Annotated in this window: 46 protein-coding genes and 3 pseudogenes; 29 read left to right on the forward strand and 20 right to left on the reverse strand. The window is 66.6% G+C overall.

Annotated elements, in window-relative coordinates; genetic code table 11:
• Nucleotides 1-311 (reverse strand): transposase (locus tag ACFV1J_RS21165; protein WP_385860349.1); only part of this gene is annotated, 311 nt, incomplete at its 3' end.
• A gap of 400 nt (nt 312-711) precedes the next feature.
• On the opposite strand from ACFV1J_RS21165, the gene ACFV1J_RS21170 reads away from it, so the two are divergent.
• Complete coding sequence (locus tag ACFV1J_RS21170) at nt 712-2,340, forward strand: class I adenylate-forming enzyme family protein (RefSeq protein ID WP_385860351.1); 1,629 nt, start codon at nt 712-714, stop codon at nt 2,338-2,340.
• Between the two features lie 296 nt (nt 2,341-2,636).
• Here ACFV1J_RS21170 and ACFV1J_RS21175 read toward each other — a convergent pair.
• Both ACFV1J_RS21175 and ACFV1J_RS21180 read right to left on the reverse strand, forming a co-directional pair.
• Nucleotides 2,637-3,537, reverse strand: a pseudogene (locus ACFV1J_RS21175) (methyltransferase domain-containing protein).
• 566 nt (nt 3,538-4,103) lie between these two features.
• Entirely contained in the window at nt 4,104-5,096 is a 993-nt protein-coding gene (locus ACFV1J_RS21180; protein WP_385860353.1) for a hypothetical protein, read from the reverse strand.
• 188 nt (nt 5,097-5,284) lie between these two features.
• Between ACFV1J_RS21180 and ACFV1J_RS21185 the strand changes: the two genes are divergently transcribed.
• Nucleotides 5,285-7,603, forward strand: a complete 2,319-nt coding sequence (locus tag ACFV1J_RS21185) for a hypothetical protein (protein WP_385860355.1) — start codon at nt 5,285-5,287, stop codon at nt 7,601-7,603.
• 279 nt (nt 7,604-7,882) lie between these two features.
• Here ACFV1J_RS21185 and ACFV1J_RS21190 read toward each other — a convergent pair.
• The 3 genes and pseudogenes from ACFV1J_RS21190 to ACFV1J_RS21200 form a co-directional block, all read right to left on the reverse strand.
• Nucleotides 7,883-8,454, reverse strand: a pseudogene (locus ACFV1J_RS21190) (IS5 family transposase); the annotation flags it as partial.
• A gap of 300 nt (nt 8,455-8,754) precedes the next feature.
• The gene (locus ACFV1J_RS21195; protein ID WP_385860357.1) at nt 8,755-9,054 is read right to left on the reverse strand and encodes a transcriptional regulator; all 300 of its coding nucleotides are present in this window, start codon (nt 9,052-9,054) and stop codon (nt 8,755-8,757) included.
• Nucleotides 9,051-9,521 (reverse strand): hypothetical protein, encoded by a 471-nt coding sequence (locus ACFV1J_RS21200; protein ID WP_385860358.1) that lies wholly within the window; start codon nt 9,519-9,521, stop codon nt 9,051-9,053. The genes ACFV1J_RS21195 and ACFV1J_RS21200 overlap by 4 nt, the downstream gene beginning before the upstream one ends.
• Before the next feature lie 482 nt (nt 9,522-10,003).
• On the opposite strand from ACFV1J_RS21200, the gene ACFV1J_RS21205 reads away from it, so the two are divergent.
• The 15 genes from ACFV1J_RS21205 (at nt 10,004) to ACFV1J_RS21275 (ending at nt 26,386) form a co-directional block, all read left to right on the forward strand.
• Nucleotides 10,004-10,735: a DedA family protein gene (locus ACFV1J_RS21205; protein ID WP_385860360.1), complete on the forward strand. Its 732-nt coding sequence runs from the start codon at nt 10,004-10,006 to the stop codon at nt 10,733-10,735.
• A complete protein-coding gene (locus ACFV1J_RS21210) occupies nt 10,732-11,409 on the forward strand; it encodes a response regulator (RefSeq protein ID WP_385860362.1) in 678 nt (225 codons plus the stop codon). The genes ACFV1J_RS21205 and ACFV1J_RS21210 overlap by 4 nt, the downstream gene beginning before the upstream one ends.
• A gap of 229 nt (nt 11,410-11,638) precedes the next feature.
• Nucleotides 11,639-12,829 (forward strand): class V lanthionine synthetase subunit LxmK, encoded by a 1,191-nt coding sequence (gene lxmK / locus ACFV1J_RS21215; RefSeq protein WP_385860364.1) that lies wholly within the window; start codon nt 11,639-11,641, stop codon nt 12,827-12,829.
• A complete protein-coding gene (locus ACFV1J_RS21220) occupies nt 12,826-13,788 on the forward strand; it encodes a T3SS effector HopA1 family protein (protein WP_385860366.1) in 963 nt (320 codons plus the stop codon). The genes lxmK and ACFV1J_RS21220 overlap by 4 nt, the downstream gene beginning before the upstream one ends.
• Nucleotides 13,789-13,854: 66 nt before the next feature.
• On the forward strand, nt 13,855-14,061 hold the full coding sequence (locus tag ACFV1J_RS21225) for an LxmA leader domain family RiPP (RefSeq protein WP_385860368.1): 207 nt from the start codon (nt 13,855-13,857) through the stop codon (nt 14,059-14,061).
• Nucleotides 14,062-14,116: 55 nt separating this feature from the next.
• Complete coding sequence (locus ACFV1J_RS21230) at nt 14,117-14,293, forward strand: LxmA leader domain family RiPP (protein ID WP_385860370.1); 177 nt, start codon at nt 14,117-14,119, stop codon at nt 14,291-14,293.
• Nucleotides 14,294-14,418: 125 nt separating this feature from the next.
• Nucleotides 14,419-15,426 carry a methyltransferase gene (locus tag ACFV1J_RS21235; protein ID WP_385860372.1) on the forward strand — a complete coding sequence of 336 codons (1,008 nt, stop codon included), beginning with the start codon at nt 14,419-14,421 and terminating at the stop codon, nt 15,424-15,426.
• Nucleotides 15,427-15,438: 12 nt separating this feature from the next.
• Entirely contained in the window at nt 15,439-17,247 is a 1,809-nt protein-coding gene (locus ACFV1J_RS21240; protein WP_385860375.1) for an ABC transporter ATP-binding protein, read from the forward strand.
• Entirely contained in the window at nt 17,244-18,206 is a 963-nt protein-coding gene (locus ACFV1J_RS21245) for an LLM class flavin-dependent oxidoreductase (RefSeq protein ID WP_385860377.1), read from the forward strand. The genes ACFV1J_RS21240 and ACFV1J_RS21245 overlap by 4 nt, the downstream gene beginning before the upstream one ends.
• On the forward strand, nt 18,203-19,675 hold the full coding sequence (locus ACFV1J_RS21250) for a flavoprotein (protein ID WP_385860379.1): 1,473 nt from the start codon (nt 18,203-18,205) through the stop codon (nt 19,673-19,675). The genes ACFV1J_RS21245 and ACFV1J_RS21250 overlap by 4 nt, the downstream gene beginning before the upstream one ends.
• 14 nt (nt 19,676-19,689) lie before the next feature.
• A complete protein-coding gene (locus ACFV1J_RS21255; protein WP_385860381.1) occupies nt 19,690-22,284 on the forward strand; it encodes an insulinase family protein in 2,595 nt (864 codons plus the stop codon).
• A gap of 577 nt (nt 22,285-22,861) precedes the next feature.
• On the forward strand, nt 22,862-23,179 hold the full coding sequence (locus ACFV1J_RS21260) for a hypothetical protein (protein ID WP_385860383.1): 318 nt from the start codon (nt 22,862-22,864) through the stop codon (nt 23,177-23,179).
• A gap of 3 nt (nt 23,180-23,182) precedes the next feature.
• Complete coding sequence (locus ACFV1J_RS21265) at nt 23,183-24,817, forward strand: alpha/beta hydrolase (RefSeq protein ID WP_385860385.1); 1,635 nt, start codon at nt 23,183-23,185, stop codon at nt 24,815-24,817.
• A 68-nt stretch (nt 24,818-24,885) separates the two neighbouring features.
• The gene (locus tag ACFV1J_RS21270; RefSeq protein ID WP_385860387.1) at nt 24,886-25,425 is read left to right on the forward strand and encodes a hypothetical protein; all 540 of its coding nucleotides are present in this window, start codon (nt 24,886-24,888) and stop codon (nt 25,423-25,425) included.
• 547 nt (nt 25,426-25,972) lie between these two features.
• Nucleotides 25,973-26,386 carry a hypothetical protein gene (locus ACFV1J_RS21275; protein WP_385860389.1) on the forward strand — a complete coding sequence of 138 codons (414 nt, stop codon included), beginning with the start codon at nt 25,973-25,975 and terminating at the stop codon, nt 26,384-26,386.
• Between the two features lie 485 nt (nt 26,387-26,871).
• Here ACFV1J_RS21275 and tpg read toward each other — a convergent pair whose 3' ends face one another.
• Both tpg and tap read right to left on the reverse strand, forming a co-directional pair.
• Nucleotides 26,872-27,429: a telomere-protecting terminal protein Tpg gene (gene tpg, locus ACFV1J_RS21280; RefSeq protein ID WP_385860391.1), complete on the reverse strand. Its 558-nt coding sequence runs from the start codon at nt 27,427-27,429 to the stop codon at nt 26,872-26,874.
• Between the two features lie 9 nt (nt 27,430-27,438).
• Nucleotides 27,439-29,643: a telomere-associated protein Tap gene (gene tap, locus ACFV1J_RS21285; protein ID WP_385860393.1), complete on the reverse strand. Its 2,205-nt coding sequence runs from the start codon at nt 29,641-29,643 to the stop codon at nt 27,439-27,441.
• A 1,083-nt stretch (nt 29,644-30,726) separates the two neighbouring features.
• Here tap and ACFV1J_RS21290 point away from each other — a divergent pair.
• Both ACFV1J_RS21290 and ACFV1J_RS21295 read left to right on the forward strand, forming a co-directional pair.
• Complete coding sequence (locus ACFV1J_RS21290; RefSeq protein ID WP_385860395.1) at nt 30,727-31,371, forward strand: ScbR family autoregulator-binding transcription factor; 645 nt, start codon at nt 30,727-30,729, stop codon at nt 31,369-31,371.
• An 83-nt stretch (nt 31,372-31,454) separates the two neighbouring features.
• Complete coding sequence (locus ACFV1J_RS21295) at nt 31,455-31,763, forward strand: phage integrase N-terminal SAM-like domain-containing protein (RefSeq protein WP_385860497.1); 309 nt, start codon at nt 31,455-31,457, stop codon at nt 31,761-31,763.
• 833 nt (nt 31,764-32,596) lie between these two features.
• On the opposite strand, the gene ACFV1J_RS21300 is transcribed toward ACFV1J_RS21295, so the two are convergent.
• The 4 genes from ACFV1J_RS21300 to ACFV1J_RS21315 all read right to left on the reverse strand — a co-directional run bounded on the left by ACFV1J_RS21300 (nt 32,597) and on the right by ACFV1J_RS21315 (nt 37,589).
• Nucleotides 32,597-33,280 carry a ScbR family autoregulator-binding transcription factor gene (locus ACFV1J_RS21300; protein WP_385860397.1) on the reverse strand — a complete coding sequence of 228 codons (684 nt, stop codon included), beginning with the start codon at nt 33,278-33,280 and terminating at the stop codon, nt 32,597-32,599.
• A gap of 732 nt (nt 33,281-34,012) precedes the next feature.
• On the reverse strand, nt 34,013-35,113 hold the full coding sequence (locus tag ACFV1J_RS21305) for a hypothetical protein (protein WP_385860399.1): 1,101 nt from the start codon (nt 35,111-35,113) through the stop codon (nt 34,013-34,015).
• A gap of 337 nt (nt 35,114-35,450) precedes the next feature.
• On the reverse strand, nt 35,451-36,461 hold the full coding sequence (locus ACFV1J_RS21310) for a hypothetical protein (RefSeq protein ID WP_385860401.1): 1,011 nt from the start codon (nt 36,459-36,461) through the stop codon (nt 35,451-35,453).
• A 690-nt stretch (nt 36,462-37,151) separates the two neighbouring features.
• Nucleotides 37,152-37,589, reverse strand: a complete 438-nt coding sequence (locus tag ACFV1J_RS21315; protein ID WP_385860403.1) for a hypothetical protein — start codon at nt 37,587-37,589, stop codon at nt 37,152-37,154.
• Nucleotides 37,590-37,651: 62 nt separating this feature from the next.
• Between ACFV1J_RS21315 and ACFV1J_RS21320 the strand changes: the two genes are divergently transcribed.
• The gene (locus ACFV1J_RS21320; protein ID WP_385860405.1) at nt 37,652-38,923 is read left to right on the forward strand and encodes an MAB_1171c family putative transporter; all 1,272 of its coding nucleotides are present in this window, start codon (nt 37,652-37,654) and stop codon (nt 38,921-38,923) included.
• 35 nt (nt 38,924-38,958) lie between these two features.
• Here ACFV1J_RS21320 and ACFV1J_RS21325 read toward each other — a convergent pair whose 3' ends face one another.
• Nucleotides 38,959-39,858, reverse strand: a complete 900-nt coding sequence (locus ACFV1J_RS21325) for a helix-turn-helix domain-containing protein (protein WP_385860407.1) — start codon at nt 39,856-39,858, stop codon at nt 38,959-38,961.
• Between the two features lie 2,112 nt (nt 39,859-41,970).
• On the opposite strand from ACFV1J_RS21325, the gene ACFV1J_RS21330 reads away from it, so the two are divergent.
• The gene (locus ACFV1J_RS21330; protein ID WP_385860410.1) at nt 41,971-42,894 is read left to right on the forward strand and encodes a hypothetical protein; all 924 of its coding nucleotides are present in this window, start codon (nt 41,971-41,973) and stop codon (nt 42,892-42,894) included.
• Between the two features lie 251 nt (nt 42,895-43,145).
• Here ACFV1J_RS21330 and ACFV1J_RS21335 read toward each other — a convergent pair.
• The 3 genes and pseudogenes from ACFV1J_RS21335 to ACFV1J_RS21345 all read right to left on the reverse strand — a co-directional run.
• Nucleotides 43,146-43,251: pseudogene (locus ACFV1J_RS21335) on the reverse strand (RNA-directed DNA polymerase); the annotation flags it as partial.
• A 191-nt stretch (nt 43,252-43,442) separates the two neighbouring features.
• Nucleotides 43,443-44,675, reverse strand: a complete 1,233-nt coding sequence (locus ACFV1J_RS21340; RefSeq protein ID WP_385860412.1) for a class I SAM-dependent methyltransferase — start codon at nt 44,673-44,675, stop codon at nt 43,443-43,445.
• Between the two features lie 126 nt (nt 44,676-44,801).
• Nucleotides 44,802-45,536 carry an LmbU family transcriptional regulator gene (locus ACFV1J_RS21345; protein WP_385860415.1) on the reverse strand — a complete coding sequence of 245 codons (735 nt, stop codon included), beginning with the start codon at nt 45,534-45,536 and terminating at the stop codon, nt 44,802-44,804.
• Between the two features lie 629 nt (nt 45,537-46,165).
• Here ACFV1J_RS21345 and ddaH point away from each other — a divergent pair.
• From ddaH to ACFV1J_RS21375, 6 genes are all read left to right on the forward strand, one after another.
• Nucleotides 46,166-46,972: a dimethylargininase gene (ddaH, locus tag ACFV1J_RS21350; RefSeq protein ID WP_385860499.1), complete on the forward strand. Its 807-nt coding sequence runs from the start codon at nt 46,166-46,168 to the stop codon at nt 46,970-46,972.
• A 133-nt stretch (nt 46,973-47,105) separates the two neighbouring features.
• The gene (locus tag ACFV1J_RS21355) at nt 47,106-47,909 is read left to right on the forward strand and encodes a thioesterase II family protein (protein ID WP_385860417.1); all 804 of its coding nucleotides are present in this window, start codon (nt 47,106-47,108) and stop codon (nt 47,907-47,909) included.
• A gap of 158 nt (nt 47,910-48,067) precedes the next feature.
• The gene (locus ACFV1J_RS21360) at nt 48,068-49,063 is read left to right on the forward strand and encodes an ATP-binding cassette domain-containing protein (protein WP_385860419.1); all 996 of its coding nucleotides are present in this window, start codon (nt 48,068-48,070) and stop codon (nt 49,061-49,063) included.
• Complete coding sequence (locus ACFV1J_RS21365) at nt 49,060-49,266, forward strand: hypothetical protein (RefSeq protein WP_385860421.1); 207 nt, start codon at nt 49,060-49,062, stop codon at nt 49,264-49,266. The genes ACFV1J_RS21360 and ACFV1J_RS21365 overlap by 4 nt, the downstream gene beginning before the upstream one ends.
• A 142-nt stretch (nt 49,267-49,408) precedes the next feature.
• Nucleotides 49,409-49,957, forward strand: a complete 549-nt coding sequence (locus ACFV1J_RS21370) for a DUF1707 domain-containing protein (RefSeq protein ID WP_385860423.1) — start codon at nt 49,409-49,411, stop codon at nt 49,955-49,957.
• A gap of 39 nt (nt 49,958-49,996) precedes the next feature.
• Nucleotides 49,997-50,767, forward strand: coding sequence for an NAD-dependent epimerase/dehydratase family protein (locus tag ACFV1J_RS21375; protein WP_385860425.1), 771 nt, complete (start codon nt 49,997-49,999; stop codon nt 50,765-50,767).
• A 15-nt stretch (nt 50,768-50,782) separates the two neighbouring features.
• Here the strand turns inward: ACFV1J_RS21375 and ACFV1J_RS21380 are convergent, their stop codons facing one another.
• Together ACFV1J_RS21380 and ACFV1J_RS21385 are read right to left on the reverse strand one after the other, a co-directional pair.
• Entirely contained in the window at nt 50,783-51,769 is a 987-nt protein-coding gene (locus tag ACFV1J_RS21380) for a Gfo/Idh/MocA family protein (protein WP_385860427.1), read from the reverse strand.
• A gap of 11 nt (nt 51,770-51,780) precedes the next feature.
• Nucleotides 51,781-53,082: a lysine N(6)-hydroxylase/L-ornithine N(5)-oxygenase family protein gene (locus tag ACFV1J_RS21385; protein ID WP_385860430.1), complete on the reverse strand. Its 1,302-nt coding sequence runs from the start codon at nt 53,080-53,082 to the stop codon at nt 51,781-51,783.
• 319 nt (nt 53,083-53,401) lie between these two features.
• On the opposite strand from ACFV1J_RS21385, the gene ACFV1J_RS21390 reads away from it, so the two are divergent.
• Entirely contained in the window at nt 53,402-54,076 is a 675-nt protein-coding gene (locus ACFV1J_RS21390) for an FMN-binding negative transcriptional regulator (RefSeq protein WP_385860432.1), read from the forward strand.
• A 26-nt stretch (nt 54,077-54,102) separates the two neighbouring features.
• Here the strand turns inward: ACFV1J_RS21390 and ACFV1J_RS21395 are convergent, their stop codons facing one another.
• Complete coding sequence (locus ACFV1J_RS21395; RefSeq protein ID WP_385860434.1) at nt 54,103-55,407, reverse strand: nucleotide disphospho-sugar-binding domain-containing protein; 1,305 nt, start codon at nt 55,405-55,407, stop codon at nt 54,103-54,105.
• Between the two features lie 205 nt (nt 55,408-55,612).
• Between ACFV1J_RS21395 and ACFV1J_RS21400 the strand changes: the two genes are divergently transcribed.
• Nucleotides 55,613-56,998, forward strand: coding sequence for an NDP-hexose 2,3-dehydratase family protein (locus ACFV1J_RS21400; RefSeq protein WP_385860436.1), 1,386 nt, complete (start codon nt 55,613-55,615; stop codon nt 56,996-56,998).
• Nucleotides 56,999-57,014: 16 nt separating this feature from the next.
• Here ACFV1J_RS21400 and ACFV1J_RS21405 read toward each other — a convergent pair whose 3' ends face one another.
• Nucleotides 57,015-57,407, reverse strand: a complete 393-nt coding sequence (locus tag ACFV1J_RS21405) for a YidB family protein (RefSeq protein ID WP_385860439.1) — start codon at nt 57,405-57,407, stop codon at nt 57,015-57,017.
• Between the last annotated feature and the right edge of the window lie 264 nt (nt 57,408-57,671).

The following is a 57,671-nucleotide window of genomic DNA, read 5'->3' on the forward strand; positions in this document are numbered from 1 at the left end:
CGCGACCAGTCCAACTCGCCCCGAACGCCGAGCTCGTCAAGGATGACGCGGTGCAGCCTGGCCCACACCCGATCCCGGCTCCACTGGGCGAAGCGCCGGTAGACGGTGAGCCAGGCCGGCCCGAACACCGGAGGCAACTGCCGCCACGTGCAGCCCGAGGTGGCCACGAAGATGATCGCTGCCAGGCATGCGCGGTCACCGGCCCGTCGGCGGCCGCCGCCTTGCGGTCGTATGACCTCCGTCGGCGGGACCACCCGCCGGAACAGCACCCACAACTCGTCCGGCACCAACCGCTCCACCAGATCCGCCATGCACAGCTCAACGAGCGATCACGCCATCAGAAACGGCGTCTTAGCTCAAGGAGCGCCGGCTGGGGCCCGGAAGTGGCCTCGGTCTCCTGGATGGGCCGTTGCCGGATCGAGCACATCGGCCAGGCGGGCGCCCTGGCACCGTCCGGCATCTCGCAATGCGGCACGGAGCGCCACTGCGTCCCACGAGGAGCGAGCCAGCCCCTCGGTGAGGAGGCCTGATGAGAACGTGGCTGGTGAAGCAACAGGTCCGTGCCGCTTGGCGGTAAGCGATCAACTGCCCTGCGAATACTGCTGAGCTTTCGTCAAGGCATGGGGGCATGAACATGATACTCCGTCAGGAGCTGGCCGAACGTGGCCCCCGTGAGGACACGGCTTTTGAGCAGCATGTTTGGATGTGTTGGTGATTGTTAACGCACAGGAAACATCCGAGCCGCGGACGTACTTGGACCGCATTCTGGAGCACTGGAACAAGGACGAGGAGGCCGAGGCGCTCGTCCAGGGGGCGCAGCGACTGACCAGGGGAGAGGCTCGCCGGCGGCTGTTCAGGTTGGGGCACGCACTGCGCGGGCAGGGGCTCGCGCCCGGCGACGGAGTGGGGCTGTTCCTGGCCAACCGCGTGGACTCCGTCCTGGTGCAACTCGCCGTCCATCTCATCGGTTGCCGCGTCGTGTTCCTGCCGCCCGAGCCCGGTCCCGGCGAGCTCGCCGCGCTGGTCGAGCAGTCCCGGGCGCGCGCCGTGGTCACCGATCCGCTCTTCGCGCAACGGGCCGCCGACGCGGCCGGCCGCAGCGTCCACGACCCCGTACTGCTCAGCCTCGGGCCCTGTGAGCAGCAGTGCCCAGACCTGCTGGCCCTGGCGGCCGAGTGCCCGGACGTACGCCCCGACGGCGTGCCCGCCCCGGGAGCGGACGAAGCCGTCACCGTCCTCTACACCGGCGGAACCCTGGGCCGCCCCAAACTCGCCTCGCACAGCCACCGGCTCTACGACATGCTGGTGGACCTGGTGGATGACGCCCAGCAAGACTCCGGCTCCGCGTTCTTCCCGAACATGGACCAAGGCACGGACAGGGTGCTCGCCTCCACACTGCTCACGCACGGCAGCGGCCACCTCACCTCGCTCCAGGCTCTGGTGACGGGATCCACCCTCGTCGTGCTGCCCGAGTTCGAAGCGGGCGCGGCGCTGACGGTACTGCGCGAGGAGCGGATCACCGCCACCATGTTCGTACCGCCCATGCTGTACGCGGTTCTCGACCACCCGGAGTGCGAGCCGGGCGCCCTTCCCGCGCTGCGGCGGATCGTCGTCGGCGGCGCGGCCACGTCGCCCAGTCGGCTGCAGCAGGCGGTCGAGGTGTTCGGGCCCGTGCTCAGCCAGGGCTACGGGCAGTCGGAGGCGCTCGGTATCACCGCGTTCGGTGCGGAGGATCTCGCCTCGGAGGCAGCCCGGCGCCCCGAACTCTGGCGCAGCTGCGGTCGTGCGATATCCGACGTCGAGATCGAGATCCGTGGTGAAGACAGCACGGCGGCACTGCCCGTCAGGCAGGTCGGCGAGGTGTGCGTCCGTGGCGAGACGGTGATGCTCGGCTACTACGAGGACCCGGAGCGCACGGCGGCGGCGTTGCAAGACGGCTGGCTGCGCACCGGGGACATGGGCTATCTCGACGCCGAGGGGTACCTCTATCTCGTCGACCGGGCCAAGGACATCATCGTCACCGGCCGCACCAGCGACAACGTGTACTCCCGGGTCCTGGAGGACTTCCTGCTCACGCTGCCCGGCGTGCGCAACGCGGCGGCACTGGGTGTACCGGACGAGGAGTACGGGGAGGCCGTACAGATCTTCCTGGCCACGGCCGAGGACGGCGCCGACGTCGACCCGGAGGCGGTCGGCGCAGCGGTGACCGCCGAGTTGGGAGAGTTGTACACGCCCCGGAAGACGGTGCTGCTGGACCACCTGCCGACGACCAAGGTCGGCAAGGTGGACAAGAAGGCGCTGCGCGCCGCGTGGACAAGCGGGGCCTTGGACACACCGTAGGTCACCGTGCCGCGGCCTCGTATCACGAAGGCCAACGAGCGCGCGGCAGGTGGTGGTGGCCACGAAGGCGCCGAACGTCATCTTCTACAGCGAGGCGTTGACACCAGGCTCCGTCAAGGCATTCGCCCGGCTCCCACGCGACCGCCACCACCATGAGCCCCAGGACCGCGCACGCGCTCTACGGGAAGCATCACGTGCCCCAGCTCCGGTGACGCACGACGCGCACCTGCGCGAGCTGCCTGGCCTCCCTCGACGAACAGCGCTGTGGTCAGGTCGGACAACGTCTGGATCCGCACCTAACCGAGTGTCGGCGGGTGCTCGGCTGGACGGCGTCCCCAGGCCGAAATCAGCGGCGCGAGTGTCAGGTCGAGTGTGCCCGCGTGGATGGCGGCCAGGTGCGCGTCGATCTCGGCGTCGTCGGCCAGGCCGGCCGCGAGCAGCTCGCCGCGCACGTGCCGGATGGTCGCCGCCTCCAGCCGGTCGCAGGCCGGCCCGCCGACCGGGAAAGCGCCCCCCGCGGCGACATCTACCAAGCCGGCCTTACGCAATGCCCGCGGCAGTGTCCGGCCGTAGCGCAGGTCCGCGCCGCGGCGCGTCAGCAGCTCCCGGACCGCGTCGCGCAGCCGGTTGGCCCGCCGCTGCGCAGGGCCGCTGTCGTCCAGGCAGGCCAGTGGCTGCAGAGCGGTATCGGCGTCCTCGACCATCAGCCAGCAGCCAGCCGCCGGGCCGTAGCGCTGCCGCCATCGTCGCCAACGCCTGAGCCCGGTCGGGTACATGGACCAGCACAAGTCGGGCGTGCATCAGATCGAACGTCCCCGGCTCCGGGGGCGGGTCAGCGGCGACATCGTGCTGGCGCACCTCGTAGCCGGCGCCTGTCTTCAGCCACGACGGGTCGATGTCCGTGGCCAGCACGTGCCCGGTCGGACCGACGGCCGCCGCGAGCGCCTCCGGGATACCGGGGCCACCGGCCCCCACTTCCCAGCAGCGCGAGCCAGCCCTGACCCCCAGTCGATCGAAGTGCCCGCGCGTCACACCGTCGAACAGCTCGGCCAGCCAGGCGAATCGCTCGCCCGCCTCGGCGCGCGCGTTGTCCAGCAGGTACCCGCGGGTGGGAGCGGACTCTGCACCGGGCGCGGTAGTCCCGCCTATCGGATCCCGTCGGCCACCGACGTGCGGCGGGCGCGGCGAGGAGGTCATGACTCCATGCTCAACGTTCCCAGACCACCAGTGCCACGACGAGACGACGGGAGAGGGATGTCTCACAAGGCCAGCGAACCCCGCATGTCCTACAGCACGGCCTTGCACCGTGACGCGCGGGAAGGGGTACATGTATTCGGCCCCCACAGCCAGCGCACCAGGCGCGGGACAGCGCGCTGACCGGACTGTCGGCTATGGCGGGTTCGGCCTCGTACCGGACGCCTTCGATCACGACGTGAAGTCGGGGTCAGCGGATCCAGCAGATGCACGTCCCCGTTTGTGACGGGTGGTACCTCTTCTGCAGTTCGGGATCCGGGGCTGAGACCACGCACCGGCACTGTCTTACTCCCAGGACTTCCCACCCGACAGAACCTCATGAACCGGACACCATCCGACTGCGCCGAAGGCCTGACCGCCCACCTCGTTGCCTTGCTGCGCCCACCAGAGCCTGGAGGCACAGGGGCGAAGCCGACCGTGCAGGCCAGGTAGGAAGAGCGCATCCCCACACGGCCACTTCGGAAAGAAGCGGCGGGGGAAGGGAGGCTGAGGCGTGGAATCCGATCGGCTCAGCCGGGGAGCTGAGGGTCTGGGAAGAGGTCATACATCTGCCGCAGGCTTACTCCGTCTCGCAGGACGGCTCGCAGCATCTCCACGGGGTGCTCGGCGTGGCCGCCGATACGGTCGCGCTGGTTGACGAAGATGCTGCCGGTCCAGTAGTCGTCGGCGGCATACATGCTGCCTGGCTCCGCGTCAGGGTCGACGGCCCGGTACTGCCATGTCGCGGCCTTCTCCTCGGTCACGACCATGCCCACGTACCAGGCGGCCACGGTCCAAAATCGGCTGTTGCAGACCTCGTTGTATGCGTCGAGGGTGGGGCAGCGGTCCCGGAGGATGGTCTCCAACTGGTCGAGTGAGGCGGGTGTGAAAGCCCAGAACTCACGGTCTCCGTAGCCGGCTTGTTCGATCCACCCGTTCCGGAAGTCGCGCATGCACTGGCCGAGCCAGTCATCGACAGCCATTCGAAAAGCCACCGATTCCAGGTCATGACGCTCCACCCGGGGTGTGGCCAGCCGCGGTGGATGCGAGTCGGCTGTGCGCAGGTAGTGCGGGTAGACCGCCTTGCGCACCCGGCGTATCTCGGCGGGCATGACCTTTCCCGTGCGTTTCGCGAGGGCGCGGTGGGCAAGTTCCAGGGGAACGATGGGTGCGAGGCCCAGCACAGGGTCGGGCAGGATGACGGGGAGACCACTTGGACCTTCGCTCGCGTTGTTGTCCCAGCCCCAGCGGCCCCCTGCCTCGTTCAGCAGCACCTCGCCGAAGTAGGCCGCCGTCAGCTCGATCCTGGTCGCATCCCGGTCGTGATCCTCACCGGTGCAATAGGTGATCAGGCTCCTTTCCAGTGCGGCCGCTGACGCACTGGTGTAGTCGTGCTTCCAACCGTGTGGGGCAAATGATGCGTAGAGGTGGTCCATCAGCTCATGCATCTCCTGGACCCAGAGGTACAGGCGGTGCTCTTCGGAGCCTTCCGGGGCGTTCTTGCCTGCCGCATAGGGGTTCATGGCGTCACCCTAGGTGAGCGCTCTGACAGGCAGCCAACTCGCCATGCCCAGATGCGAGTTGACCTTAAAAAGTCTGCGTACCGGGCGGGTTGAACACCTAGGGTGGTCCTGCGACGTACATGTCACGGGGGGCACCAACGCCGCGCACAGCTCATCAGCGTGCCCCCGCGATGGGGGAACAAAGCAACGTGAGTCACCTGATAACCACGCGCCGGCGACAGTGGTCCCTATTAGGACGCGCGGTCGTTGCGCTGTCAGCGGCGAGCGTCCTGACGCCGACCGGCCTGCCCACGATCGGCCATGACGAGGCCGATGCCGCCCCACGCAAGGGTCGCTGCGACGATGTGTGGCTGAACCGCCGGGTCGTGCACCCACCGGCGGACACACTTCCGGGGAACCTCCCCTACAACCAGCGCCCCAAGTCCGCATGGGACTCCTACGACTTCGACACCCCGCTCAGGGCCCTGGACGGACTTCGCGCTCCGACCGAAGCCGAGCTGGCTAAGCTCACAGAGCCCTACCAGCAATACCCCGAGGGCTCCAGGGACCGTGCTTGGGCCACGTACAAACAGTCTCCGGTCAAGGCCAAGGGCTGGGATTACTGGCTCGAGTTCTACATCTCTAACCAGTACGTCAATCGCCGCGGCGACGCTTTCGAGGGGAAGGTCGTCAAGGACTACCAGCTCGGCGGGAAGTTCTGGCTGTGCCAGGAACCGATCAGCGGCGTGACCGAAGAAGGCCGCCCGTTCACCCGCAAGTACGACGCGATCAACCACCGCGAGAAGATCATCTACGAGTTCAAGTCCAACGGCGAACGCATCCCCAGGCAGCTCGAAGAGGATGAAGCCGTCCTGAAGGACCCGAAGTACAAGGGCTACCGCATCCGCTACATCTTCGGCGACAAGCCTGACCAGGACTCGATCGATGACATCAAGGCCCTGGACAAGAAGCTCGGCGGCCAAGGCCGACTGGGCTACTTCGACCATCGCTCCCAGGCGATCTCGCAGTACAAATCCGGCCCGTACACCAAACCGGATTGGATCATGAACCCCGACCCCACCAAGCGTCCCCAGGGGTCACTGCCCGACGCCATCCGCAACTCCGCCGAGACCCCGGAGACCGCACGCATCAGGCAGGGCGCAGCCCGCCGGATCGACACCCGTGGCGGGCTACCACGCGGCGGACCCGGTGGAATCGACTTCTCCACCCTCGAACTCCGCTACGTCAGCACGCCCACGAAGGGCAAGGGCCTGGACTACTCGTTCAAGGCCGACTACATGCCCCACCCCGACAAAACCCCGGGCTGGGGCGGCCAGGCCAAGGCACAGCTCGCCTCGGACGCATTCTTCACCTGGCTGGCACTGACGCCGGAGAAGTTCTGGGTGAACCTCAACCCGGACCAGCCCGACCGCATCATGGACACGAAGTTCGGGAAGACCGACGCCGGACGTGTGCTGCTGGAAGCCGACCTTCAGATGAAGCACGACTTCTACAAGGCCATGGACCCCAAGACCGGCCTCGGCAAACGGTTCTGGGCCGCCCTGCCCAAGCAGCGCGGCTACCCGTGCCTGCCGGGCCTGCGCAACTGGATCGAGCCCAAGCCCGCCAAGGTCCGCGAACAGGACGGCGGCATCTACATCCTGGATGCTCCGCTGCGGCTGAAGTCGACCGCGCAGACGACGATCACTCCCGGCCCCGGCACACCGATCTGCACCCCGAACGAGGCCGAGACGAAGGCGGCACAGCGGGTGGTGGACGCAATGATCGTCCCCGCCGTGGAGAAGACCATCAACAGCGCGCCCCAGTACGCGGACCTGCGCCGCGTCTACACCTCCCGCGTCGCCGCGGAATGGGTGAAGAAGCAGGACACCGCCAAACCTGGCGACTTCCACAAGATCATCGGCAGCAACAACGTCTCCAAGTGGCCGCTGCGCGGAGCCAACAAGAACTGGACCCGCGAGGGCGTCTTCAAGAAGTACCGGAAGATCTTCACCAAGGGCGAGTTCCAGTACGAGATCCCCGCAGGCGGCCGTACCCAGATCTACATTGTGGGCGGCGTCGACTTCTCCAAGTCTCCGAAGCGGAATGTCACCCGCCTGCAGTTCAACATCGAACACCCCCGCTTGGACAAGACAACCAAGCAGTCCCAGCGGGCCCAGGTGACGTACAACGACACCGACACCGTCTACCTCGGCGCCTCCGGCAGCGCACGCGACACCGGGGGAGACGGGGACAGTTCGACCCCGAGCCCCACACCGACCCCGACGAAGCCGCACGACCCGACCACCCCACCCCCGTCGCACACCCCGGCCCCGGGAAACTCATCCCAACCCCCGATCGACCAGAAGCTGCCCCCGACACCGCCGGCGAAGGGCCCGCACGGTGGCCTCGCCGACACCGGATCCCACACGCCGGTGGGCCTCATCACGGCCACCGCTGCCGCGCTCGCCGCTGCCGGAGCCGGTCTGACGTGGTGGATGCGCCGACGGCGCACTGCGCAGGAGTAGCGTCATCCTTGCGCAGCACACCTGAGAGCGCGCCTGCACCCACGGCGTAATCGGGGCTTGTACGACGTCGGCCTTCAAGACCTGTCGGGTCTTGAAGGCCGATGTCGTTGTTTGGGGGAGCTCGCAGTGAGGGGCATTGCGAAGCAGCGGCCGCTGCTGCTCGTCGCACGTGAGCAGAGCAGCAGGGACTTCGCCCTGTGCTGGTACCAGTTGGGCAGGATGGGTTTTCATGACGGGTGGGGGAGCTAAGACCGTGTCCTACATGGTGAGTTTGAGGAGTCACTTGTGGCAGCAGATGGCGGCTGCCAGTCCGAGAAAGGCCAGGTAGTTGCCCGGTTTTCGCTCGTAGCGGTGGTTGAGGCGACGGTAGCCAGTCAGCCAGGACATAGTCCGTTCGATGACCCGCCTTCGGCGGCCGAGCCGTTCGCTGGAGTCGATGCCCTTGCGGGCGATGCGGACGCCGATGCGCTTACCCCATAGCCATCGCCGCAGATGAGGGACGTCGTAGGCCTTGTCCGCGTGAAGACGTTGGGGCTTGGAATCTGCTGCGTGGGATTCGTGTCCCATGTGGAAATGGGACAGCATTGGCTTCAACGCGAGGCTGTCGTGGGTGTTGGTTGCGGAGAGCCCAACGCGTAAGGGCAGTCCGTGCGCGTCGGACAAGACGTGCATCTTGGAACCGGGCTTACCCCGGTTCATGGGGCTCGGACCTGCAAGTTCGCTCCCTTTTTGGCGCGGATACGGGCGGAATCGAGGACCGCGCGGGACAGGTCCACCAAGCCTTGGTCGTCGAGGAGTTGGAGAACCTTCTGATGCAGCCGACCCCAGACCCCGGCGCGGGACCAGATGACGACCACCACACCACGTTCTCCTCCCAGCACCCGGCGTCGGCATCGAGGCCGGATCCGTCGGCACCGCGATCGACCAACGGCCGCGCCTAGCCTTCACCGCGGCCGCGCCCATCGACGACGCCTCCTGAACGGCATCGAACGCATCGGAAGGATCGGCCGCGCGCGGGCCTGCGCATGCGCGTCGTAGGCAAACGAGCTCGCGGTACGCCTGACCGAGGCAGTACGTCGCCTGGACCTCGACAACCAGGACCTGCCGATCGACCGCGCCCCGCCTGAACGTCTTGATCAAGGCACCGGGCTTCACTGGTCCGCTTGGGCCATCTCGACGATGCGGCGAAGTTCGGCGATGTGCCCGGTCAGTGCCTGTCGGCCTGCGGGGGTGAGTGCGAGCCAGGTGCGCGGATGAGAGCCACGGACCTTCGTGACGGAGACGTAGCTCGCCGTCTGCAGGACCTTGACATGCTTGCTCAGCACCGAGTCGCTCACCATGAGCACATCGCGGACCACGGAGAACTCCATGGCGTCCACGGCGGCGAGGGTGGTACAGATACGCAACCGGTTCGGCGCGTGAATTACCTCGTCGAAGGCCGGGTCGATCATCGTCCTGCCCGGATCTCGTGCCGCGCGGCCGCGTCGACGCGGTACCCCATGGCGATGGTGAGCACCCCCACCACAAACCCTGCGTCGGCGATGGCCCAGTGCACTCCCGCTCCCCACTCCAGGTACATCCCGGTGACGATGGCGAGCAGGGAGGTCAGAGCGTAGATACCGAAGAGCCTGGTGGCGCCGGGAGTGGCCGTATAGCGGTCGAAGGAGACGCCAGTCGCCCGCCGGACCGCCAGACCGAGGACGACCAGGACGCCGACGAGCAGAGGAACGGCCCACGAGGCCATGCGCAGGCTCATCGAGAGGAACAGCAGCGCAACCGTGACGCCCATCCCGACGTGGTACCAGCAGGGGCTGGCGACATGTAACGCTGCCTGGGCCCGTGACGCGGCGACGGAGTCGAGGGCCTTACGTGCGGAACCGGCGTCCACGCCATGGGAGTTGTGTGAAGTGTTTTCCATGATGGAAAACGCTACAAGGCACTTTCCGTCATGGCAAGTGGCAGTGCCGGCGGGGAGGGATGACCCCGCTGCATCCAGGCGGCGCGGCGCATACTTGTACCCGAGGGGGGGCTTAAAGTAACAAGTGGCCGCAAGGTGGCCGAAAAGATACTGAAGTCACCCTCTGGTATGTGTGATCATTGCGAATGCTGCTTAATCGCGGCTAATGCTTCATTTCGCAAGAGGGGGATGCTGGAGCATGTTCGCTTTGCTGCCCAAAATGGACTGGTGTGTCGCGCGCCGCCCATGGCCATTTGCGGCCCTCTGAGGTGTTTTCCGGCGGCCAGGGGTCTCGCGGCGAGTGATCGTATTGATGGCCACTCCGGGCGGCCTGCCCGCACTCCTTGCTGTGCGTGAAATCTCCTGGCGAAACAGGTACGGTGCGGCCGCCGTGACTGCGCTGACTGATTCGCTTCGTATCCGTTCGTACTGTGAGGTCCCGCTTGACCACCGAGACCCAGCACGATCATGCCGGCAAATCCCGTCCTCTCGACAGGCCTTGGCTGCCGTGGGGCGGTGCGCCTTCGTCGAAGGACCTCTTTTGCTGGTACGGCATCTGGCTGGTATTTGCCTATTCGTTCGCCATGTGGCCGCTCAAACCATGGTTGATCGGCGTAAACCCCGTACTGCTGGAGGCGATGACCGGCGCGCAGAGCGCCATGACTGCTGCGGGCGCGTTCGCCCGCGTCGGCGAGGCCCCCTTGGCCCTGGCGGTGGCCGCCGGCGTCTTCGGCATGATGAAGTTCGCTTGGGTGTTCTGGCTCGCGGGCCGGCTGTGGGGCGAGAACATGCTGCGGCTCCTTGCGGGTTCCGCGCAGGAGGGCAGGGCCGGACGCCGTTTCGGGCTGCTCACCCGTGACACACCGGCAAGGCGGTGGATCATTGGAGCGGCTGTCGTCCTGGAAAAGGTGCCGATGGTGCCGGGTCCGCTGGCGTTCGCCTCGGCCGGCTGGGTGGGCATAAGCCTGCCGACATTCCTTTTTCTCAATCTGATCGGTGCGGCTGCCTGGACCGGTCTCTATACGGGCCTTGGTTACGCCATCGGACAACCCGCAGTGGACATCGCCGAGACCATCTCAGAAAAGGCAGTGTGGGTTTCGCTGGCCGTCATCGTCGGCGGCATTGTCGTGCAGACGGCGATGAGCCGCTTTCGAGCTGCCAGGAGACGATCGTGACCCTCACGCTCATTGTCAATGACGACCCTCTGCTGCGGGCCGGACTGCGGATGATCATCGAGTCGGCCGACGACCTTGAGGCCCGGATCGCGGGAGGCGCCGAGGCCCTCGCTGAGGCGCGGCGCTGCCACCCCGACGTCGTCCTGCTCGATATCCGGATGGGAGCGACGAACGGCTTCACACTGCTCAAAGAGCTGCTGGAGCTGCCCAACCCGCCCCGTGTGGCAGTACTGTCCTCACCCGCGGCCGGCAAGTCCGTCCTCACCGCCTTGCGCATCGGGGCAGCGGGCTGTCTTCTGAAGGACACCGGCCCCGACGAGCTGCTGGCGTCCGTACGTGCACTCGCTGTCGGCAATACCGTGTTGTCCACCCTCGCCGCCTCCCTCCTGATGGCGGAGCTTGAGGAAGGTGTGGAACACTCCGGCGCCTCGTTGGAGGCCCGCCGGAAGACCGCGTTGCTGAGCACACGGGAGCACGAGGTGCTGTCCATGATCGCCGAGGGGTTGTCCAATGCCGACATAGGGCGCCGGCTCATGCTGGGCATTGGGACGGTCAAGGACTGCGTCAGCGACATCTTCAACAAGCTCGGGGTCGTCAACCGCGTTCAGGCGGCGGTGATCGCCTATCGGGCGCGGCTGCCCATGGGCATTCCCGCAGTGTCTGAAGCCGCATGACAGCGATTCCGTGCCGACTCTGTGGGCTCCGGTGGTCTCACCGCCGGAGCTCACTGCTTTCCGGACGTCCACGTCCGCGCCGCCCCCTTGGTCCGGCGCACCAGCCGATCGGCGCTGCCTTGCCGTTCGGCCAGCATCATCTCTCCTCAATTCACCGCCACTTGGCTGGCGACAACAGACCAATGGCGGCTGGTCCTGCCGTCCGAAACCCGGAAATACTCTCCTCGGCATGAACGGAGTGAACGGGGGGGGAGATATGCCGGGCCTTGCTATGGGTGCGTCCAGCGGAACGCTCACTGCGGACGAGCAGGAAACGGAGTCCAAGGATCTGCCCGCATTCCGGCCGGTAGACCTGGACGCGTTCCCGGGAGTTGACGCTCTGCTGCATCGACTCGGATTCGGCGCTTTCGTCCGTGATTCGGTGTCTGCGCCGGTAGGCCGGAACCATGCCTGGTCCGGCCGCACGGAAAGCGGTCGACGGGTATTCGTCAAGCGTCTTGTGGGGACCGCGCCGGATGTGCAAGCCCGAATGCGCCGCATGCTGGCGTTCGAGGACTTCGTAGGGAGCGTGCCTGAGCTGACCGGCCACGTCCCGGTCCTGCTCGGCTACGACCGGGACGCGGGACTGGTGGCCTTCGACCATGTGACCGCGAAGGGCGGCGCCGAACTGATGGTTGACGAGGCCTTCAGTGAAGACCTCGCCTTCACTGTCGGGCAGAAGATCGGTGCGCTGCACGCGGCCGCGCCCGTCGGCGAGATGGATACCACACTGCCCGTCTTGCCGGACCCCGGTCTGCTGCAAGCGCTCCCCCTGACCATGTACAACGAGGTCAGCTTCGCCGAGCTGGAGGCGTGGCGGCTCATGCAGCACGACGCCGGGCTCCGCGAAGGTCTGGAACGACTGCGGCAGTGGGAGGACGAGGCACCGCGAGTCCCTTCCCACTGCGACTTCCGGGTGGACCAACTGCTGGTGCTGGACGACGAATTCCCTGTCATCGCGGACTGGGAGGAATTCCGCTCCGCAGACCCCGCCCGGGACGTGGGAGCTTTCGCCGGTGAATGGCTGTATCGCTCGGTGCTCGACATCGTCACCAACCGGGGAGACGGCGATGTGCAATTCCCCGACATCGAGTTGACCCACGAGCAGGTGCTGACGCGCGGTGCGGAGAAGGTCGAGCGTCTACTTCCTCTTGTACGCCAATTTCGGCTCGGCTACCTGAGCCGCCGCGAGGCTGACCCCGGTTTCTCCGAGCGGGCCACGGCATTCGCCGGCTGGCACCTGCTTGATCGGCTTGTCGCCGGTGCGGCGCAGGGGCAGCAGCTTTCCGGAATTGAGCGAGCTGCTGCGGGAATCGGCCGCGGCGCCCTGATCACACCACACAAGTTCGCTGCGGTTCTCGGATTTGAGGAAACGCGATGAGTGACATACCCGTTTCCAGTGCGCTACTCGACGCCGCCGGCCTTGTCCACGTGGCTGCGGACCGTTCCAGTGCGACGGTGCGGGGGCGGAGGATCGAGGCGGAGACTCCCAGAGAACTGCGGCGTCTACTGTCCGATGCGCTCTACAACGAGCTCCACGCCGGGCTGTCGATGGAGGACAGGCTGCTCCCCTTCCAGCTGCGCGACGCCGCATTCGAAGAGGAACTCGCCAAGGGCGTACCGCACCAGGAGACGACGGCACGTGGCCTGGTGCGGGTGGTCGGGGGCGAAGCGCACGTGATCGAGCTGGGCGGGGTCTTCGTACGGGTGCCGGCCGACCGGGTTCGTGTCGACGGAGCTGTCGCCGCCGGGAGCGTCGTCGACGTGGTCAATACGTCGATGAGGCCCAGGCTTTCGCCGGGTTTCTTCCTCGTCGAGGGCACGCGACCGCACCGGTCCGTCGATCTGCTGCGCGTCTACATCCACATCAAGGAGTGGACCGCGGCGCCGCAGGCCTGGAAGACAGTGCTCAACCACCTGGAGAGCCAGAAGCTGGCTTATCGGACGAAGGTGATCTCCAGTAAGCTCCTCTACCCGCGCCGCGACGCTCTGGTCGTCTACTTGGATCAGCGGGACCGGCACGCCGCCAGGGGGATCGGGGACGTCGTGGGCGGCCTGCCCGGCATCGGCGAGGAGACCTCGGCGTTCACCCGCCGACTCCGCCCCGGCGTGGCCACAGCCTGGGAGCCGCGCGACTCCGCCCCCGGTATGAGCAGCCTGAGCTTCGGCCAGCACCGGGCCAGCGTGCTGGCGAAGGCCCTGGTGGAAACCGCCGACGCACCGGACTCGATCGCCGAAGTACTCCGCGACCACCTGGCCGCGGCCGGTATCGACCCCGCCGACCCGTCCCGCAACCTGGGCTCCCCTGACACCCACGAAACCGCTCAGGCCCCGAGCTGAGGTGCTTTCCAGGAGGCGTGATCGCGCCTCCTGGATTCAACTCAGAATTCGCCGAAAGGGATGTTCATGGACCACAAGAGCACGGTCATCACCGACCTCGTCGCCGGCTACAGCGCCTACACCGACGCTGGCGAGCTGAACGTCAGCGCCGCCGCAGGCGCTCCGGCCACCACCTACATCTGCGCCTCCGTGGCTATCTCTCGGGTCAGCTCGCCCAGGTGCGCCGCGACCGTCAGCGCCGTCAGCGGCGCTACGTACGAGTGGACCTGCTGAGCAACCTGCCTCGCTGTTCCCACCACTCAGTCCGACTTGCCGAAGGAGTGAACCAATGAAGACCACCGCCATCATGGATCTCGTCGCGGGCTACGAGGCCTACGCCGCCTCCTCCGAGCTGCAGATCGACACGACCGTCGACGCGCCGGCGAGCACCCCGGCCTGCGGTGCTGCGACCGTGTCGTGGCTCGTCAGCCAGTTCTCGGCCAAGACCGTCAAGGAAGGCTGCTGAACACCTGTTCTGAGTGACCGATCCCGATCACTCCGGCATCGAGCCGGTGCGGGCCGCCACGTTGGCGGCCCGCACTCGGCCCTCGCACATCGTCGACACCGCAACACACCTGGGGGCACCTGAACATGGACGACCTGGCTCGCGTCGAGCGCCTGACGGACCTGGCCGACCTTCTGCGACCGGCAGCGATCCGCGCGGCGGCGACGCTTGGCGTGGCCGACCACATTGCCGTCGGGGTACACGACGTGGAGGAGCTGGCCCGGCTCTGCAAGACCCGCACCGAGATACTCGACAGTCTGCTCCGCTACCTTGCCTCCCTCGAGTTGCTGGACCGAAACGGCGATGGTGGATATGAACTACGGGACGCAGCAGGCCCGTTGCTGACAAACCATCCACTTTCCTTGCGCGAGGCATTGCGCCTGGACGGTGTGACCGGAAGGTCGGACATGGCGCTGGTGGGCCTCGTCCACACCATCCGGACCGGCGAGCCCGCTCACGTGGGGCTTTTCGGCCGCAGCTACTGGGAAAGCCTCAACGACGACTCCGCCTACGTCGAGGCAATCGAGCGCGCCTCGCTGGGGCAACTCGTGTTCGACGCGGAGCTCGTAAGCGATGCCTATGACTGGTCGGCGGTAGGAAGCGTCGTCGACGTGGGCGGCAATACCGGCGCGATCCTGACCAGCCTGCTGTACAGGCATCCTCACCTGAAGGGCACGCTCGTCGATCTGCAGAGCGTGACGCGGGTCGCCGCCAAGCACATCGCCGACGCCGGTTTGCAGGACCGATGCGAGGTGGTGGCCGGCAGCTTCTTCGATCCGTTGCCCGCAGGCGGCGACGTCTACCTGCTCTCGGCGATCCTCGGCGACTGGGATGATCAGCAGGCGGTGGCGATTCTGCGCCGCTGCGCCGAGGCTGCGGGCGAGGCCGGAAAGGTGCTGCTCGCCGACGTCAACCTGGACGTCGTCATGAAGAGCGACGAGGCGGCCCGGACGGAGCTGTTGGTGCGCGCCATGATGCCCAGTCCGGTGCGCACCGTGGAGCAGCTGAAGCGACTCGGTCGCGAGGCAGGCCTACGGGTGTCGTGGGAAGGGCCGGTGACCCCGGTCCGGTCGTTGATCGAGTTCTCGGCCTAGGAGATCACTGGTATGAGCGCGCCGGTCACCAACACGCCGGTCACGAACACGGAGGGGGCCCCGGAGCGGCTGCTTATCTTCCGCGAGATCTTCCGCGGCCGACGCCTGCAACTGGCCGGGATCGTGGGACTGTCCCTCGTCGCCACGGCGGCAACGTTGGTCCTCCCGTGGACGGTCGGCAAGCTTCTCCAAGCGATCCAGCAGAACGACGGCCTGGCCAAGTGGACATGGCTCATGGTCGCAGTCGGCCTCGGGTCCGCGGTCGCCAACGCCCTGGCCACCTACCTGCTCTCCCGCATCGGCCACCAACTGGTCTGGCGGTTGCGGGACCGCAGCATGCGCCACTCCATCGGCCTGGGGCTGCGCACCGCCCGCCGGGAGGGCAGCGGAAACCTCTCGACCCGGCTCACCGCCGATGCCTCAGCGGTCAAGAGCATCGTCGACATCGGCCCGATCCAGCTTCCCATGTCGGTGGTCACCCTGGTGGGCACGATGGTGATCATGGGAGTGCTGGACTGGATCCTGCTCCTCATCACGCTCGCGGCCTTCCTCGTGGCGCTGGTCGTGGTCGCGGTGGTCGTCGTCGCGCTGCGCCGCAAGTACGTGGCGATCCAGAACCAGGTCGGCACGCTCGCAGAGCACTTCGTTGCGACGATGGAGGCGCTGACGGTCATCAAGGCCCACCGTGCCGAACGCACCGTGTCGGCCGAGCTCGCCACCCGTGCGGAGCAGGTGGCACGGTCCGAGATCGGCGCGTCCGCGATGGAGGCCCTGATCGTTCCGGTCATCAACCTGGGCCAGCAGGTCGCCTTGGTGGCGGTCATCCTGGGCGGTGGTGCCCGCATCGCCGGCGGCGACCTGGACCTCAGTACTTTTGTGGCCTTCCTGCTCTACCTCTTCCAGCTCACCGCACCGCTCATGATGGCGATGTCGGGAATGAGCACGATCCAGGCGGGTCTGGCGGCCCGCAAGCGCTTCGAGGACCTGTTCGCCCTCCCGGCCGAGGAGGTCGATACCGTGGAAGCGGGCGCCTCCCCGCTGCCCGTGGCCGGGGCCCCGGCCGTGCGGTTCGAGAAGGTTCGCTTCGCCTACGGCGAGGAGGCCGTACTGAAGCAGATCGACCTGACTGTCCCCGCCACGGGACTGACCGCCATGGTCGGGCTCTCCGGCTCCGGCAAATCCACCGTCCTCGGTCTGGTGGAGCGGTTCATGGACCCGCAGGAGGGACGCATCGAGGTGTTCGGCCACGGCGCGGACCGCTGGCCCCTGGGGGACCTCCGCGGCCGGCTCGCCTACGTCGATCAGGGGGCCACCCTGCTGCGGGACACCGTGCGCAACAACCTCACCATCGGCCGGGAGGTACCGGTGGCCGACGAAGACCTGCTGCGCGCACTGCGGGACGTCGGCCTGGAAGAGGAGATCACCCGGCTCCCCCACGGGCTCGACACGGTCCTCGGCGGCAGCCACGACCTGTCCGGTGGCCAGCGGCAGCGGTTGGCACTGGCCCGGGCGAGCCTGTCAGACGCACCGCTGGTCCTGCTCGACGAGCCGTCCTCACAGCTGGACACCCTCAACGAGCTGCGGCTGCGCCGACTCGTCGACGAGATCGGACACGACCGGGCCGTGCTCATGGTCGCCCACCGCATCTCCACGGTGCAGCACGCCGACCACGTGATCGTGATGGACGGCGGGCAGGTGACGGCCCAGGGCCGTCACGACGAACTGATGCGTACCAGTCCCATCTACGCCGAGCTGGTGCGCGGACAAGCGCTGGGGGCTGCCGAGCAGACGACCGCGGCCCTGGCAGGAGGCGACCGATGACCACCTACTCGCTCCTCGCCCCGATGGCCCCCTACCGCCCCGAGCAGTTGCTGCCGTACGCGGCGCTCACCCAGTGGACCGACGCGCACCGCATGTGGCAAGGACAGGCCCTGCTGAACGACCCGTTCCAGGACTTCACCCACGCCGCCGCCTGCGGCTTCCGCGTGCCCACCGGCACCGGCGTCACCCTTATGCCGCTGCGCCACCCCCACCAGGCCGCCATTCAGGCCCACTCACTGGCGGTGGCCAGCGGCCATCCGGTGGTGGCCGGCTTCGGCCCGGGCGCGGCCTCCTTCCAGGCAAGTCTCCTAGGCGCGCCCTATCGCAGCCAGCTCGGCGCCATCCGTGAGTATGTCGCCGTGATGCGCGGCCTGTTGGAGAACGGTTACGTCGACCACGTGGGTGAGTACTTCACCTGCCGCGCGGAGCTCGCCGCTGCACCCCGCCCCCCGGTGGAGATCGGCCTGGGCGTCCTCCGGCCCCGTATGGCCCGGTTGGCCGGGGAGATCGCCGACGTGGCGATCACCTGGCTGACCCCGGCCAGGTACGTCCGCGACGTGTTGGTACCCGCGCTGAGGGCTGGAGCCGCGGCCGCCGGACGCCCCATGCCACGAGTGGCCGTGATGGTGCCCCTGGCGCTCGCGGCACCGGATCGGAACCCGGTCGAGCTGGCGGCGATGAGCAACACCGGCCACACCATGCTGCCGCACTACGCCGACATGCTGCGCCGCTCCGGCATCGATACCTCGACGCAGGACCCGCGTGGCAATGCGGAGGCGCTGCTGGCCGGAGGTGCGTTCCTGTACGGCGACTCGATGGAACTCGCCACCCTGCTGGGGGAGTACGCGGACGCAGGGGCGGACGAGATCGTGCTCAATGTCACCGGTGTCCACATGAAATACGGCGAGCGCGCCTCTCTCACGGAGCTGGAAGCCCTGCTGAAGGCGGTCGCACGATGATCGATGAGCCGTACGCCGACCTCCCCGACCTGAGGCTGAACCGGCTTCTCCTTATCGTCACGGGCTCTGCCTACGCCTGGTCCACCCCGTACTGGCTGCAGTTGCTGCGCCAGCACTACCCCAAGCTGGAGGTCCGGGTCGTGCTGACCCGGAGCGCGGAGCGGTTCGTGACGCCGCAGGCCATCGGAGCCAGGGTGGGTGGAGCCGTCTCGTCCGATGTCTGGCCCGACGACGAGTCCGCAGCACGACATGTCGAGTGGGCGGAATGGGCCGGAGCCATCCTTGTCTACCCCGCGACCATGCACTTCATGGCACGCCTCGCGCTGGGGCTGGCGGACAGCCCGGCCCTGCTCGCCGCGCAGTGCACACGGGCACCGGTCGCCCTGGCACCCGCCCTGCCGCCAGGCGCCCTGGAAGGTGCCGCGGTCCAACAGCACTGGGCCGCCCTGGCGGCCTGGCCCAACGTCGTGCTGGTGCCGCCCGTTGCCGGGCGGAGCCTGACCACGGGCCGCGAGGATGCCTGGGTGCCACCCCCACTGCCCGAGGTCCTCCGACTGATCACGGAACGCCATGAGGCCGCTGCCGCTCCTCCCGTGCAGCCTCAGCCCGACGCCGAGTTCGGCACCGGGCTTTTGAGAACCTCGGTCCACGAGCTGCCGACCGGCGGCCACCGCTGGCGCCGTGAGCCGGGCCCTCTCGCCCCGAAGCCCTTCCAGGCCGCCGAGGGCGAGGCGTACCAACTGCTACAAGGAATCGGCGAACTCGGCGACGCCCGGCTGGCGACGGGCGCCCCAGATGGGCCCGCCCGCCTCTACGACGTGCGCGGTGATGTCTCCGCCGCGCACGTGCTCCTGCGCCGAGGGCCCGCCGCCGAACTGACGAAGCCCCTGCACGACCTGGGGCGGCTGCTGCGTGCTGTCCACGACCTGCAGCCGCCCGCCGGGTGGCGGACCGGGCCTTCCCGCGGGCTGGCACGGCTCGACGACTGGCTGGCCGGCCGTGCCGCCCGCCCCCAAGCGGCCTGCGCCCAGGGACAAGTGCGCCGGAGTCTCGGCGAGGCACGTTGGGCCCAGGTGCTCGCCTGGCACAGCCGAACAGTGACCGACAGCGACACCACCTTCGCGCATGGGGCCGCCGGTCTCGGGGCGCTCGTCATCGACCACGACTCGGGCGGCATCGACCTGCTCGCAGGCGAGGACATCTGCATGACGCCGTGGTACGTCGACCTGGGCTGGGTGGTCGGCGAGCTGGTGGAGCTGCAGTGGCAGGTCGGTGGTGACAAGGGAGCATGGCAGTCCCTGACCGACGCGCTGTTCGAAGGGTACGGGCGCGACCTGGGCCAGCGCTGGAAGGAGGTCGCCGCCCTGCGGATCCTGCTCCACGTGCATGACATCGCCACCTACCTGGGCCATTTCGACCGCGGATTCGACCACTACTGCGACTTCCTTCGATTCCTCATCGATCTTTAGCCAAGGGGGGCTCCGTGACGGCGCGCCAGGTGCACAAGACGACCCTCCGAAACGGCCTGCGGGTGGTTTTCGAACGCCAGCCGGAGTCGCCGCGTACCGCGGTCTGCGTCCACTACGGCGTCGGTTACCGGTCGGAGAACCCCGAGCGGGAGGGGTTTGCCCATCTCTTCGAGCACCTGATGTTCCGGGGCAGCGCAAACCTGCCGCCAGGCCGCTTCTTCGAACACATCCACCCTCTGGGCGGTCGGGCCAACGGCACCACGCATCAGGACTACACCGACTACCACCAACTCGTCCCCTCAGCAGCGCTTGAGCGCGCGCTGTTCAGCGAGGCCGACCGGATGCGGTCCCCGGTGTTCACCGAGGAGACGCTGGCCGAACAACTCGACGGCATCGAAGAAGAAATCCGCCAGGCGGTCGCGGTACCGCCTTACGGAGGACTGCCGTGGCCGCTGCTCCCCGGCGTGGTCTTCGAACGCTTCGCCAACGCGCACGACGGCTACGGCCGGATGGATCGACTCCGCAAAGCCACCGTCGCCGCGTGCGAGGAGTTCTTCCACGCCCACTACGCGCCCGGCAACGCGGTGCTCACTGTGGTCGGCGACCACGACCCCGAAGTGCTGCTCACCCTGGTCGAGCAGCACTTCGGCGACATAGCGTCCCGCCCGTTCGCCCCTGCGCCGAAACTGCAAGAGCCCGATCTCCGCGAAGACCGATTGCAGCTCTGTACCGAGCCAGGAGTGACTGCCGCGGCCATCGCACTCGGCTACCGGCTGCCCGACCCAGGGCAGGACATGACGGGCTACCTGGCCCATACCGTCCTGGCCGAGATGATCAGTCATCACGACCTGGACGGCCTCCAGGCCGTGTCGGCCGGCTGCGGGGTCTTCGGCCCGCTCGATGCCAGAAACCCCGATCTCCTGGTCATCACCGCACTCGTGCCTTCGACGGTCACGCCGCGGCACGCCGTGAAGGTCATGACCGAAAGGTGGAACCACTGGGCAGAGGCACCTGACTTTGGACAAACACATCCGCAGGCCGTGCGGCGCCTTATCACCAGGCACCACCGCGAGCATGCCGAGGCATACCCGCGCAGCCGCGCTCTCGGCCGACTGGAGCTGCTCTTCGGGCGCGCCGAACTGCTCGACGAGCATCCCGCCCTGCTGGCCGAAGTCGCCCCGGAACAGGTCGCCGCTGTCGTCCGCCGCTTGGGCACGGCGCGCAAAGGGATTCTCATCATGGCCCCCGGGGCCACGCGGACCCGCCCCGCGCCCGTGCGCGAGCCCGGCCTCGTACCGGCCGCGACAGAACCCCCACGCGCCGTTGCCGCCACGCCGGCGTCAGCCAAGGCAGCCCGCCCGATTCCATCGCTGGGCGTGCAGCCGCCGCCGCGCTACGGGCCCCGGTGCGAGACCACGCTCGCAGGGGGAACAGGCGTCGTGGCCGTGCAGGACCGCCGTGCCCCGCTGGTGGAGCTGCGGTTGCGGCTGCCCCTGGGCGTGCTGGGGTGGCAGCGCCCGGAGGCCGTCGATGCCCTGATTCAGTTGCTGGCCAAGCGCGACCAAGCACCGGCTCGTACGCAGGCCGCAGGCGGGAGCTTCCATCTGGCCACCGACGGCCAGTGGCTCGATGCAACCGGCTACGCCACACCGGGCACGACCGGAGCATGGCTGGAGCGCCTTGCCGAACTGACCGTGCCGGTGGACGACTCGGCGGGCCTGCCGACGCCGCTCACGCGGCCCCACCATGCCCATCGGGTGATGGACACCGCGCTGCGCCGTCACTGGTTGGCGGGCGCGCTTGCGACGGCTGTCCCCAGCGGCCTCGGCGCGATACACGAGTCGGTCCTGCGGCGTGGCGGTGGCTGGCTGATCGCCGTGGGCGATCTCGATCCCGAGCGCTTCACCGCGGACGCCGAAAGGGCGCTGTCCACTTGGTCAGCTGTACCCCGCTCGACCGGGATCACCTCGCCGGAAGCCGGGACCTTCCAGCCGGGGGGCTCCATGCTGGCGCTCCACCACGATGCGTCGGAGAACGTGCAGGTGACGCTGAGCGCGCCCGAACCGGCAGGCGACATCGGTTCGGCGGCGCGCTACCTGGCCACCGCGGTGTCCGGCACCCAGTTCCAGTCCCTTTTGTCGACACACGCCCTCGGCGCCGACCGCCAACCCTCGCTTTACGCCGCCCGCGATGTCTGCCTCGGCCTCTCCCGGGCCTACATCAGGGCGATTTTGCCCGAGCAGAACGCGGCACCTGGTACAGCGGCCATCCGGGAGGCCCTGCGTACGTCTCTGACGACTCCCATCACCGCGGCCGAGTTGGAACCGATCCGTACGTTCTGCGCTGCCCAACTGCTCGGAGCGTTCGACTCTCCAGCCGCCAAGGCCGATCTGCTGCGCGATGGTGTATCCGCCGGCAGGCCGGTCGTCTGGGCGGAGCGTCTGCCGGACCTTCTCCGGCAGACGACGGAAGCGGAAGCCTGCGCGGCGCGCGATGAACTGTTCCCCGTCGACACCATGACCCTGGTTGCCCTCGGCAAGCCTGATCCGGTCTCTGAAGTGACTTCCCAATGGGCCGAGCTCGACGACATGGGGGGCGCTGCCAGCTGACCCACGGCGTCCGTTTGCCCGTGCGTGCTCAGACACCTCACCATGAGCCGATCAGCTACGGCCCAGGATCAGCTGGTCTCGGGCAGGGTATGTCGCTGACCACTGATGTCGCCCTACAACTCAGTGCAGTACCTCGCCTCACGTGACGAGAGCCAGCGGTTGCTGGACTGCTGGCCCATCCTCGTCGACCTCAACCAGGGCAACAAACCAGGCCCACTTGATCTCGGTGGGGTCATCCGCATGTCTGGTTCCAGGGCCGGGTTGATCAGACGCCGCAGCCGGCCGGAGTTCGGCCACAGGCTCGTGGTGATGGCGGGACAGCTCCCGCAGGCACGGTCAGCAGACGCCTGTGACGTGCATCGTTTCACTGCGGACGCCGATTCCTTGAGCGCAGGCGTCCTTGACCGTGGCGGAGCCACTCTCGTGGGGCAGGGGCAGCAGCCGGAGTCGGCGGTGAGGTCGGCCGGCACCTACACAGGTTTTCAGCCGAAGTCTGCTATCCCTGCAACCACCTGTTGGTGACTTGGTGTCATGATCATGCGGCTACATGCTCGTTCACCAGGGGGAATGCAGAACTATGTCCAACGGCAGCATCTCGGTCACGCCCGAGGAACTGCGGCGGGCGGCAGGCGCCGCCGACGCCATCAGCCAGGGTCTCCAGGCTCCGATCGCCACGGCCAAGCGCGACATCGAAGCGGCCGGTACGGCGATGAAGACCTGGTACATCGGCCCGGACATGGAGCGGGTGGCTCATGACTGGGGTATGGCACTGGATGAGCTGTGCCAGCGGATCGGCGGCGGCAACCCCGGCAGCGCTGCGTCCCGCCTGCGGCGTACCGCGGACGGGCACGAGTTCAACGAAGATGTCACCGCTCAGTCGTTCCAGGTGCGGTGACCGGTGCCCGAAAACTTCAAGGAACTGCTCAAGCAGGACTTCTCCGACCTCGAAGCCGCAGTCAGGTCCTGGCGAAAGCTGGCCAAGTCATTGGAGGAGGCCCAGGTCCGGCATCGGCACAAGGTGACCGGCCCGCTGCACGCCAGTGGGTGGCAGGGCGTCGACTCCCGCTACGCCTTCGTGAAGATGGAGGACAGTGAGACCCAGCTCGGCACCGCGCAGTCCGACGTCACCTCCATCGCCACCATCCTGGACACCGTTCACGTCGAAATGAAGTCGGCCCAGGATCAGCTGCGCCAGAGTGTGCGCGCGGCCGAGGCCGACGGCTTCACCGTCGATGACCACGGCAACGTCACGGACAGCAGTTCCTGCCCCACCGGCAACGCCGATGAAGAAGCGCAGGAAGACCATGCCGTGCGCGTCGCGGTGATGGAGGGTTACAAGAACGAAATCCAGTTCGCCCTCGACGAGGCCAGTACCGCCGACTGGAAGGGGATGCAGCTCCTTCAGAAGATCGACGCCTTCACTCTCGACAAGGATTACGGCGCCCAGGCGGCGAAGGATGCAGCCCGTGAGGCCGCAGGCTTCTCCCACCTCGACGAGGACTCCATCCCCTCGAAGAAGGACCCGAAGGAGAACGCCAAGTGGTGGGCGGGCCTTTCTGAACAGGAGCGGCAGGAGTACATCGACGCCTACCCCGAGAAGATCGGGTGGCTGGACGGCATTCCCAGTGCGGACCGTGACGAGGCCAACCGCAAGACGGTGGACCTCTCGCTGGCGGACTACGAGATGAAGAGGCAGAAGGGTGAGCTGGGCATCCACGACCAGCGGCAGTACGACGGTCTACGGAAACTGCAGGATGCACTCGACAAGGCCGATGGCAGCAACGACGCGAGCAAGCAGCGGTACGTATTGGGGATCGACACCAAAGGAGACGGACGGGCAGTCATTTCCCAGGGAAACCCAGATAATGCCCGCAACGTCGCTGTGCAGGTGCCCGGCACCGACAACGACCTGACAAACCTCGACGAGCAGGTCGACCGGATAGATCGGCTCCAGCAGGCCTCGAAGGACAAGGGCGGCGGCAATACTGCGGTGATCTCATGGCTTGGATACGACGCCCCTGAGGTCGACGGCAGCATGGTGACGACGGGCCGTGCAGATCCTGCGGCGGGCGACCTGCGAAGCTTTACCCATGGCCTGCGCGAGGCGCACGGGGGAGAGCGCGCCCATATGACTGTGCTCGGACACAGCTACGGCTCGACAGTCGTGGGCGCCGGCGCAGCTGGTGGTCATGGCCTCGATGCCGACGACATCGTCTCGGTCGGCAGCCCCGGAATGACGGTGGACCACGCCAAGGACCTGCACATGGACCCTCGCCACGTCTGGGCCGGCTGGGCACCGGATGACGTAGTCTCCACCGATGCCTCGGACAAATCCCTGGGTGAAAATCCCGCGGACAGGGAGTTCGGGGGCAAAGTATTCGAGGTGGACACTTCCGGACACGGTGGCTATTGGGACGAAGGCAGTGAAAGCCTGGCCAACCAAGGGCGCATCATCGCAGGGAAACGCCCCAGCGACGGTGACTACCACGTACCCCCGAAGGTATCGCCCAAGACTGAGGGAACACCGCGGTGAAGTGCAGGATCCGGCATTCCGGACGCATCGGCTTGCTCGTAATTGCCCTGTTTGCATCAGGAGGATGCATGAACGACTCCGGAAAGAACGATCCGCTGCCGGTCAAGAGCAGGGACAACGCCGAAGAGTTGGCCCGAGGGCTGGCCGAATCGCTGGCCGGACAGTACTCGCTCAAGGTCGAGGACAGCACCGTGAACAAGGAGTTCCGCGACTGCTTCGGCAAGAACCATGAGCACGCCAGCGACGGACGCTTCGACCTGACCTACTCCGTGCGGGCAAAGCTTCCCGGAGACGAGCACGGCAAGGCCCTTCGCGTCATGCGCAAGAAGCTCGAAGACTCTCACTACAAAATCAGTGGCTACCGCGAAGACAAATCGGACGCCCTGCTGGACGCCAAGGGAGGTCACGACAACCTCTTTGTTTCCGTGGAGAGCTACATGCCAGCCACTGAACTGGTCTTCTCCGTCACCACCCCCTGCTTCCTGCCACCCGGCGTCAAGCAGCAGCAGGTATCAGCTCCCGCACCGAACATCACCCCTACAACGCCCGCTCTCGCAGCTGAGCCGGCAGCAGTCACGAGCCGCTTCCCCGACAATCCCTTCGGGTGACTGGCATCCCGCAACGAGCCCGCTTCGGTGCCCCAGGGACGGGAGCGGCCTGTGATGCTGCGGCGCCAAGTCTTGGCCGGCTGACGCGCCGCACGCCGCCGCGCAGCGCAGCTCCTTGCCGGCGGATGTGGCGGGCGCAGCGACGATCGCGCATGCCCTCGCGCCGGACTGCTACCGCAATGGCGTGCGCGGCGTCCCGCTTCCCGTATGCCACAGCCGCGTTGGGCTTTGAGGAACTGGGCTTCCAGATCAGCATCGATATGACGTCGTCGTCGTGAAGCGTTGCATCCCGAGGTCAACCAGCTGCGGGCGGCTGTGGTCGCTGGCGGGGGTCCTCTCGCGCCACGCGACGGCGGTCGAGGAAGCGCGTCATCGTGCGGGCGTTGCGGATCGAGTTCGGTGAGGGTGAGCAGCCCGCCGTGTCACTGCTCACCCGGCATCGGCAAGGCCCCTCTGACCGCACACAGTCGCATGCCTCAGGCAGTAGCCCTTGCGGGTTCGTGAGGCGATGTCCGCTTCAGTGCGTACGAGTTGAGTACCGGGACTCATGCGCGCGCCCGCTGCAGCGGATTACCTGCTGCACATGGATCAGAGGTCATACCTGCATGGAGCCGAGCGGGCGCACCCGACCGGCAACGACCGAGAGCCCGCGGCTGTCGCTGCCCCAGCAATCTCGACCGCCGTGCTCCTGGGCGAAGGACTCGTGCTGGGCTGGCTCGTCCTGATGACTTCTGCGATGTGCGGCAACGCATGCCACGACGACCGCAACGAGCCAGGCTTTTCGCTCATCCTCAATGTGTGCACCTACGCACTCGTCATCCCCGTGGCTTCGCTGCTGATCAGCTGGCTGCTGCCGTACCGGCGTCGCTACCGCAAGGCACGACTGGCCACCGCTGTCCTGGCGCCCATGTCCCTTGCGGGCATCTACGTGCTGTTCAACGTATGGCTCGCGCTTGGGTGAGGCCCCGGCTGAAGAACGTCGGCTCCGCGCGGCTGTAGCGGCCGGCCCCTCGGGAGGACGACAACTGGTCCCACCTCGCGTCGGTGCTGTCCACGAAGACGGTCAACTGGCATCTGATCCGCCGGCAGTCCTCTCCCTGACCTGGCACGGAGCCGCCGGGTCGCCCTCCTGGATGCTTCTCCTGCGAGGGGGCGTCCACAACCCTCGGAAGTTGGACACCCGCGTACCTCTGCCGCCGGGTCATCCCATCCGGCGGTGGGGCCCGACCTCCCCGGAGGCGGTCGGGCACTCAGAGGAATCGCGTCACAAAGGCGAGCCGGAACCGCAATGTGTGAATTCAGCCAGCCAAGCATCACGGCCTGCGTTGCCGTGCGTAACCTGTCCGAACTCGTCGTTGCCGGGAGCATGCGTGGGTTCCCGTCCCCCGCGGAGACGCGCAAAGGGCCTGGAACCAATCGGTTCCAGGCCCCCACGCATGCGCCCGGTCAGAAGTCGAGCTCCACGTAGTCGATGTCGGTGAACTCCACCAGCAGGCCGTCGGCGCGGCGGCCGCTGTCCTTGAAGTAGATCTCCTGCAGGCCCTCGGCCGCGATGTTCCGGAGCTGCTGTTCGGTGGCGCCGGCGGTCTGGGCGTCGAAGAGCCGCGCGGCGTACGGCGGGGGAAGGTGCTGGGTGATCAGCCGGATGCGCCCGTCATCGGTCGTGCCGGGGGCTGCGGTGAAGCCGAAGCGTGCCCGGGTCTCGATCGTGATGCCGGTCCTCTGGGCGGCTCGCTGCTGGGCTCTTTGACGTACCCGGGGTTGCCAGCGCTTGCGGACCTCGCGCTCTATCCGGGCGGCCAGTTCGTGGCGGGGCCGGCGGATCTGGTCCTTGACGTAGCGCTCCACCGTGCGTTGCGTGATGCCCAACAGCTGGGCGACGGCCTTGGTGGAGCCCTTGTGCTGCTTGACCAGGAACCGCATCTGCGCGCCCGCGCTCTTGGGGATGGGCCGGGTGGCGGTGGCTTCCGCGGCCTTCTCCAGGCTGTCGGCGATGATGCCCACGGCTGGCTCCTACTCTCCGCCGAGGGCGGCGTCGGTGCCCTTGATGTGCCGGGCGGGATTGTGGCCTTCGTCGAGCATCTGCACGGCCCACAGAAGCTCTTGGGTGCCCTCGTGCTTGACCATTCCCGGGCTGACGCCGAGCCGGAAGCTGCCGGGGGCCGGCTTGCCGTCGGCGGTGTGCGGCAGGAAGTCCAGCGGGCTGGGCCCGTCGGAGAGGTAGACGGCGCAGTCCGACAGCAGGGCGATCGGGAGCAGCGCGTCCGGGCCGAGCACCAGGTTCCCGGAAGGTGCCGGGGCCTGCTGTGCGGCCAGGGCGGTCTTGAGGATCTTGCGGTGCATGTTGACGCGGGCGGTGGAGATGACGGCGGCGCGGATGTCCGGGCGCCAGGTCGGCCGCTCCAGGGCAGGCCACCGCTCACCGAACTTGTAGCCGGCGCCCTGGGGGCGTTCCCGGAGCTTCCCGATGCCGCCCTTGACCGTCGACTTGATCGCGGAGAGCACCGCGGCGAGTGCGGGGTCAGTGGCCTTGTGGCGCTCCATCGCCGTGAGGAACTCGGCCCCGTTGAGGTCGGAGGTGACGCCGAGGTCGGCCATCGCTGCCTTGTAGGCCTCGCTGATGCGCTTGTACCAGGGGTCCAGGTAGGGGCCGGTCTCGGTGCGGATCCATGCCTCGAACGGCCGGAGGGTCACCGGCAGGCGGTAGGTGTCGATGAGTTCCTGGGCGTAGGCGACGGTCGGCGTCGCGTACCAGGCCGGGCCCTCAGGCCGGACTCCGTGCGGGGTGAAGGGGCTGGGCAAACGCGGGTCGAGCTCGATGCCGGACAGGTCCACCAGCCACGATCCGGGCGTCTTCTTGTCGAACGACGGCGCCTTCACGTGCACCGGGCCGGACAGGCCGACGACGAGGCGGTTGGCGGCGGCGAGGAAGGCGGTGTTGACGTCGATGCCGACCGCGAAGCCCCGCTCACACTCGGCGTCGGTGAGCAGCTGAGGGTCACGGATCCACTCGTACGCCTCCTCGTCCAGCACCTCGGCCGGGGTGCGCTGGTGACCACGGGGGTAGAGGGCGGCGGCGACAGGGTGCTCGTCCGGCGCCTCTACCGGCGCCGGGTCGACCGCCTCGGCCAGCGAACCGGGCACGGGACCCGAGACCCAGCCACCGGCTTCGGCGTCCCTGACGGCCCGGGTCGGTGGCCGCAAGGCGGTCATCGCCTCCAGCCCGCAGACCGCGGTCGAGCCGCGCGGGGTGATGACCCGGGCCGCGTAGGTGCCCAGCACGCGAGCGATATCCGCAGGCTCCAACTGGTCGGTGCTGCCCCACGAACGCGAATCGAGCGCGCCCCAGGGCAGGATCGCGAGCTGCACGCACTGCCGGCGGCCTCCCTCGGCCGGGCGGTAGACGCGGGCCCATGGGCCGAAGCCGCGCCGGGTCAGCTGCCACTTCGCACGGGCGAGCTGCTTGACGACCTTGTGGTCCTCCGGAAGCCGGAGCCCGCGGCGGTCCGCCAACTCCAGTGGCAGGCCGAGCCGCTCGGCGGCCGCGGCGGTCAGCACGATCAGCGGATCGGCATCCTTGCCCGAGGGGTGCAGCCTAGGTGCGCCGAGCTGCGCCTCAGCCAGGGTCCAGTCGACCAGGGCCGGGACGGTCTTGGCAGGGCTGTCCAGGATCAGACCGCCGACGCAGTACAGCGATCCGTCGCCGTCCAGCACGCCGAGTGGGCCGTTGGCGAACCGTTCATCGGTGGAGGCCGGGGCCGGAGCCGGCGCGGGCTTGGCCGTCGGCTTCCTCGCCGCCGTGCGACGCGGCGTCGACGGTTCAACAGGCGTCGGCGCCGGGCCCGCTGCAGCGGAGGGCGACTGTGCGGGCCCCGGAGCCGGGCCCGGTACGGGCGGGACGGGGGCTGGCTCGGTGTATGCCTCCTCCACCGTGGGCGCCGCGGGGGACGCTTCGGCGGCCGGGGCGGGGAAGCGCTCGGCGAGGCCCTCCAGGAGCCGGGCGTAGGCGGCGCGCTTCGGCGGCCGTGGCTCGGTCTTCCCCAGCTCCCAGTTCCCGACCGCCTCCCTGCGCGCGTTGAGCGCGTTGGCGATCTGGGCCTGGCTCAGCCCCGCGGCCTCGCGCAGCCTCTTGCGCTCGGCAGGCGGCGGCAGGTCGTCCCGCACGACCTGCTCCAGCAGCGCATCGACCGCGCTGAACAGCGCGTTCTCCGTGGACACAGGGGTCACCTCCACGAGACACCCTATTTCAATCGCACGTGGTAGTAGCTACTGAATCGCTCACCGATCGCTCCCACCGGATCCGCCGGGCGAGGCGTAAGTACGGCGCGCGGTATTCGCCACCCGGGGCACCAGCGCCACCTTGGTGGCCGCCTGTGTTCCACGAGAGACTCGCTGCCTGGTCTGTACGCCGAGGAATCGCGCCGCTGGCCACCGGTCGGTGTGCACCGAGGTGTTCGGCGCGATGGCCGCCGGAAGGCGCAACTGACGCTCCGCTCGTCGCAGGAAGCCGATCTGTTCCTGTGGAATCCGCCGGCGGTGTGGTTCAACGTCAACGCTGCTCGATCGGCAGCGACCGCATGTCCTTGCCCAGCCCCCGACACGGCCGCCGGCAGGACTTCCGAATCCCACTCCCCACGATCGCCATCCCATCCGTCCCCAGGTGAACACTCGGCTACAAACAGCAACAGGAGGCAGAGGGGCAAAAAAGACCCAGCGGTCTTGTATTTCTGAGGGTGAGTTTGCGCGGTAGGTGACGGCCGTCATCGGACTCGGCGAGTTCATCGCGACCGCTCGGGCCCTGTTGACCTGCTGAAATAGCTCGATTGGGGAGGGATTGGGGGTCATGCCCCCTCTGGTGCGGGCCCGCCGCATCGGAGCATTCTTCCCTCCGTTCCGGGAAGGAGGTGGCGAAAAACCGTCCGCCTCGGCTATTTTCTTCCGACGGAATCCCCGAAGTCTCGTTACGCAGTGCTACAGCGAGAAGCTCTGCGTAACGCGACTAGGGGTTCTGGATGTTTTCACGGCGGACCCCTTTTTAGGATTCCGGCGATCCGCGGGACTACGCCACCCCAATGTGTAACGAAAATGCAGCATGTTCATCCGTGGCTCAAGGAGGCGCTGTTTGAAAAATGACTGATTAGCATCTCCGTGAGGGTGCAGCTGCGGTTGCAGTCGTTGCATTCTCGATATGTGCATACATTTCTCCATACGCACACGAGGCCATTCGGGGTCGAAGAGTGCAACCGAATTAGGCATAATATGAACGCGGAAAAATCTACTCGACCAATGCAAGCTCGAGCTGTGAGGACGCGGGAGCGCATCCTGGAAGCGGCGGGCAAAGTATTCGATCGCTATGGTTTTGGTGAAGCGACAATTTCAGAGATCATAGAAGTCGCGGGTGTGACAAAGGGGGCCTTCTATCACCACTTCAAAAGCGATGGTCCGGTCGCCACGAAGGTGAAATTGGCGCAGGCTATTCTTGATTCGACACTGACCGGCACCGGAGTGGTTCAAGATCAGAAATGCAAGCTTCAGACCTGGGTTGACACGGGAATGGTCTTGTCCTACCGGCTTTCTCGGGAGCCGGCGTTGCGCGCCGCGCTCCACCTGGCGATGCACCACACGGCGCGAGAGACGTATGGGACTCCGTGGCCGGCCTGGACACAAGTAACCTCCAGTCAGCTCGCCGAGGCACGCGAAGTGGGTGAATTGCTGCCACATGTGGATCCTGCATCGGTCTGCCGTGTGTTGGTTGGTGCCTGGGCAGGGCTGGCTGTCCTTACCAGCGCCATTGATGGTGACCTGAGTGCCTTCGAGAGGGAGAGTGTGAGGCTGTATGAGTTGTTTCTCCCGGCGCTCGCAGTACCCAGTGTGATCATCAACCTCGACTTCGCGGCAGACCGTGGTGCTCGGATTTGGGCCGAGCACCTTGAGCGCAAGGGGTGACGGTGCAAACAGCCTCACACTACGCAAAGGAACTGCACGAGTACCTGGTCGAACTCTACGGCGCCGACGACCCTCTGCCGGATGTGGCGGCTGACTGGATCGGACGCTACCCCAGCGTCAACACCCAACGCTCATACATCCGCTCGTTCAGAGTGCTTGTGAATTTCGCCAGACAATGCGGCATACACCCCTTGGAGCTGGGGCAAGAACATGCTCAGCAATTCGCCATGCATCTGGCGACTCTGGCCAGGCGTGACGGAAAGCAATTTTCTGCTACGACACGCCAGCTCATACTGTCAGCCGCCAGCACCTTCTATCAGCACTGGTACTTACTCAGAGAGGACTTCAGAACAGAGAATCCCTTCGCCTCCGTCCCCAGGCCCCGCTCATAGCTGTGACATGGCAAATTCACTTCGAGGCACAGATTCTTGGAAATTTAGTTCGGAGTGCCACGCGAATGCGGGAGTCGTCGCAAGCGACCACTGTCCCAACGAAGCTGGGCTGCGGCGTCGATGCCCAGCTCCGATACAGATCGACGAAGCAGAGGCCAGGTACCCGAGGTTCGAGGGCTTCCGAGCCTTGCAGAGGCCGCGTACGTCTGATCTCCCCGTGCCCCTCGGTAGTTGCGACGTGCGCCGACACCTTGCCCGTGGTGTCCGTCGCAGCCGGCGCTCGTGGCCGCTGACCGAGCCGCATCGGTCCCCGCTGTCTGCCGGGGCTGCTGCCTGGCTGGTAGCTCCAGCCTGAGTCCGAAGAACGTCGACGTCCCCCAATTGCGGCAGGCGACGCCACAGCTGGCCCCGATCGCGACGGCATTGACTGTCAGCTGTGGCCGTGCCGGGTTACTTCAGCAGTTCGCATTTACGACGAGGACGGTGCTGCACGAAGAAGCACGTTGCGTTCGTCTCTTCGTGAGATCTCCGCGGAATGCGCTGGCTTCTTCTAAGACCCCGGCCATCGAGTTCACCCAGTCCTTCCCACGACCGCTTCGTGTGCTGGCTCGATTGCCCGAGCACGGGCTGTTCCAGCAAGGCCAGCCCTCCCACTATCTTTTTTTGATGAGCTTGTGGGAGTCGTTATCCAGACCAAAGGACACGCGACTGGCGCCCGCATAAAATGACCTGATGGTGGATTTCATGCTCGGTTTGAAGTTGCGGTGATGGGAACAGGTGCCAGTCACTGCGCCGCCCTGTTTTGGTTGACAATCCTAAAGGCGCGATAAGCTCTATGTGTCAGAGGGGGCAGCGCCATGAGCTATGCGTTCTCCACGCGCAGGGTCGAGTTTGAGTTTCGTCACGATGGCGGGGCGGACTATGGATGGCAGGGTATATTTCCATAGCACTGTCAAACGGTCGACCAGACTGGTGCGATCATCGAATGCATGGGCCATATTCTGAATTCCGGCAAAAGCTCCAACGAAGTAGTTGGAAGCTTCGCTGATTTCCACGATGTCAAGAAGCTCTTCCCGCTTCCGAGCTTCGACCAAGATCGACTCGGTGAACGAGAGCCAAAGCTGCATGGACCTGGTTCGATCCACTTGATCGGAGTCTTGGTCCATTGTGAGACGGGTTGCCCCCCGCTGGATAGGATCTGACCGCAGCAGGTGGGCCAGTGCATAGCCCGCGTCCACCAGCTCCTGTGTTTTCACCACCTGCGGGGGAACGGAAAGGCCTTCCATCTGGGCTTCCATTACGGCCACTGCAAGGGATTCCTTGTCGGGGAAATGGAAGTACAGAGCCCCTTTGGTCATCCCTATGCGATCCACAACGTCTGCGATCTTTGTCCCGCCGTACCCGTGTTTATCGAACAGTTCTGCCGCAGCGCGAACAATGGCAAGGCGCGTTTGACGTGCCCGTTCTTGCTGAGGGGGGCGTACCGCCTGTTCGTGCCGTGCCACGAGGCTCTCCATTTCGCGTATGTTTGATAAACCGCGATGCCCCTATTGACGTCCATGGGAACGATTTCAATTCGAACATCACGATGAAATCAATCATGGGGAATCTTAGCAGGTCCGCCAGTCCTCGCTCTGCGGCATTCCATTCCGCAAAATAACAGAAAACGCCCATACTGGTGTACGGGTGCGCTTCGGCGCAGCGCCGGGAGTGCCGAACCTGTTTCGCTTCGCCTTCCGCATGGCGTGAAATTGTCATACCGCGATGAATTCTAAAGTTCAGGGTTCGGGAAGTTAGCTCGTGTTGCCGCCTTGAGCTTGTTGCAAAGTGGGTGAAGTTGATGCTGGCTGCTGACTTACGTGGATCCGGTTGTAGTTAACTGGCGGACTCTGTCGTCAGCTCAGACTTTCTCGGCGAGCTCAAGACTACGAGGGCGAATAATCGACAGTTATGGCTTCTGGTGAAGGTGGGAACCGGCTCGAAGTGGTGACCGTTCCGAGCCGTCCATCACGTCCATTAGGCAGTGTTCATTGACCTGCTTGAAGTCTTGCCGACGAGAAGGTGCCCTGCTGCAACGGCGCGTCCCGTCCAGGAGCCGAGGGTGTCCTCCGGTTCAGATCCTGTTCCTGGCCAAAGGGGGAGGGTGGACTTGATGACGCAACAGTGGTCCGTCGGGTCCGTGCTGGGGTGGGGCCGCGGGCCGTCGCTTGGCGAGAGCGACGGCCCTGACGCGGCCTCGGCCCGGTGCACTACGCGGAATGGTTCTCCGCCGTGTCCAGCCAGACACCCTTGACCGCCGCCCCCGTAATGCCAGGGCCCATGGCCAAGAGGAGCGTGTTGCTGCCGGAAGGAGGGGAGCTCTTCGCCTTGAGGTAGAGGCTGTGCATGACGCTGCCTCCACCCAAATTCCCACGCGTCCTCAGGCTTGTCCACGCCTCCGTGAGCGGATTGTCGGGGTGGTGCGGATCTCCCGGAAATCCCAGCATGGTGGCCATGTGCCGGAGTACCTCCGGGCCCCCGGCGTGACCGATGACCGTCTCGGGCCGCCAGTCAGGCTCCGATGTGGCAAGCCAGTTCCACAGGGGATCCTTCAGGTTCCGCACAGCCTTTTGTGCGCCGGCTTTCGAGGTGAAGTGGGCTCCGTCAGCCTCAAGACCCAGCTCATAGGTGTTCATCGTGCCGGTGACGACGTACTGCCAGCTGTCAGTTATCTCCAGACAGGCGCCCCGGGGCGGGCGTGCGTTCACCGCGGCGGACGGGGTGATGACGCAGGCACTCGCGGAGTCTCCGAAGATCTGCCGCCAGAGTAGCCCCGTCAGCGACGTGTCCCGCGGCTGGTAGACGGTACTGAGCGCCTCGGGAATGACGGCGAGAATTCTCATTCCTGTCGCATCTGCCAGTCGGGCGGCCTGGGCGAGGATGTGCGCGCCTCCGACGCATCCCAGCTGGGTGTGCGGCATCCGGAATATGTCCGGACGTAACCCCACAGCGGGGTCGTTGCAGAGCCGGACGTCTTCCCCGGGCAGCGACTGCACGGTGGTGACGCTGGTCATGAGGACGTCGATCTCCTGTCCTTCAAGGCCGGCGTGTTCGAGGGCTGCGATTGCTGCCCGTGTGGACAGTTGTTGCATGCCGGCGAGTCCGACTGTGTTGCGTTCCTCCAAGCTCCCTGACTGCGCGATAACGTCGAGGGGAGCGACGAAGTGCCTAGTCTCAACCCCTGTGTTCATGTTCAGTACTCGTTCCAGGTATGGACTGTCCTGGGCGCTTGCCTCCGTCTCCTTCAGGATGTCCGCAGTCGAGATGCGGTGTTCAGGGAAAACGACGGCAGGTCTGGTCGCGTAGGCCACATGGCTCCGATCTGTATTGCGAGTGGTGCTTGCCCCTGACAGGCACGCTGATTTCGAGGTCTGGTCACACCGGCCGCGTGTCGTTCACAGAATGAGCCACAGTTCGGTCAGGGGTGCACGCCGGCGCAAAGGTGAGGTGGTTGGGAGGCACGGCAGTCTATGAAATGCCGTTCAGCAGGCGTTGGTTGCCCAGAGTTGCGGCCCCGGCGACGCCGTATTCATCAGAGCATCTGAGCGTGCACCGCCGCATCAGGTAGCACGATGGGAACGCCGCCTGCGAAGAGGGGCGGGAGATGACGACTTGTGCAGTTGCCATGAGAGCATTCTCCGACCTCAGTCACCTTGCATGAATGTGGTAAAGGGCACAGTCGAGGCTGCACGGACCCTTCGCTGATTCGAGGGGGCGCCACTCCATCCAGACCAACCGTGCTCCAGGCGCTCCCAGTGGTTCACTGACCGCGCCTTCCATGATGCCGATCTCGTCGACTGCGGGGTTGTACATCAAGCGCTGGGTGCCGTCAGGGTGGGTGTGCCGGTCCTGTCTCTGTGCGTGCATTCCACCGACGGGTCCCTCATAAAGGGCGAGCAGTTCGGTATCCGCGCGCACCTCGGCTTCGATACGGCTGAGGGTGGCGTCATGAGGATGCACTGCCCGACCGTTGCGCAAGCCTGACAGGGCGTCAGGGCCCCAGGTGTGGGGCCAGTCGACCAAGTTCCTACGGCGTGGCAGTTGAGGTGGGAGGCCGAGCAATTCCAGTTGTCGGCGCGCGGTCGGCCCCCAATTCCGGTCAGCTCCTGTGTGTGTGGAGCGCTCATGGCGGCCGTGGGGAAGGCCCAGGAGCGCGCGCAGGACGTTGTCCGGCATTCCGCCCCACAGGCGATCTGCGAGCGGGTTGAAGTCCAAGACATCCCATCGCCGGTTGGATATGTAAGCGGCGACGGGGCTGGTGTGGATGATGTGAGACCAGGCGGGGGCCACCTTGAGGCCGGAGTCGGGAGCGTGCGTCTCGGCGGGCTTCCGGCCGAACAGGGCGATGTGCAGCTCTTCCCACTCGTGGAGATTGAGGGAGAGGAGCGTGCTGACCCTCTGCAGCGTGGACAACTCTGGTTGGGTGAGGACGCCCAACTCCAGCCGCTTGTACCAGTCCTGGCGCTCCCAGACGCAGCCGAGCAGCAGGCTCATCTCGCGTTGGGTGAGGTGGCGGGTCGAGCGGCCGCGGCCTTCACAGCGGTTGTACGGCAGGCCGGCCTTCATGCGCAGTCGGCCGAGTTCCGGGTAGTGCGCCTCTGCATCGGTGCGTTCACGAGCCCGGCTCAAGATTGTTTTGATGCGGGCCCTGTCCGTCATGCCATGCTCCTCGGTGAAAAAAACCATACTCGCGGTTTGTTTTGTGTTCAATCAGGTGAGACCTGGAGCCCTATGAAACGGATCTAGATCGTATGACAATCGCCCGACGGTGACGTCGGCGACAGTCGGTGTCGCAGCAGGGGGAGTTGGGGGATTCGGTGACCTTCTGTAACTCCGCCGGTTGCCGACTCGATGCGTCGCGGCGTCCGAATTGGGGGATATGTGGCCCGGGAGCGCGCTGTTGGCGGGTCCCGCCTCTGCGAGGAGGTGCGTTGTGGAATCACTGGCTTCGACACTCCCCTTGCCCTGTGCTTCTCGTCTGGCGAGAAACTGTATCTTCGTTCGAGCATGGCGTCGCCGTCACTTCCTCGGGACGTCCCGCGACACAGGGGGGTGAAGGGCGCATGGATGGGCGGTTAGCGACGTCAAGTAACCTGATTTCAGGTATGTTTCATGCGCATCGCGTCGCAACGACGGCATGCGGGGGGCGTAACGGTCACTCAAACGGCCATTTCGTCGTCGAGCTACGAGCCTTTCGCCGCAGAGGGCGGCTTCACCAATGTCCTGTCCGGCCGGGCTACCTGCCGCGCAAGACCTGAGTGCGCGAAGCGGCCGCGCAGACGAAACGGGAGGGGCCGGGTGTTCGAGCTGAGGAAGTTGCGGAGGGCGTGCGAGCGGCGGCTCGCAGACCTATCCGTGCCCGACCCGTTCACTCTCGATGGTCTGGTTGCCAACGTCGGTGAGAAGTTGGACCGCCGGCTCCATCTGGTACCCATCGAGGACGACGGCGACATGCGCACCGCGTGTGGTCTGCGAGTTCGGACGCGGGAGGAGACCTTCGTCTTCTACCGCCGCCGTCCAAGCGCCGTCCAGGAAGGGCACATTGTCCTCCATGAGTTGATGCACGAGCTGTTCGATCACACCACCGACCTCGCCCACGACGAACTGAAAAGGCTCGTCCCGCAGAGCGCGGTCAGCCACATCGCCCACCTCGGTGAAGAGGTGGTACTCCAGGCACGAGCCCGATACCACACAGTCGAAGAGGAAGAAGCCGAGCTGGGCGCGCACATGCTCGGCCGCCTCAGCAGCCGGCGCCGCAGCCCCATCGGCGGTGACCTCGTCAGCCAACTGGAGCGAACCCTGTGCCACCCCGTCGCATTGACCCGGCGCGGCCGTAGTTAGGACCTTCCTTGCCCACCGGCCTCGCCGACTACCTGATAGCGGTTCTCATCAGTGGCGTCGCGCTCTGGCGTGCCCCAGCGCTGTGGTGCGGGGACACGCAGCGGCGCGCCCTTTGCGGTGCTTACGCTTGCTATGGCGCAGCGTTGTGGCCGAAGACGCCGATCGTGCAGGGGTGGTTGGCCGGTATCCCGATTACCGACCTCGCCGTGCTGCTGGAGCACTACGCCAGCTCTGCCGCCGTCGTCTGCCTCATCGTCTACGTCGCGGCCGGCTACGGCCCGCCCGGCCCGTCCGATCCGCGCGCCGTTGTAGTGACACGCCGGTTTGCCCGCATCGTGCCGGCAGCCGCAGTGATGGCAGTGATCGCGATGACGACGGTATTCCTCACGGGAGTGCACCGGAGTCACACCACCCACGACTTCGGCGTCGAGCATGCCGGCGATCCCGGGGCCGCCGCCTACATGACGACTTTCTACCTCCTCTTAGGAGCAACCTGCCTCGTTTGCGGCTACCAGTGGGGCAGCGCCACGCGCCTCGCGTCATCGCGTCCGCTGCGCATCGGCCTCGCTGTCCTGACCGCCGCAACGGTTCTCTGCTCGGCATACATCGTGGTCCGCACGATGTACCTGTGGGGCGCTGTCGCCATCCCTGAACTCCGCGCCCTGGGGCCGGATGTCGCCCGCAGCACAGCAGCCCTTGAATTGATCATGCTCGTCGCCTTCGCGTCCGGCTCCAGTATTCCTACCAGCAACGCGGCAGCCGACCGCTTGTCGGCGGCCTGCCTGCTGAGACACCTCGGGCCGCTGCACCGGGACCTGGTCGCCGCATTCCCGGATGTCGCATTCGAGCGCAGTCTGCGCCGCCGTAGTGCCCTCGCCTCCGTGCCTCTGCTGCGGAGCTTTGTCGACCTTGCAATGCCGGTCGAGGTCCGGCTGGCGATCCGCGTCCACGCCATGGCCGACGTGGCCGAACAACTTCGCCACTACGCCCCTCCCGAACTCCTCCCGGCCGCAGAAGACTTCATTGCAGACCTGGAGGAGAGCACGCCCGACTGGCGGCGCAATGCACAGGCGGCGGCCGAAGGCGTGTACATCAGGGCTGCTCTCGTGGCCTACAGGCGGGGCCATCGCAGGGCCGTTCCCTCCGCGCCACTCCCGCGCAAGCCGCTCGTGAGCATGGAGGCCGAAGCCCGCTGGTGGCGCCAGGTCCAGGAGCAGTACCAGGCTACTTGTCCACATCAGGCTGAGAAGGTGCTCGACGCCGCGTTGGCATGGGCCTGACGGGCTTGGGGCCCTGAGCGAGCGGCAGGCTCCTGCTACTTGCTGCCGTCTCCGCGGCTCCCGGCGCCCTTGCGGGCCTCGGCCAGGAGCTCGTTGAGCTTGGACAACATGCGTGGAGAGATGCCGTGCTGCTCGGCCCCACGGGCCTGAATCACGATGTCGCCCTGTTGGGCGAGGAAGTCGACGAATTCGACTACGTGGCTGACGAGTTGGTCCCGGCTCTGGAACGTCAGCGGCGTGACCTTGAGGGCGTCCGCCAGCCCCTGGTAGAGGATCTCTGCGGGGACCTGGCGCAAGATCTCCTCTTGAGTCTTGGTTCCCTTTCGCAGGGCAAGCACATGGTCCGCATCGAGGAGATCAGCGCCCGCTCGTGAATTGATGGCTGCCGCGATGTCGCTGTCGGTCGGGCGGTCCTCGGCCGGCAAGTCGTCGAGGAGGTGGCTGATCTTCCCCGCCAGGGTGGTAGGCATCTCCACCGGCGGGAGAGCATCCTGCGCCGGCGCCACGCCGAAAGTCCGGTCCTCCGCTGCTCGTAGTTCGTCCATGCTCACGCCGTACCGAGGTGCCAGACGCTCGGCATACACCGGGTCCAGGCGCTTACGCCCGTTCTCCGCCTTACGTACAGGTACGGAGGACGCGGTCTCGATGATCTCCGGGATCGCGCTCATCGGAATGCCTGCATCGCATCGCAGATCCCGCAGGTCCGGAGGCGCGGGGTTGCAGGCCTCGTCCAGACGCGGGAACAACTCGTCGATGGGCTCGCCCAGGGCATGCGCAAGAGCCGGTAGTTTCTCCGGCGTTGGGGTGGTTTTCCCCCGGAGCCAGTCACTCACCACTGAACGGGACAGGCCAATGGCCTCGGCCACGTCCTTGATGTCCAGGCGCGCCCGTCGTCGGATCCCATCCACGAGGTTCGGGTCGAAGTGGCGTTGCACGGCTGGGCTCCTGACTGCCGGGGGTGTCAGATACAGGAACTTTAACCCCAGGCTTGAAGATAAAACAGACGTCGCGTAGGTTTTGTGATCGAGGGTGTGGTGGCCGCACCCCTTCCGGGGCTGCGCCATGCAGATCCTCGTCTGCGGCAACCCGCGCTCATCCAGGCTCGAGACCGCCGACAAGCAACGGTTGCGAGGCCAAAGGGCAATCGAGCCCGGCTCTCATCCCGAATGGAGATGCCATGAGTTTGTCATCAGCCACCAGGTCGCATGCAACCCGCTCACTGATTATGCCTCCGGATCTCTGTCGCCGCGAGGATGACAACGTTCCCCGCCTGCAGTGCATTCCCTGTGGCCCTCGGGATTGGGTGACGCTGCGTCAGTTCAACCGCAGCGGTGTGCGTCTGATGCAGGAGGCTGATGAAGCATCGTTCACCCTTGCTCCGCTGCCAGTCGGCGGCATGGAAGCAAGGGTGGTCCACCTTCCGATACGCAGTGATGAGTTGCTGCTGAGGGGCTAAAACGTGCGGGCGGCGCCGCCTCTGCCAAGAGGCCCGCCGCCCGGTCGCCAATCTGGTGCGCCAACACCCGAAAAGGCGGCTTGCTACGTCACCGCTCGACCAGCCCGTCGAGCGAAGGCCCAGATCTTCGATCAGGGCATCTCACCAACCCGAAGCCACGAGTAGGGCTTCAGCCAACCAAGCGGGTAGCTCAGGAAGGCACGTCTATGGTGCAGCATCACGCTGCCTTTTGTCAGCCCAACCATTTCCAGGAAGAGGGCCACCAGTCGTTACGGTGTGCGGCGGCAATGGCACACACCCCGTCAACAGCTACTGGTGCCTCCCCCTTCTGGAGCCGGGTGTGAGCTCCGTGACGAGCGGAAATCCGCACTCCTCGACGCGGCGCCGAAACTGGCGCCGCACCGGGTCCGACCTCGCAGCAGGACCGAAACCACAGTCCCCACCGAGCCATCCCCTCTTGCTCGGACCGGCGATGCGCCGGAGGCTGCAAGGTGCTGTACACGCTCTGCTCGAGCACCCGTCCATCGTCGGGCAGATGGATGTGGCACGCCTGGCAGCCGTGATTCTCATGGCCAAAGCACGATCCGCCGACAGCTTCACCGAGATCCGGACCCGCGAATTGGGCCGATGGCTGGGAGTATCGCAATCGTCCGTGGATCACGCGGTACTGCCCGCGCTCCGCGCATCGGGGGCGATCCGGTCACGAATGGTGACGAACGCCCTGGGCCGGAATACGGGGCTGGAATGCGCCCTCATGCCCCTGTGGCGGGTGCGGCAGGACGAGCGGCAGGCGAATCATCCACTGGCCTTGTCGCGAGCGGAACTGGCCGTACTCCTGCGCCTGTTGGAGGGTTTGTTCGGCCCCGGCTGGACGCCGAAGCACCGGGAAGCAGTGCCGGCGGGGCTACTTGCCGGCCGTAGGGGACGCGGAGCGGCGACGGACCGGCTGGGGCTCCTGCTGATGGTGCTGTCGACGGGGGACCGGGGCTGGCTTCGGTTGTGCCCGGGGTCGGTGGACACCGGGCGAGGGCGTCCAGCGGTGACCGTGGCGAGGTTGCTGGGCTGCACGCCGGCGGGAGGGGCGAAGGTCCTGGCCCGACTCGAACGGCAGGGCGTCGCGGAAGTCGTCCGAAGGGGAACCGAATCGGGTCTGCACGGCCGGTCCCGAGTGCGCCTGGTTCCGGTCGTCGAGGCCCGAGAGACCACCTGGCGGCCGCTGCCCCCCTTTTCCGACCTCGCCGCTGCTGCACACGGAGATCACGATGCGGACAGAGGTGGCGGAACCCAGGTGGGAACGGGGGCTTCACGGGTTGTGGAGGGCGGAAGCCTTCGGTTTGCAGACCGCGCCGTTGCTGCACCACATCACACTCCCCACGCTGCTGTGGGGACGGGGGATGGGATGGGTGCGGGTGCTCTCGGCTTTTCCGGCGAAGCCGCATCGAAGCCATGCCGTCGGCCGGGACGCGCGGGCGCGCGTGAGGACCAGGCCACCGAAGCCGGGGAAGTACCGCGGCTGACAACGATCGGGGGCGGACGTGGTCGACTGTGCCGGACACAACAGCCCGAGTCTCTCGCGGCCATCAATCCGAAGGTGGGTGAGTTCATCCATGCCACCAGCGCATTGCGGCCGCGTGCCGGTGGTGTGCACCAAGGCGGGCCGCAGCTGGGGAAGGTGCCGCTGCCGCCGGCCGATCTACGGGCGGCACTGGCTCCGGTCGACATGCTGTGGGCGCGACTGGACCACCCCTACACCCGCCGCCTTGTGGAGGCCGCCGTTCGCTCCGAACTGGCGACGGTGGCCGGGTTTGCCGGCCGGGACGATGCTCCCCAGGTCCTTTCCGGCCGGCTCGCACGCCGCCTGCTGGCCCAGGGAAGCCCGAGGACCGTCACCGACCCCGTCGGCTGGATGATCCGCCGTGGGCTGCCTCAGCGCCGTTCCTGCGGCGATGTGCGATGCGACGAGGGTCTTCTGCTGGACTCCGGCCGCGAGTGCGCGACCTGTGAGGACATCATGAGCGCTCGGCGCACCCAGCGGTGCAAGGTGGTCAGGGCGGTCGCCGCGGCCATGCCCCTTGCCTCCGACACGGAACGCCGGACGGAGGCCGAGCAGCGGCTGCACAAGGCCGTGACCGCGGAGGCACGGGCCAAGGCCGACTACTGGCAGCAGGTTAAAGCCTTACGTCACGCACACCGGTCAACGTTGCGTGCCGAGGACGCTGAGCCGGTCATACCGGTCGTGCTTCCTGCGATGCGCCCGGCCGCAGTGCTGAAGCCGGATGCGGAAAACAGGCCAGCCGTCGACGAAGCACCGCTCATCCTCGAGGATCTGACCCCCGACGAAATCATCACCTGGCGCGCCCGCGCCGAGCGTCACCACCAGGTGGTGTTCGACCACATCGACGTCTATGGCGAGAGCTCGGCCCGACGGCTGTTCACGAACCAGTCCGTCGACCGGGTGCAGCGTCTGGCCAGTGCGCGCCACCTGACGCTCGGGTCTGCCATCTGGGGGCAGTGAATGGTTGGGCGTCGGCCGCTCGAGCAATGCCGGCCAGGGGCGAGGAACGTTGATTTCCGGTGTGCCGTGCCGTCGCCATCGCCTTCAATGCGGAGCGGGATGCGGTTGGCGTCGGGGCCGAGGTCTTTGTCGGCGTCGAGCCCTGCGACGTCGTAGGGGGCAGAGCGCGGACCTCGGGACCTTCGTCGAGTCAGGAGAAAACCGGGGGAGAAGATCGTGGACGGCGGGTATGGCGGAGGCCAGGGCCGCGGCGGGCCCGCTGAGCGTGGCTCCCCAGGTCCAGTCTTCCATGTACCCGGCCTCAAGCATGTTGCGCACCAGCCGAAGAAACCGGCCATCGTGAATTCGTTCTGCCAAGGCCGCCTCGACGGTGTGCGGCCACAGGAGAGGTGGGGCACACCGCCTCCCCTCTGCCGCCGGCTCGGTCGGAAGTGGGGAGAGGGCGGCCCGCAGAGGGGCCCCAGAGCAGCTGGTGAGCGTGAGCGACTCGGTGCGCGCAAGCGGCACCCGCTTCCGCCACGCGATACCCCTCTCGGTGAGGGGTGGTGTCATACGCGGTTCAGCCGGGGAAGGGGGAAGGCCATCATGCCCCCGCTGGCCAGGAAATCGCTCTCGCGCTCGATGAACCCGTCCCGGTAGATCCACGGGAGCACCAGCAATTGGTCGGGCCGACGGGACTTCGCCTCGTCCTCGGAAACGATGGGAATCTGCGTGCCGGGCGTGAAGCAGCCGGACTTCTCCTTGCTGACCTCGCCGATGCACGGCAGATCGTCCTCGGTGACTCCGCAGTATTGGAGAATCACGTTTCCCTTGGTCGAGGCGCCGTAACCCAGGGTCAGCTTGCCGTCCTTGCGTGAGGTGTCGAGGAAGTCCCTCAGCTCGTCGCGGTGTTCGCGGACACGAGCGGCGAACGACTCGAAGGGCGCCATGGTCTCGAGTTCCAACTCGGCTTCCCGGGCGCGCAAGCGGGCGAGGGCCGCCTCGTCGGCCTGGTGCCCCGAGGCCCGCTTGGCGAGCGTCAGACAGAGACTGCCGCCGTAGACGTCGGTCATCTCCCCCTTGACGACCTTCAGCCCGACACGGTCGGCCATCCACTCGATTTGGCGCAGCGCGTAGTACTCCAGGTGCTCGTGACAGATGACGTCGTAAGCGGTCGCCTCGAGCATTGCCGGGAGATAACTCATTTCCATCATCCACACGCCGTCGTCGGCGAGGATGTCGTGAACGTCCTGCATGAACTGGAGCGGGTTCGGCAGGTCATAGAACATCGCGATCGAGGTGACGATCTTGGCCCGGCGTGCGCCGTGATGCGCGGTAAAGACCTCTTTGGAGAAGAAGTCCGGGATGAGGTCGACATGTTCGGGGTAGAACTCGCGCCACTTCTCACCTGTCGGATCCACCCCGACCAGGGTCGGCCCGTCGGCCGGATATCCGCGCAACAGAGTGGAGTCGTTGCTGCCGATATCCAGGACCAGATCGCCGGCCCCGAGATCGATCATCCCGGTGAGTTGGGCCACTTTGCCATGCAAATGGTTGATCATGAATGGGCGAATACCGGAACGATAGCCGTACCGGGCGCCGTACATGAGCGAGAGATCGGCGGTGTGCCGCAACTGGACCAAACCGCATCCGTCCGGAGAGCACTTGACGAGTTCCAGGGGGGATGTCGGAACGACTTCCTCGCGGCTGCGGGGAAAGATTCCGGTCAGACTCTGTTCTCCAAGGTCCAGTATCTGCCGAAGCGTGCGATTGCCGCAGGCGCGGCACTCCGTAACGGGCATGGGTTCTCCTGGTCGGTTCGGGCGGGACGGCTCATCGCTTCGAGTGGTACGTCGTGGTGCAGAACTGACAGGTGAGGGAGGGCTGTTGGGGCACCGTCTCCTCGGCGGCACCGGGCCCGTGGCATCTCAGATGCACACCTGTGAAGGCTCTTCGGCCTCGGCCCCGGGCGCATTTTCCAGGGCTTGCTCAGCCGCGCTGTCGAGCGTGATGAGCACCCACTTCTCAAGATCGACCCCGGACCGGGCCGCAGCCACGTGCCATCGCTGAAGCCGAGTGGTCGGAACGGCGAGTTGCTGCGTTCTCTCGCCCTGCTGCTGCACTTCGTCCCCAGTGCCCTGCGCGAGGCGCATGGAGTTGCGCAACTGCTTGGTGCTCCACTCGTTCTGCTCGGCCTTGTCGAGCCAGTGTTCCTGTTCTTCGACCGGCAGGGAAGCCACTTCGGCATGGTGCTGGAAACTCAGCTCGCCCCTTCGCCGGTGCATACTGAACCGGCGGGAGACCCATGCGTAGTTGCGGAGCGTCTGATATCGGAGGCCCAGAGCGTGAGCCGCGCGCTCGTATCGGTCTTCGTAATGGTCCTTACCGTAGACCAGCCAGTCGCCGAGCCACCACGAAGAAGAATTCACAATCCCGGACAGCTGTCGACCGGCGCGCTCCCAGTTCTCGTAGGTCAATCCGGTGGGGAGTTGCAAGCCGACTTTGGTCGTCAGTACCTGCCTGCGCTGGCGCTGCTCGGCGGTGTCTCGCAGTTGCCGGGGAGAGGTCTCTCCTTCTCTTCGGCCTATCGATAAAATCGGCGCCGTGGAATCCGGCATTTTCGACCCCCGTCGTTCGGCAGCCTCGTAGGTGTGGCCCCGCACGTACACTCCTCCGGGATCTGACTGAGCGTAAACGCGCGATTCGGAGGGGTGAACTTGGTCGTGTGCGGGGCATGACCAAGTAGAACTCAAGTGAAAGCTGAGGGCAAGGCTCCACGTTATCGTCACGCTCCGCTCCCGCGTCCTTCAACGCACCGCTGCAAACGGGTGTTGACGTTTCGCAGGTTCATGGTCGATGGCTTGCGGGCGGTGGCGCCTTGCCCCCTCGTCGGCGCCTGGGTGGGGCCTTTCCCTCCGGTGCCGCCGTGGCGTTTTTCGGTCATGCGCCCAAGCCGGGGCCCGTGGGGGTGTGTCCGCGCAAGGGCGAGTGCGGTGGTGTGCATCAACGGGCGCCCGCGCCGAGTGAGTTGACGCGCTCGGGTGCGGCCTCGCCGGCATGCGGCTGTCGGGCTCGGGCCGGACGCGGTCCGCGCGTCGGTACCTTTCCTGGAGTCCGACGTCACGAATTCGCAGATCCCGGGTGTGGGACAAGGCTCCCGCATAGGGTTTTACGCCTGTTTCGCGGACCCCTCTCGCAATCCTGAGACGTTACTGATTGTATGTCCCGGTAATTTCGTGAAGGAGAGGGGAAAGAAATGCCGAAAGCCAGTGAGAGCGGTCCGGACGGAAGCCTGCGAACGGTGTCTTCCAAGCGCTATCTGATGTGCCGCCCTACGTACTTCGATGTCACGTACTCCATCAACCCGTGGATGGATCCGAATCGGCCCACCTCCGCGGATGCGTGTCTGTCCCAATGGAAGGAATTGCACGACACATTGGCTGGACTCGGGCACGACGTGCAGGTCGTTGAGCCGCGTCCCGGACTGCCCGACATGATTTTCGCCGCGAACGGCGCAATTGTCGTGGACGGCAAGGTACTCGTGGCCAGGTTCCGGTATGAGCAGCGCGTCGATGAGGCCGCGGCGTATCTGGAGTGGTTCGGCCGAGGCGACTGGTCCGAGGTCCGACAAGCCGCCTATGTGAACGAGGGGGAAGGCGACTTCCTCTATGTGGGCGGGGAGATACTTGCGGGCACAGGATTTCGTTCGGACCTGCGCGCGCACGACGAGGTCCGTGAATTCTTCGGCCGCCCGGTGGTGAGCCTGAACCTGATCGACCCGCGGTTCTACCACCTTGATACGGCGCTCGCCGTTCTGGGGGACCGGGACATCATGTATTACCCAGCAGCATTCTCGCGGGACAGCCAGGCGGCGCTGGCCGAGCGCTTTCCCGACGCGATCCTGGCGGACGAGGCCGATGCGGCTGTGTTCGGTCTGAACGCGGTGTCGGATGGCCGGAACGTGGTCCTGTCCCGCCGCGCCACCGGACTTGCGGCGAAGCTGAAGGAGCGGGGCTATTTCCCCGTGGGAGCCGACCTGACCGAGCCGTTGAAGGCGGGCGGCAGCGTCAAGTGCTGCACGCTCGAGCTGCGGGGATGACTCGAGTCACGGTCGTGGCGCATGGACGTCCCGTCGACGGGACATCCATGCGTGCCTGCGACCCACCCCGCCGCAGAGGAGGGTTCGCGATGTGCGTGAGCAAGCCCTGGAACCAAAGGAGCGATGAGAAGCGATGACGAATATGCATTGCGGTGCCCCCCTCCGTACCGGTTGGATACGCCGCTATCACCAACCGGCCGACGACGATCTGACCTTGGTCTGCTTCGCGCACGCGGGGGGCGCGGCAACGGCCTACTTCTCCCTGTCCGCCGCCCTGTCCGCCAGTGCCGACGTGCTGGTGGTGCAGTACCCCGGGCGGCAGGACCGCCTGAACGAGCCGGCCGTGACGGATCTTCGGCAGCTGGCCGACCGGATCGTCACCGCTCTCGAGCCTTGGCGGGACCGCTCCTTGGCGTTCTTCGGGCACAGCATGGGCGCCATCGTGGCCTACGAGGTAGCGCTGCGGATGGAGCGCGGGCAGGGGGCCGGTCCGGTGGGGCTGATCGTCTCCGGCAGCACGGCGCCGTCGCTCCAGCGCGATGCGGGCGTCCACCTGATGAATGACGAAGAGCTGACGGCGCAGATGGCCCAGCTCGCCGGTACGCCACCGGCCCTGCTGGCCGACGAGGACTTCCTGGCCACTGTTCTTCCTTCCATGCGCTCCGACTTCACGGCAATGGAGACGTACAAGGACACCGCAGGCAGCAAGCTCAGCTGCCCCATCAGCGGTTACGCCGCAGACCGTGACCCGAGGGTCTCGTGCGAGGGACTCCTCACGTGGGGGGAGTACACGACGGCCGGCCTCACCATCGAGATCTTCGAGGGCGACCACTTCTACCTCCACTCCCCGGAGCAGGAGCAGAAGGTGACTCGCTGTCTCACGCGGGACCTGGCGGCTTTCACCCGGCACGCCGCGGCGCGGCCCCGTTCCGTGTGACCCGCGTCCCCACGACAGGATTTGACGCGATCTATCGTATCGATTGACGCGTTATATCGCGAATCCTAGTGTGGCCTCGCGACTCGAGGACTGGCCCATGCCTCCCCAGGAGGCCAGTCGCACGTGCGCCCAATCCGTCGACCTGTGGGAGATTCCTCATGCCATTAGCTATCCGCGCCGAACGCCTGGTGAAGGACTTCGGCGACGTACGGGCCGTGGACGGCATCGACCTCGATGTCGCCCAGGGCGGCGTGCTGGGGCTGCTGGGCCCCAACGGTTCGGGCAAGAGCACCGTCGTGCGGATGATCACCACCCTGCTCAAACCCACCGCCGGACAGGTGACCGTGCTCGGCGCGGATGTAGCCAAGGAGCCGGACAAGGTGCGCCGCCTCCTCGGAGTGTGCGGGCAGTTCGCCGCGGTCGACGGCCTTCTGGCCGGGCGTGAGAACCTGCAGAGGGTGGGCCAGCGGCACCGGTTGAGGAAGCGGGACGCGGCGGCCAGGGCCCAGGAGCTGCTGGAGCTCTTCGACCTCGCCGGAGCCGCCGACCGCCCTGCCGACACCTACTCCGGCGGTATGCGACGGCGGCTCGACCTCGCTGCCGCGGTGGTCATCCAGCCGCCGGTGATGGTCCTGGACGAGCCGACCACAGGCCTGGACCCGGTCAGCCGGCTGACGCTGTGGCAGATCGTCAGAGAACTGGTCCAGGGCGGCACCACACTGCTGCTGAGCACGCAGTACCTCGAAGAAGCCGATCAACTCGCCAACGACATCTGCGTCATCGATCACGGACGCGTCCTGGCACGCGGCACGTCGGACCAGCTCAAGGAACAGAGCGGCAAGGAGCAGGTCGAGGTCGTGGTACGCCGGTCCGAGGACATCGCGGGCGCCAGCATGCTGCTGTGCACCTTCGGCTGCGGCGACGTGACGGTCGAGGAGCACCTGCGCAGGCTCACGGTGCCCGTCACCGGCGGCGCCGGTCTGCTCGGCGACGTCATCCGCCGCCTCGAGGACCTGGATGTCGCGATCGACGACATCGGTCTGCGCCGTCCCACCCTCGACGACGTATTCGTCGCACTGACCGGACAGTCCGCGGAGCTCGACGAGCAAGAGCAGCCGGAGCCAGGCACGGCCGCGAAGGAGAGCGTGAAGTGAGCACCCTGACCATCCCGACCGCGCTGACGCCGGACTCCGGAGGCGGCATCGGCCAGCCCGTCCGTGACGCGCTCGGCATCGCCAGGACCGCTCTGATCAGGACCAAGCGCGCACCGTCCCTGATCCCGTTCGTGAGGATCCAGCCGATCGCTGCGGTCTTGCGCACCCTGGCCGTGCGCAAGCACCAGCGCCCCCTCCCTTAGGCGCGCCCCCCCCCCGCGGCGGGCGCCCGGCTGCCGGCGCTCATGAGCAGGGGGAAGGCTGAACGCACGGTCTTCCCGCCGGGCACCTCGCAAGTCGAAGATCATGGCGTTGCTGCCGCAGACACGACACAGGAGAAAGACGATGACTCGGCTACCTCAGGACCCGACGGGACCGGTCAGCGAGGAGGACCGCGACATGGCTGTCCTGCGTTTGCAGGAGGCCTACACGGAGGGGCACCTTTCCTACGAGGACATGGACCAGCGCCTGGGCCAACTGCTCAAGGCCAAGACACAGGGCCAACTCGCCTCTGCAGTGGGGGAATTGCCAGAGGTGGCCCGGAGCCAGGATCCCCATCCCCCGGTCATGGCCTTGCAGGGCAGCATCCGGCGGCGCGGCCGATGGAGGGTGCCCCGGAGGCTGACGGTCGCCTCCGCCCTGGGGCGGGTGCGCCTGGATCTGTCGCGAGCGGTCTTCGAGCACCCCGCCGTCGACATCGAGCTGGCGATGGGCACCGGGCGTGCCCGGATCATCGTGCCGCGCGATGCGGTCGTCGATCTCAAGGATCTGCAAGCCCAGTGGAAGTACCCGAACTACAAGGCACGCACGCCCGCTGGCCCAGGTGGGGTGCGGATCCGTATCCACGGAGTGATGGGGATGGGGCGGCTGACGATCCGTCACACCTGGCGCTGACCACGTCACCGCCGACAGCACCGGACAAGAGGGAAGATTGTGCAGACCATCGGTAACGGATTTCTCGCTTGGCACCTCTCCGCGGCCTTCGCGGACCGATTCCCACAGGTCACCGCGATCGCGGCCGGCGTGTCCAGCCACTCGGCGGTCTCACCCGCAGCGTTCGACCGGGAGGCAGAGCTGCTCTACGACGTGCTGCAGCAGTGCCGCGAGCGGCATCAAACGCTGCTGTTCTTCTCCAGCGCGTCCTTCGCCATGTACGGCTCCACGGGTGCCGTGTGCGACGAGGACGGCCCGTTGTGTCCCACGACGGTCTACGGCCGCCACAAACTCGCCCTCGAGACCGCCATACGCCTGTCGGGCGTCGACTTCCTGATCCTGCGACTGAGCCACATGGTCGGTCTCCACCAGCGCGCCCATCAGCTGCTGCCGGGGCTGACGCAGCAAGTCCTCGGCGGTTCGGTGAAGGTGCTGGAGGGCGCCCACCGGGACATGCTGGACGTGCGGGACCTGGTGGACGCCATCGACCGGCTGCTCACCGCAGGCGTGCACCATGAGGTCATCAACCTGGCGTCCGGGATCCCGCAGCCGATCGATACCGTCATCGACGGCATCGAGAAGCGCCTGGGCGTGAGCGCGCAACGGATCCACCACCCGGGGCCCCAGGCCGTCACCCGCGCCTCGATCCACCGACTGCGCACGTACGTACCGCAGTTCCGTCCGGCGCTGCACAGCGAGGGGTACCTGGACGAGATGCTGGACAGGTATCTGCCGTACTACGCTGACCAGTTCGCCCCCGACCGGGCATGACCTGCGCCGACAGAACTACGGGACGTCGATGCGAACCGCCATCCGCTCCACGTCCTCGACAAGCCGGGCCTGGTGACGGCTCGCCTCCGCGTCATCGCCCGCCCCGGCGCCGGACCGCACGATGTCGGCGAAGTGCCGTACGACATTGCGGAATTGGTCGTCGGCGCGGAGCGTGACGGCCTCACGGTGATCCTGCCGCTCGAGGCGCAGCACCGGCTGGAAGGCCGGCGGTGGGGTGAAGGCCCGGTCGAGGTGCAGGAGTCCGCCGCTGCCGGCGAAGGTGCAACTCGTCCGGTAGGAGTGCTGCATCCCGAAGACGAGATCGGCCGTCACCCCTTGGGGCGTGCAGGCGAGAACGCGCCCGGAGACGACCGTTCCCGCGCGCACCCGCAGCACGGCATGGACCACCTCAAGAGCGGGTCCGAAGTAGTGCAGCGCCGCGCGGATCGGATAGATGCCCATGTCCAGCAGAGCGCCACCGCCGACATCCGGCCGGTGGCGCATATTGTCCGTCGGCAGTGGCGGGATGGTGAACACGCTGGTGAAGTCCAGGATGTCGCCAACCGCTCCGTCGGCAAGCACCTTTCGGACATGGGTGTGCTGCGCATGGTGAGGGAACGCCACGTTCTCCAGGAGCACCAGGCCCAGCGACTTTGCCAGCGTCAGCAGCCGCACGGTGCTCGCCGCGTCCCCCGTCAGCGGCTTCTCGGCCAGCACATGCTTGCCGGCCCGCAGCGCCTTCTCGACCCACTGCGCGTGCAGCATCGCCGGCAGCGGCACATACACCGCATCGATATCGGGGGAGTCGATCAGCGCCTCGTACCCGTGCAGCGGTGCGCAGCCGAAGGCCGCGGCGAAACGGGCCGCCTTCGTCTCGTCCCGGCTGGCGACGGCAATCACCTCGACACCCGGCTCGGCGACCATCGCCGGAAGGGTGCGACGCCAGGCGATATCCGCGCACCCGAGAACGCCAAGACGCAGCGGACGTGGTGCTCCCTGCATGACAGGCCTCCTCAGGCGCCGATGGCGCGTGCCTGCATGACGGAGTCGGCGATCTCGCCGCTGCGCACGGCGATGTTCGACAACAGGGACGACGTCAGCCCGTGGGTGTGCTCGGTGCCGCCCTGGAGGTAGATCCCGCACGGCACGTCCGGGGAGGTCACAAGGCGGTAGTCGCGCTCCACGCGAGGGCGGCCCGCCTCGTCGCGCAGGCAGTGGCGCCCGAGGTCGCCGAGCACACCGGCCGGGTCCATGGCGTGGTAACCGGTCGCGAAGACGAGCGCATCGACGTCCAGGTCCTCCGAACTGCCGTCGAGCAGCGAACTCATCGAGACCCGGGTCTCGTCCCCGACGCGCTTGACCTCTGTCACGCGCGCCAGATTGACCACATTCAGACGCTTGGTGCCCTGCAACTCCTCCATGTACGCGCGGTGATGCAGATCCCTGATGACCTCGTCGTCGACCACCGCGTAATTCGTGTTCCTGTGGTAACGCCAAAACGCTTCCCGCGCATGGTCGGTGCCGTAGTAGTAGTCGTCCACTGCCGCGGCATCGAAAACCTGGTTGGCGAAAGGCGTGTCGTCCGCGATGGCATATCCGTAGGACGGAATGATCGCGTGGACCTCGGCGTGCGGCAGGCTGTCGTACAGGAATCTGGTGATTTCGGCCCCGCTCTGGCCGGCGCCCACCACGGCCACCCTCTTCAGACTCTCGGGGTCCGTGCTCCGGTATTTCCCGAGGAACTCGGAGCTGTGCCAGACCCGGTCATCACGCAGCACGCCCTCGGGCATACGGGGCGCCAAACCCGTGGAGACGACGACATTGCGTGCATGGATCACCCGGCTCTTTTCCGATCCCGATACGCGGACTTCGACCTCCAGATACGGGTCGGAACCCGCGGCGTCATCCGGTAGCCGCATGCCGACGACCTCCGAACCGTAGGAGACCTGGTCGGCGAAGCGGGCCTGCGCCCACTCCAGGTACCGGTGGAACTCCTCCCGGGTGGGAAAGAACGTCTGGGTGTTGGCAAACTGGCCGAGTCGGCCGGAGTCGTGCAGGTAGGACACGAAGCTGAACCGGGAGACAGGGTTGCGGAACGTGGCCAGGTCCTTGAGGAAGGAGACCTGCATCGTCGCCGACGGGAGCAGCATGTTGCGGTGCCAGCCGAACGACGGCTGACGTTCGAAGAACGCGGCGCTGACCGGGTGCTCGGGGACATTGGCGCTGTGCTCCTCCAGCGCGATGGCGAGCGCCAGGTTGGAGGGTCCGAAACCGACGCCGACCACGTCATATATCTCTTGCGCGCTGGCACCCATGAAAAATTCTCCCGCTGGGATCGATGCGACAGGTTCTTGCAATTTACTGATGCCCTCTCAGGTGCTAGTCACTCGCGGCTGTTGGGCACCTTCGTCGCGCCAATGTAGATAGCCCGGAAATCAAGTGCAAGAGGCTCGATACGTCGCCACGTCCATGGGCTTGTCCCGCCGACGGGACAGAAATACTCGACAGCTGCTGCCCTGGTGCGGGATGTGCTCTACTCGACGGGCCGGGTCTGGCAGCACCAATAGTCCCGCGCCTCAAGTGTGTTGCGCTGCCTGCGCGTACCAGAACTCAGATGAGAGGTGTGATTCTCGGGTGTTCGTTCCCCCTCACTACCGCGAGCCGAACAGTTCCTGGATGGTCGACCTGATCCTGGAGAATCCGCTGGCGCTGGCGATGACGAATGGCAGTACCGATGACGGGCCATTCGCCACCCATCTCCCCGTCATTTCCGATCCGGATACGGCCGGCGAATGGCCCGAAGGTCTCACCGGTGCCACCTTGCTCGGGCACATGAACCGGGCCAATCCCCACTGGCGTGCCCTGCGGACCGGGGACGTCATGGTACTGGCGTTCAGCGGGCCGCATGCGTATGTCTCTCCCGCGGTGTACGAGGTGACGACGCCCGCCGCGCCCACATGGAACTTCACCTCCGTGCACGTTCGGGGCGTGGTGGAGACGATCGACTCGCGCGAGGAGACGCTCGACGTCGTACGGGCCACGGCGCGCACCTACGAAGAGCGGTTCGGCGCCGGCTGGGACCAGACGGAGTCCCTCGACTACTTCCGCAAGATCGTCGGCGGCGTCGGCGCTTTCCGGATCTCGGTGACCGGGGCGGACAGCATGTTCAAACTCAGCCAGGATCAGCCCACCGAGATCCGCGAGCGGCTCAGCCGGTCCTTCGGCGAGCGCGGGTGCAGCCGCCACCGTGCAACAGCCGAGCTGATGGAGCGACTTGAGCACGTGGGGCCGAGCCCCGAGGGGGAGTGACACCGCAGCAAGAACAAGGGGCCGGCTCAGCGCCTGCGGTAGCGATCCGTGAGGATCTCCAGGTCCCGGATCACCTCGGACGGCGTCGGACGGCCGGCCAGCTCCTTGCGCAGCCGACCCGTGCCCTCCTTGAACTCCGGGTCCTCCAACAGCCGCACCAGGCACTCGCGGACCCGCTCCCCGCGCAGCTGCCTCGGTGGGAGGTGGAGTCCGGCCCGGGCCTCTTCCAGCAGCGGGGCACGCTCTTCAATGTCTCCCGGGATACGGCCGACCAGCAGCTGCGGAACGTGGTGCTCGATCGCCTCCATGAACCCCGGAATGCCCCCGTGATGGATCACCGCCGAGCACGAGGGAATGATGACGTGCAGCGGCACGAACTCCACCAGCGTCGTGTTGCCGGGGATTCTCTTCAAGTCCGCCTGGATGCTCCGGGGGAGCGTCACTATCAGCTCGATGTCGAGATCGGCCAGGGAGTCGAGCATGTCCTGCAACTGCTGGACGGTTGCGGCCTGATACTCCCTTCCACGGTTCTGACTGACCCCGAAGGTCGCAAGCACACGCCGCTTGGCCGGGTCGCGACGCGTCCAGTGCGAGACGACCGAAGGCCCGTGGTAGGAGACGTAACGAACCGGCACATGCGGCACCTGGGTCTCCAGCCGCATGGAATCCAGCATGTGATCGATGGTGAAGTCGCCCGTGACCATCTCCTCGGAGAACGACCCCCCGTACTTCTGCGCCCAGCCACCCAGCCAGTCCGCGAGCGCGTCCTCGCGGCCCTCGGGCGGCTGTTGGGCGCGTACGCGCACGAAGTTCCGCCGGAAGCGCGCGTCCCAGTCGATCTCGCTGCGCACCCGCGCGCTTGCCGCACCCACCGCGGCCGCGGCGATCGAACCCGCCTGACTCAGCCAGTCCCAGACCACCAGGTCCGGCTTCCACCACTGGCAGTACTCCACTAGCTCCTCGACCAACGCCTCGTTCATGCCCTTGTGGATCTCTGTGAGGTACCGAGTCAGCAGACGCAGCCGGTCCCAGGTCAACTCCTCCTCACGGGTCTCGGCGAAGTCGAACAAGAGGTCGTCCCGGGGGCCGAGTTCCTCCAGGGTCCGCACCATGGCCACCTGCTCCTCGGTGAACCGCTCGGCCAGCCCCTCCAGCACCCGTTCCTCGGTACCGACCACCACCGACGTCAGGCCCGACGACGTCATGACATCGGCCAGCTCCGGGCCGCTCGCCACCTGGACCTCGTGCCCCGCCGCCTGCAGAGCCCAGGCCAAGGGCACCAGCGGCTGGAAATGGGTCCGCCAAGGCCAGGACACAAAGAGAGCGCGCATGGCATTCAACTCCGCTGTCAAAAAGAAGGGGGATATCCGCCAGCGTCACCGAACGGCCTTAAGCCGACCTTGATCCGGTCTTGCACCGGCAAGGGCGTCACAGAAGGTCGGGACAAGATCGGCTTAAGCCGCGGCGGCCACACTCATCGGGCTGCTTCCGAGCGGCGCGCATCGACACCACCATCGAGCACACGAGGAGCCCAGGGTGAACGGGACGAGGCAGACCCAGGCCCGGCCGCCGGCCGCGGCACGGCAGGACACCGCACTCGCCGACCGCCTCGCACGATCCGCACGCGCCCTGCAGGGCCGGCCGGTGCAGGAGATCCACGCCTGGCTCCAACGGCGCCGCGAGCAGGTCGACTTCTCGGTGGAGCGCATTGCCTTCCGCGATCTCGACGGCTGGGGGTGGTCCACCGAGAGCGGCAATCTGGTGCATCGCAGCGGCCGCTTCTTCAGCGTGCAGGGGCTGCGGGCCGCAATCGGCGAGGAGTCCGATCGCCTCAGCTGGCACCAGCCCGTGCTCTGCCAGCCGGAGGTCGGCATCCTGGGCATTCTGGCGCGGGAGATCGACGGGGTGCTCTACTTCTTGATGCAGGCCAAGATGGAACCCGGCAACCCCGGGCTGCTGCAGCTGTCACCCACCGTCCAGGCCACGTACAGCAACTACACCAAAGTGCACAACGGGGCGAACGTCCGCTACGTGGAGTACTTCACCGATCCGTCACGGGGCCGCGTCCTGTCGGACGTGCTGCAGAGCGAACACGGCTCCTGGTTCTACCGCAAGCGCAACCGCAACATGGTTGTCGAGGTGACGGAGCCGGTCCCCGAGCACGAGGACTTCCGCTGGCTGACCCTGGGCCAGATCCACCAACTGCTCGGCAGCGACAACATGGTGAACTTCGACGCCCGTTCCGTGCTCTCGGGCCTGGTGGGGCCGGGCACGACCGAGGCCCTGCATTCGGACATGGACCTGCTGTCCTGGCTGGCCGCCCAGCGGTCGGTGACACCGAACCGTGGGATGCTCGTTGCGCTGCCCGACCTTCCGGGCTGGAAGCGCGATGCCTTCTCCATCAGTCATGAGCACGACCGGTACTTCCGCGTGGTGGCCGTGTCGGTCCGCGCGGGCAACCGAGAGGTCAACCACTGGACGCAGCCCCTGTTCGAACCGCGCAGCCAGGGCGTGGTCGCGTTCGTCACCCGTACCTTCGGCGGCGTGCCGCACGTGCTGGTGCGCGCCCGTGCGGAGGCCGGCCTGCTCGACGCCGAACTCGGTCCCACCGTCCAGTGTCTGCCGGCGAACTACGAGCACCTGCCCGCAGCGCAGCGCCCGCCCTTCCTCGATCTGGTGCAGTCGGCCGCCCCGGAACGCATCCGCTACTCGGCGCTGCACTCGGAGGAGGGCGGGCGCTTCCTCGACGCGGTGAGCCGCTATCTGGTCGTGGAGACCGACGAGAGCCAGACACCCGCCGAGGAGCCGCCCGGGTTCCGCTGGTTCTCCCACGACCAACTTGCCGCGCTCACGAGATACAGCCACTACGTGAGCGCCCAGGCCCGCAGCCTGCTGCTGTGTCTGAACACGCTGACGCCCTGACGCCCTGGGGGACGCGCTACTCGGAGATCCTGGCGAGAACGATCTTGCCGGCACCGACGACGACCGATGACGGGTGCTCGGGATCGAGGACCAGCGTTCCCTCCGAGGAGGCGCCCGCGACCAGCGCCGGCAGTTTCTCGACCACCTCGGCGACGATCTCGTCGAGTGTCTGCTTCGAACTTTCCGCCAGGACCGCCAGATTGTCCTGGCCGAGGGCCCGGATCACATCCTGCGGTGACAGTGCCGCATTGTCCTCGGTGGAAATCCACGAGCGTGCCTGATACATCTGCGCCAGCGGAAGCACCAGGCCTTGGGACCGGGCGAGGGACACCTCGTCCTCACCTTCGCCCGGAACACCCAGCGCGGGTATCACAACGGCGCAGTAATAGTGCTGCAGTGCATCGGTCACGCGAACTCCAGAAAGATGAGTGCGGCCAAATCGGCGCAGAAATGGGGCCCTTGAGCAGGTCGGCGGAAACAGCCGACGCCGGGCGCAGGTTCGCTCGGGAATTCTGCCACCAGCCGTACATGCGGACAAGGCGGAATTCCGCCCCCGCGCTGTCCTGGCGACCAGACAGCGCCGCTGCGTCACGGTGGGCAAGCCCGGGCCAAGGTCGGCCCAAGGTGACGGCGCAAGGGTCGTGCCGGAGCCCGTTCCACGTAAGGAGTTGAG

The organism is Streptomyces sp. NPDC059649 (genome assembly GCF_042734445.1).
In the GTDB taxonomy this organism is placed as follows: domain Bacteria; phylum Actinomycetota; class Actinomycetes; order Streptomycetales; family Streptomycetaceae; genus Streptomyces.

What these genes read in the sequence shown, in the direction of transcription:
- ACFV1J_RS21180 (WP_385860353.1), bottom strand. Translation starts at nt 5,096, where the DNA reads ATGAACCCCTATGCGGCAGGCAAGAACGCCCCGGAAGGCTCCGAAGAG.
- ACFV1J_RS21195 (WP_385860357.1), bottom strand. Translation starts at nt 9,054, where the DNA reads ATGATCGACCCGGCCTTCGACGAGGTAATTCACGCGCCGAACCGGTTG.
- ACFV1J_RS21200 (WP_385860358.1), bottom strand. Translation starts at nt 9,521, where the DNA reads ATGGAAAACACTTCACACAACTCCCATGGCGTGGACGCCGGTTCCGCA.
- lxmK (WP_385860364.1), top strand. Translation starts at nt 11,639, where the DNA reads ATGAACGGAGTGAACGGGGGGGGAGATATGCCGGGCCTTGCTATGGGT.
- ACFV1J_RS21220 (WP_385860366.1), top strand. Translation starts at nt 12,826, where the DNA reads ATGAGTGACATACCCGTTTCCAGTGCGCTACTCGACGCCGCCGGCCTT.
- ACFV1J_RS21225 (WP_385860368.1), top strand. Translation starts at nt 13,855, where the DNA reads ATGGACCACAAGAGCACGGTCATCACCGACCTCGTCGCCGGCTACAGC.
- ACFV1J_RS21230 (WP_385860370.1), top strand. Translation starts at nt 14,117, where the DNA reads ATGAAGACCACCGCCATCATGGATCTCGTCGCGGGCTACGAGGCCTAC.
- ACFV1J_RS21235 (WP_385860372.1), top strand. Translation starts at nt 14,419, where the DNA reads ATGGACGACCTGGCTCGCGTCGAGCGCCTGACGGACCTGGCCGACCTT.
- ACFV1J_RS21240 (WP_385860375.1), top strand. Translation starts at nt 15,439, where the DNA reads ATGAGCGCGCCGGTCACCAACACGCCGGTCACGAACACGGAGGGGGCC.
- ACFV1J_RS21245 (WP_385860377.1), top strand. Translation starts at nt 17,244, where the DNA reads ATGACCACCTACTCGCTCCTCGCCCCGATGGCCCCCTACCGCCCCGAG.
- ACFV1J_RS21250 (WP_385860379.1), top strand. Translation starts at nt 18,203, where the DNA reads ATGATCGATGAGCCGTACGCCGACCTCCCCGACCTGAGGCTGAACCGG.
- ACFV1J_RS21260 (WP_385860383.1), top strand. Translation starts at nt 22,862, where the DNA reads ATGTCCAACGGCAGCATCTCGGTCACGCCCGAGGAACTGCGGCGGGCG.
- ACFV1J_RS21270 (WP_385860387.1), top strand. Translation starts at nt 24,886, where the DNA reads ATGAACGACTCCGGAAAGAACGATCCGCTGCCGGTCAAGAGCAGGGAC.
- ACFV1J_RS21275 (WP_385860389.1), top strand. Translation starts at nt 25,973, where the DNA reads ATGCGCGCGCCCGCTGCAGCGGATTACCTGCTGCACATGGATCAGAGG.
- ACFV1J_RS21300 (WP_385860397.1), bottom strand. Translation starts at nt 33,280, where the DNA reads ATGGAGAGCCTCGTGGCACGGCACGAACAGGCGGTACGCCCCCCTCAG.
- ACFV1J_RS21310 (WP_385860401.1), bottom strand. Translation starts at nt 36,461, where the DNA reads ATGACGGACAGGGCCCGCATCAAAACAATCTTGAGCCGGGCTCGTGAA.
- ACFV1J_RS21340 (WP_385860412.1), bottom strand. Translation starts at nt 44,675, where the DNA reads ATGCCCGTTACGGAGTGCCGCGCCTGCGGCAATCGCACGCTTCGGCAG.
- ACFV1J_RS21355 (WP_385860417.1), top strand. Translation starts at nt 47,106, where the DNA reads ATGACGAATATGCATTGCGGTGCCCCCCTCCGTACCGGTTGGATACGC.
- ACFV1J_RS21360 (WP_385860419.1), top strand. Translation starts at nt 48,068, where the DNA reads ATGCCATTAGCTATCCGCGCCGAACGCCTGGTGAAGGACTTCGGCGAC.
- ACFV1J_RS21370 (WP_385860423.1), top strand. Translation starts at nt 49,409, where the DNA reads ATGACTCGGCTACCTCAGGACCCGACGGGACCGGTCAGCGAGGAGGAC.
- ACFV1J_RS21380 (WP_385860427.1), bottom strand. Translation starts at nt 51,769, where the DNA reads ATGCAGGGAGCACCACGTCCGCTGCGTCTTGGCGTTCTCGGGTGCGCG.
- ACFV1J_RS21385 (WP_385860430.1), bottom strand. Translation starts at nt 53,082, where the DNA reads ATGGGTGCCAGCGCGCAAGAGATATATGACGTGGTCGGCGTCGGTTTC.
- ACFV1J_RS21395 (WP_385860434.1), bottom strand. Translation starts at nt 55,407, where the DNA reads ATGCGCGCTCTCTTTGTGTCCTGGCCTTGGCGGACCCATTTCCAGCCG.